Source organism: Limnothrix sp. FACHB-406 (genome assembly GCF_014698235.1).
GTDB lineage: Bacteria > Cyanobacteriota > Cyanobacteriia > CACIAM-69d > CACIAM-69d > CACIAM-69d.
This window is the reverse complement of the sequence record NZ_JACJSP010000008.1, coordinates 1-57,671: the sequence shown is the minus strand read 5'-3', so window position 1 is coordinate 57,671 and position 57,671 is coordinate 1. Positions and strand designations below refer to the sequence as shown.

The window sequence follows — 57,671 nt, the reverse complement described above, 5'->3', positions numbered from 1 at the left end:
GATCGCCCCTGACTTTCCCAAAAGCGATAGACAAATTCCTGAGAGGCTAACCAATCGTTATTCCAAGATCCTTCGGCTTTAATCGCGTCAATGTCCGCCATCGTTGGGCGAAATTGGCCATCGGTGAAGGCTTCCACCGTGTCCGCCAAGGCGCGGCGGTAGGACTGGCCCACATCCCGAATTACGCCATCAATGTCAAAAACCGCGATCGCCTGGAGAGAATTGGAAGTCATGGAAAGGGTCAATCAACAGAATAATCTGCAATCCTGTTTCAACAGCCGCAACCATATCATGGCGACATCGTGGCGATCTGGGGGCCTGTGGCGATGACCCGATCGCTGCTAATTGCGGAAAGGCGATCGTCAACCGCCCCCTTGCGGTACGATAGACTGCTGTGCTGTCGTCAGTTGCGATCGCCCTGGACGAGTTGAAGACCCGCTGGAGTCGCGTAAATTTCGTCTGAAGATCCCGACTGGCCGAACCCTTGCCAAATACCCGTAGCAGTCGATCTTGGAGGCATCAGCTTGTCGAAGTTTATTTTAAAGGTTCTCTGGCTTGAAGAAAACGTCGCTTTGGCGGTGGATCAAGTTGTGGGCAAAGGAACCAGCCCGCTGACGGCCTATTTCTTCTGGCCGCGGAACGATGCGTGGGAACAACTGAAGTCGGAGCTGGAATCCAAGCATTGGATTTCGGAGTCCGATCGGGTGGAATTGTTGAACCGCGCCACGGAAATTATCAACTACTGGCAAGAAGAAGGCCGCAAGCGTCCTCTGGCCGAAGCCCAAGACAAATTTCCCGATTTGGTGTTCACGGGCAGCAACTAGTGAGCAATGGGGGGCGATCGGGCTGCAAAGCTGTCGATCAATCCCCGTTGAATCGCTGTTTTCGATCAGCGCGGTGGCCTTGGGGCGATCGCGCTTGATTTTTGGCTGAATTGGGTTTGGATGCAGTTTGAATTCCGTCGGGCTTAACCGGCTGTTCACCTCGATCGGCTAGGGTGAACGCAGCATTGACCCCATCAGCCCGGTAGTAGCGCGGTTAGGCCAAAGTACGCCACAGATGGGCGCACGGCGGTCACTGGCTTCAACTTAACGAAATTGTCGTTCTAGCGACTCCCGGGTTGCCCTCACCCCAACCCCTCTCCCAGAGCGGGAGAGGGGCTATTCTGACTCCCCTTCTCCCGACTTGGGAGAAGGGGCTGGGGGATGAGGGAATCAGCCATTTTCGCGGTTAAAACAGCTTAAGTTGAAGCGAATGACGGCGGTGCGCCCCTACGAAATGTGCTTGATCGCCATTTCAAACCGCCATTTCCAATCGTTTGATCATCTTCAGTCCTGCAATTCTCATCACGTCCCATGTATTTCCCTCCTGAATGGCACGAACACGCGGCGGTTTGGTTGGCTTGGCCCAGCCATCCCGATTTGTGGCTCGATGCCTATCGCGATGTGCAATCGGAGGTGTTGGGTCTGGCGCGGGCGATCGCCGATTGCGACCCCGCCACTGGCCAGCCGCGTGGGGAAGCGCTGCACGTGCTCGCCTGCGGTTCGGCCCAGGTGGCGGAAGCCCAAGCCGCCCTGGAACCCTTGGGAGCCACAATTTACGACGAACCCTTTGGGGATATTTGGTTGCGGGACACGGGGCCGCTGTTTTTGCGCGACAGTTTGGGGGAACCGGTGGCGATCGGGTTTCGGTTCAATGGTTGGGGTGGCAAATATCTGCTCGATCATGACGACTCGGTGGCGGAACGGATCGCCCTCCAATCGGGCGTGGACTTTTTGCCCCATTCTTGGACGTTGGAAGGCGGGGCGATCGACCACGACGGCGAAGGCACGCTGCTAACTACCCGCCAATGCTTGCTGAACCCCAACCGCAACCCCGACCTCTCCCAAGCGGACATCGAAGCCAAGCTGAAATCCAACTTGGGCATTGAGCAAATCATTTGGCTGGGCGATGGGCTGCAAAACGACCACACCGATGGCCACGTGGACAATTTGGCGCGGTTTGTGGCTTCGGGGACGGTGGTGTGCATGGAACCCAGCGGCCCCGATGACCCCAACCGGGAGGCGCTCCTAGAGGCGATCGCCACGTTGAAGGCGGCACGGGATGCCAAGGGCCGGGCAATCAAGGTGTTGACCATCCCATCACCGGGTCGCGTGGAAGATGAGGAGGGCGAGCTGATGGCCGCCAGCTATGTCAATTTCTATATCAGCAATACGCGGGTGATTGTGCCCCAATACGGTTCGCCCTTTGATGGGGCAGCGGTGGCGGCTTTGCAGGCGATCGCCCAGGATTTGCGAGATATTTGGGGCGATCGGGAAGTAATCGGTTTGCCCGCCAAAAATATCCTGCAAGGGGGTGGCTCGTTCCACTGCATTTCCCAACAGCAACCCCGCTAGCGATCGCGATTTGGAATCGTTCTATGCTCGATCGCCCAATTACCCATCAGGTTGCTCCTAAAGCTCTCCCAATTGAAATTCCTGAACTGGCCATTCAGGATTTTTGTCAGCGTCACCACATTCAAGTGTTAGCGCTCTTTGGTTCTGTTCTGCGCGAAGATTTCCGAGATGATAGCGATGTGGATATTTTGGTGCAGTTTTTACCGGGTAAAACACCAGGGTTCCAAATTGTGACGATGCAGGATGAACTGACTCAGCTCTTTGGAAAAGTTGTTGATTTGCGAACACCGGCAGAACTCAGCCGATATTTTCGCGATCGCGTTTTATCTGAAGCCTATATTCTCTACAAACTCAGATAGCAAGTTTAGATTTAGAGTCTATTTCCATCACCAACAACCATCCCTTTCAACCCATGACAAACCATCGAACCGTCACCGTTGCCGCCCTGCAAGATGCCTTTGAAACCTGGAATTTACAGGACAATATCGATCGCGTTGTGGCCGCTGCTCGTCAAGCAGCTAGCCAAGGGGCGCAAGTAATTTTGCCGCCGGAATTATTTCAAGGGCCCTATTTTTGCAAAGAAGAACGGGCGGAGTTTTTCGCCTCGGCTTACCCCGCCACGGAACATCCGGCGGTGGTGGCCATGCAGCAGGTGGCGCGGGAAACGGGCACGGTGATTCCTACCTCGATTTTTGAGCGGGATGGCCAGCATTACTACAACAGCTTGGTAACGATCGACGCGGACGGCTCGATCCTCGGTCTCTACCGCAAGAGCCACATTCCCGACGGCCCCGGCTACGAAGAAAAGTTCTATTTCCGGGCGGGCAACACGGGCTTTAAGGTTTGGCACACCCGGTTTGGCTGTCTCGGTGTCGGCATTTGTTGGGATCAGTGGTTCCCGGAATGCGCCCGATCGATGGTGTTGATGGGGGCGGAAGTGCTGCTCTATCCCACGGCGATCGGCTCGGAACCCCAGGAGCCAAATCTGGATACGCGGCCCCTGTGGATGCGGGCGATGCTGGGCCATGCGGTTTGTAATGTCGTGCCCGTGGTGGCGGCCAACCGGATCGGCAATGAAGAGGGGCAAAAGTTCTACGGCACGAGTTTCATTTGCGATCACCGGGGCGAGCTGCTGACCCAAGGGGCGATCGATCAACCCGAAATCCTGATGGCTCAGTTGGATTTGACTCAGACGGCGCTCGATCGGGCCAGTTTTGGTTTTTTCCGCGATCGCCGGCCCGAGTTCTATGGGGCACTGACGGAATCCGCCTAAAGCAACCATCTGCACAACCGCCTGGGTCGTCGGTTCGTGGCAGTCCCAAGGCGGATCGCAATCTCAATCAAAACTGATCGATCGAAACCCGCTGGGAAGAACTGCTGAAAGCAGCCCAAACACAAAGCTGCCCAGGTTTTTCGACCCAGGCAGCTTTGATGTGATGACTTTTCCTTGGAAGATTCAGACGGACGGGAACTTGCGACAACGCAGAACCCAAGCGCCGATCGACAAGCGATTCTGAACAAATTGAATCAGCTCTTAATTGACGGATTGACAGTTATTTCAGGTACTCAGCTTCGGCTTCGAGGCTACGAACCAAATCGTTGTCACCCTTGGCGCGAGCCACTTCAATGCGGTGTTCCAGCAGCTTGCGCAGATTTTCGCGGTGAACTTGCGCAACTTGGGCGGGGTTGGGGCGATTGCGGCGGATTCCAAACATGGCTAGGAAACGATCGACGAAAGGTGGATAGGGGTTGAGAGTGCCTGGGACGATCGTTGAAGTGACCAACCAGACGACAGAAGGCGCGAATGCTGCGATGATTCAGCTTGCAGAAGCCAATCATTAGCTTCGGCTGGCGACACTAGCCACTCCTTAGAGGGCCTTCCATTGCTAAGATAGCGTAATTTTGATTCAGAAAGTATCAGCTATTACAGAAAATTTATCTTTTTTCAGAATCGATTCAACTAACTGATGTTCAAATGATGCTCAAGGCCCCCATCTTCCGGTAACCCATGGATTTTTCCTCAACAGTTCCCCTCACCGCTTGGTTAGCGCCGCCTCGGCCGATCGCCCTGTTGACGGACTTTGGCACGGCCGATGGCTATGCGGGGGTGCTGAAGGGGGTAATCGCCCAGGTCAATCCCGCCATTCCCACCATTGATCTGACTCACCAAATTCCCCCTCAGGATTTGTGGGCGGCGCGGTTTGTGTTGGCCAATTCGGCGGCGGCGTTTCCGTTGGGGACGGTGTTCTTGGCGGTGGTGGATCCGGGAGTGGGGGGCGAACGGCGGCCGATTGCGATCGCCTTCGATCGGGGCTGGTTGGTGGGCCCAGACAACGGCCTTTGGAGTGGGCTGTTGGCGCAATTCCCGGCGGAGTCGGCCGTGGTGCTGACCCAGCGCAACTTTTGGCGATTGCCGAACCCGAGCCACACATTCCACGGCCGCGATATTTTTGCGGCCGTGGCGGCCCACTTGGCCAATGGGGTTCCGTTGGCGGATTTGGGTAACCCGATCGACCCGGCCAGTTTAGTGAATTTGCCGTTGCCGGGTTTGGTGTCCCATCCGGCGGCCGGGGCCAACCCGGCCAGCTTGGAAGGAGTGGTGCAGCATGTGGATCACTTTGGCAATCTAATTTCCACCATTCCGGCCCAACGGGTGAGCGATCGCTCCTGGCGCGTGCGCATTGGCGAGCAACTGATTCCCTCGCAACTCACCTACAGCAGCCGATCGCTCCATGACTTTGTGGCGCTGGTGGGTAGCCACGATTGGGTGGAGGTGGCCTGTGCGGGGGGGAATGCGGCCCAGCGGTTGAATCTGAATCGGGGCGATCGAATCCTGGTGGAGTTTCTAAATTAACCGAAAGGGCAATTCCCAGGCCATCCATTGCCGACAGTCGAGGGTATAGCTATCGGGGCTGGGCGATCGACTGGGGGGCGCAGCATGATTCACGCTGATTTGCTGGAGATCTTCCAACAGTTGGCGGGCCAGGGCCAGCGGTTGCGCCAGGGGCCACAGGCGATCGCCCTCACCGGTTTGCCGGCTGGGCAAGCTGGCCTGCACCCGCTCCAGGGGATCTCGACTGAGCCACACCAACAGCGACCCCAAGCCCCGACTGGGGGCAGCGGGCCAACTGAGGGTTTGGCGACTGTTGGGGGCCAACAGGGTTTGGCCCGGCTCCGTATCCTGCCCCAGGTCTTGCACCAGGGTGGCTCGTCCCAGGGAATCCAGTTGCAACACTAAGGCCCACAGGGGAACGGTTCCGGCATTTTCCAGGGTGAGTTGGGGCCGGTTGCCGCTGGTGAAGGTGGCCGGGGCGATCGAACTGTTGGGGCCGATCGCACTGCCAGCGTTGGGCAAAGTGCTCCATTGCAGAAGGGGGCGATCGGGCGTTTCCAAAGCCGCCAGGGTGATGCGCACGGGCCAACCGGCTCCCTGATTCAGCGTGGCCCGCCAAAGTTTCCGCGCCAACAAACTATGTAATTGTGGCCCTAAGCGCTGCACGGCGGTCTTGAGCGCTTCGCCACCTTCACCCACCGTGTTGGGCCAGAGGGTTTGGCCCGGTCGCCAGAGGCCATAGGCGGTTTTGGCTTCGTCTCCGTTGGGGTCAGGATTGGCAGTGGGGCGGGCCGCCCGGGCAAACCAAGCATCGATCGCCCGGTTTTCGGGATTCACCACCGTCACATGGGACAAGGCATCAAAGGCGCTGGTGGCATCAATCCGCTCAATGCGCTCAAAGTTTGGATCGAGAGCCACCTGTAGCTCCAAGTTGCGGGATAAAATGCGCCACCGTTCCCGCACAAGTTGCCCCGATTGCCAGGCGAAGGCCTCAACCGGGCGATCGCGGCTGTCTTCGGTCACCGGTTGCCCGATCGCCCGCCAACCATTGCGGCTGGTGATGCGCAGTCCCCCAATCCAGGCTGTGTCATCCGCTGAATTCGTGGCTGCGGGTTCCAGAATGAGACCCTGGGTTGCGCCTGCCAACACCGCAGGGGCCAAGCCGGCCAAGCTCACCGTCACCGTGCGATTCACCGAATCCGTGGCCAAGACTGTGCCCGCGCTGGGCCCCGCTGCCGTGGCCAACCATTGCCCCAAGTTTTCCCCAATATTTCCCCCAATTTTTTCCCCAATATTCTCCCGAATCGCAGCGGCCCCCAGCCGTTGGGCGATCGGCTGTTGCCGGCCCCCTTGATCCGTAACCTGGGCGGCGGTGCGAGCCAGGTCAAACCACAGGGTGCTGGCGGGGAGGCTGTTCCAAAGTTGTTGCACCAAAGCCCAGGTGAAGGCCCCGGCCACAAATCCCGATTGGGGCAATTCCAGGGCGGGGCGATCGGGCTGGCTGGCCCGCAACCACCACCCGCTGGCGGCGGTCGATCGCCCCGATCGGGCGCGGCGTAACTGTTGCTGCCAAGCCAGTTCTTCCGGATCCAGAGCACCGGGGGTGAGCATCGGGCGCGATCGATGGCGAACCCAAGCTTGGGCCGGAGCAGGGGCAAATCCCGCATCCACAACGCCCAGCACCCGTTCCGTGGGCAGCGATCGCAGCCAGTCTTGAATCGTGACTTCACTCCAATCGCGCAGGGGGGCGATCGGCTCTGCAGGGGTCGCCTCACGGGTTCCGGTGGCCAAATGGCCATCCACCGGAACCAACAGGCCCGTTCCATCGGCCAACAGGCCCCCATAGCCGCTAAATTGCCACACCACCGCATCACCGGCCCGGAGTCCCGCCGCGCAGTCTTCCAATGCCGCTTGCCATTGGGCCCGCCCCGCCGCCCGATCGGTCAAGGTCACCACATCCGCCGTCTGAAAGCCCAACCGCGAAGTTAGCAGCTCTTGCCAGAGGGCCACATCATTCAGGCAACCTTCCAAGGCCACCGAGGCCGTGTTGGGGGCGATCGCCGTCGGTTCGTATTGATTAATGCCAATTAACAGGGCCTTGCGCCGGCCGGTTGGTTCCGCCAACACTTGCGCCACCCGTTGGGCTGCGATCGCCTCTGCCAGCCCCCATCCGGCCAGCGCCGCTCCCGATCGCCCCAAAAAGTCTCGTCGCGAAAGTGCCATAGCTTTCAACTCGCCGCCGTCCGCCTCATCCTAGCGCGGTGATTCCCCGGCTCAACCAGCAATTTTCTGTACCCTAGTATTGATTGCCCATTTCTATCGCTTTTCTGCCCGATCATGATGCTGCTCCGTCCCGACGATCGCACCAAACTCGATGACAGCAACGACAACTTTTTTTACCAAGACCCACGGTTGGTAACCCATGTGGATGAGGGGTTTATTGATCGGCTGACTCAGCTCTATGGCCAACAACTGCAACCCAACACCAAGATTCTGGATTTGATGAGCAGTTGGGTTTCCCATTTACCGGAAAATTTAACGTTTGCGGAGGTGGTGGGCCATGGGATGAATGCGGCGGAATTGGCCAAAAATCCTCGGCTCGATCGCTCCATTGTGCAGAACTTAAATGTAGATTTGAAACTTCCCTTTGAAGATGCCTATTTTGATGCGGTTTTGAATACGGTTTCCGTGCAATATTTGCAATATCCGGAAGCAATTTTCAGTGAAATTCATCGCATTCTGAAACCCGGCGGCATTGCCATTGTTAGTTTTTCCAATCGGATGTTCTATCAAAAGGCGATCGCAGCCTGGCGCGATCGCTCCGAAACCGATCGAGTGGCCCTGGTTTGTGAATATTTCAACCATGTGCCTGGCTTTGGCAAGCCGAAATACATAATCGAGCGATCGAGCGGGCCCGCCTTCCTGAAAATGTTGGGGCTAGGCGGTGGTGATCCGTTCTATGCCGTCATTGCCCAACGGGAACCGGTTGCCTAGATCGCTTGATTTGGGATTGCTTGATTTGGGATTGCTTGATTCGGGATCGCTTGATTTGAGACCAATTCCGGGGGATTAACTCACGGGAACTCAATCCTTGGGGTTAATCCACCGGGGTGGGATCAGGGCGATCGGGCGAATTAGCCGGTTCAGAAGGGACGGGATCGATCGGGCGGAAGGATTGGAAAAAGGCCCGAGATTCCGGCCAACCCATCGATGACTCCGCCGCCGTGGTACCAAAAACCAGCACAAATAATTGGCTATAGGCGGGGCGAAAAATGGCGCGGGCTTCGTATTGAATGCCGCGCTTATTTTGAAAGGAAAATTTGAGAGTTGGCCATTGGCTCGATCGCACCCATTCCGATCGTTGAACCCGTTCGGCCCCAAACTGCAACGCCACCCCCGTGGCCACATGCTGAAGGTAATGTGGCAATGAACTGGAATTGGCGGAATCAATGGCCGGCCCCGCCTGATCACCCCTGGCGTAATAGAACCGTGTGCCGCCGTCGTAATGAGCGGAAACCCAGGGATCCGTTGAGCTGTCGGGTATGGCCGGAAACCAAATTTGAAAACTGCGATTGGGCGCTTGGTACTGATACCCCGCCGTGCCCGTTGGGGTGGGGCGGGTGGTCTCCGTGGCCGTCAGCTCCGCCGTTGGCCCGGGGGCCCTGTCTGGAACTGAAACTCCCGGGATCGATCGACCACAGGCCCCCAGGCCCCCACCGAGGCCCACCGCCAGCACCACTGGCACCAGGGCAACCCGTCGCACCAATCGCCTAGGGATCATGACTCATGCCGGAGGGGAGATAAACCGGCGATCGCGCGTAAGCGTTGACAACGAAGCAATTCCAAAAATTCCATGCCCGGTCGCCGCTCCAATTGGGCCACTGCTTCGATGCCTTCAAGCAACAACCGGGCCGCTTCCGGTTCTTCGTAGCCCCGACGCACCGCCACCGCGATCGCATCGAGATCCACTTCCAATTCCCGCTCGGTTCGCTGGTTGTTGCGCCAAATTTGCCAGCCGGCCAAGCCCGCCAGCCCACCGGAAGCCACTGCCCCCAATGCATCCCCTTGGCTAATTTGCCAAGCGGCGCTGGCCAAGCCCACCAAGGTTGCCCCTTGATACCAGTTGGGTTCAACCCAGCGCACCCCCATTACCCAACAGGATTGGCGCAACATCAACAAATCTCGCTGGGGCCGGGGAATTCGCCGCCACAGTTCAAAATTCACATAGATTGGGCGATCGCGCTGCCAGGGCAACGGCAAGGCACTCGACAACACTTGAGGTTGCTCTGAACGACCCACAATCTTGATTGTCATCCGTGCCGAAGCCGGCAACAGATCCAGTAAGCGCAATATTTCTGGCTCAGGATTCGGCATCGATCGCCCCACAACCCACCTATCCCATCAAACTCAATACCGTAGTCGAAAAAGGGGCAGTCTGGATCTGTTGTGGCTAAGTCTGTTGTGGCTAAGTCTGTTGTGGCCAAGTCTGTGCCACTCTCGTCCCAATCACGGATAAAGCCAGTTTGCCGAATTCGATCATGCATCCCAAAAATGCATCCCAAATCAAATTTAAAAAATTTGACGATCCACCCTAGCGCGGTGCGGGGGCCGGAGTTGCGGGTGGGGGGCTGGGTTTCACCAAGGTTGGCGTGGCCGGCGCAAGCTTGGTGGGCGGCATGGGCGTGCCCAAAATATGGGGGCTGCCATCGTCATAAAAACCCGCCACACAGGCAATCATCAGGGAAGCTAGCGTGCCCACAAACAGGGCCCGCCAACCCAAATTCAGCAACTCCCGCCGCCGCTGGGGAATCAGGGCGCTCAGACCCCCTACAAAAATGCCCAAGGCCGGCAGGTGGGCAAAGCTGGAGAGCGCATAGCTCACAATCAACAGGGTGCGATCGCTGATTGCGTCGTTCCGGCGCAGTTCCGCCAGGGTTTGATAGGGCGGAATGGCGGTTTCCAAGAGCCGCCGACCAATGACCACCGCCGACTCCCAAGCATCATCCCAAGCTACCCCCGTCAGCAGCGTGAGCGGAAAGAAACAAATTCCCTCCAAGTTGGCCAGGGTAACCACTCGAAATAATTCCCCGATCGGCCCGGGAACCAGCCCTAACGTAACAAAGAAGCGATCGACCAGCGACACCAACCCCACAATCAATACCAGGGCCGCCACAATCCAGCCACAAATGCGCAACCCTTCCAGGGCCCCCGCCATGGCGATCGCCCAGGGACTACTATCCGGCTCGATCGCCCCGCCGGCCATGTCTCGATTGCCCAAGGTTCGATCGCCCAAGGAACTTTCAGCCGCATTAAAAGGATTCAGGGGATAGTGTTCTGGTGTGCTTGGACTGGCTGGATTCAGAGGATTTTGCGATAAATTTGCCATCATTACCCCCGACAGGCGATCGCGCGTCAGGGGCACTTGGGTTTCCGGAACCAAAATTTTGGAAAGTACAAAGCAAGCCGGAATACCAATAATGGCTGCCGAAATTAAATGACCTAAAATGTTTGAAAAAACCGGCTGCAAAAAGTCCACATAGATCGCCAACGTGGAAGAGGAAGCCGTTCCAAAACAGCAAGCCAAAATAGCGCATAGCTCGCTGCGCGTCATTCGCGACAAAAACGGCCGCACCACAATCAACGCTTCAACCCCCGTCACTACATTCACCACGCCGCTTAGCGCTTCCGCTCCGCTCAGTCGGGTGGTTCGATAAAACAATCGCGAAAAACCATTCACAACCGCTTGCATGACCCCCAAGCTGTAGAGCAGGGCCATCAGTCCCGCAAAAAAGACCACCGTGGGCAAAGCGCGAACGGCAAAGATATAGCCCAAAGGTGGGTTTTCGCCAAAATCTTTAGAAACAAACTGGGAACCAAAAATGAATTCTGCCCCTGATTCGGCAGCGGCAAAAATCCCATTGAGAGCACTATTTAAAACATCAAAAATATCGCGCGTGATGGGCAGCCTGAACACCAAAAACCCCAACACAAGCTGCAGGCTCAGCCCCCAAATTAACGTAGCCCAAGGAATGAGTTTCCGATTTTCCGAAAAGAGCCAAGCCACACCGCAAAGCCCAAAGATGCCCAAAAAGGAAACGAGATTGAGATAACTCATGAGCAGGACAAGGAAATGAATTAGCCCCACGCCGCTGCTGCTTAGCCTATTTTGGGCGGCGCTATTTTGAGCGATCGAGTTCAGGAGCGCTCCCCCAAATTAAAATGCAAGGAGGGGTTAAATAACAGCCATTGCCACTCGATCGCCCTCCGATACCCCTTGGCGGAATCCTGGTCAGCCCACCTCTGAGAAACCTATGGATGCCTTTGCACCGGAAGCACCCGACTGGACAGACTCCGCCGTTCACGCCCTGGAGTTCTGTTGCCCCACCTGTGGCGCATCGGTTTTAGAAGCGGAGCGCGTGTGGATTAATCGGCGATCGCCCGTGCTCACGGAAACCTACCGCCGCAAGTGGCAGGAGTTCTATGGGTGTCATTGCGGCTGTGTGTGGTGGGCTTGGAGCGATGAACGCCCCCCGTCTGATTTGGTGGCTACGGAGCCGCCAGCACCCCCCGAAAATCGAGGAGAGGATTGGTTTTGAAACGAGTTGCGCTCTCGGAAGTCCCGATCGAGCGGGTTTCCCACAACCCCGCGATCGCCAAGCAAGTGCTCTTGCGACAAGGCGACCTTCCCCACCTCACCAACTTTTCCCGAGCCTGCTTTGCGCCCGGCCAGGTTTCGCCCGGCCATGCCCACTCGGATATGCACGAAGTCTTCTTCATTGAAGCCGGCCAGGGGACAATGATCGTTGATGGCCAGCGCTTTGATCTCGTCCCGGGTGTTTGCCTGGCGATCGCCCCCCATGAGGTGCATGAAATTGCTAACACGGGCCCCGAAGAATTGGTAATTACCTACTTTGGCCTGCGGGCGATCGGGGATTGAGCAATCCCACAAATCTCAGCTATCTTTGAGAATGATTCTCATCCCATCGACAATAGCCAGAACCATCCCCCAGCGCCTACTGACCTAGCGTCCACCCGCTAACGGCCCATCCACGCCCTACTTCATTTCCTTTCATCAATCCCTGTCCCATGGCCACCAGTCAAGATCTAACCGCCCCCAGCCCAGTCATGGCCGCCCCTAAATTGGGCTTGCCAGTCACCATCATCACAGGCTTTTTAGGCAGCGGCAAAACCACCCTGCTTAATCATATTCTGAGCAATCAACAGGGTCTGAAGACGGCTGTTTTGGTCAATGAGTTTGGTGAAATTGGCATTGATCAAGAGCTGATCGTTGAAGTCTCAGACGATGACAGCGTGATTGAACTCGCCAACGGTTGCATTTGCTGCAACATCAATAATGACTTGGTGGATGCGGTCTATCGCGTTTTGGAACGAGAAGAACGGATTGACTATCTGGTGGTGGAAACCACGGGTTTGGCGGATCCTTTGCCCGTGGCGTTGACCTTCCTGGGCACTGAACTGCGGGATATGACGCGGCTCGATTCAATCATCACCTTGGTCGATTGCGAAAACTTCAGCCTCGATTTGTTCAACAGTGAAGCTGCCTATAGTCAAATTGCCTATGGCGACATTATTTTGCTGAACAAAACCGATCTCGTTGCGCCCGAAAAGGTGGAAGCGCTTGAAGAACGGGTTCGGGAAATTAAGCAAGGCGCTCGCATTTTGCGCACCCAAAACTCGGAAGTGCCGTTGCCTTTGGTTTTGAGTGTTGGTCTGTTTGAATCGGATCAGTACTATCACCCGGAAGAAAGTGCTGATGCCCATGATCATGACCATGAACAAGCGCATGACCATCACAACCATGACGCTTGCGATCATGCAGATGAACAAGCGCATGATCATCACAACCATGACGCTTGCGATCATGACCATGGCCATTGTGTCCACGACCACGATCATGACCATCATCACCACGGTCATGACCATGACCACCATCATCACTCCCACCACCTAGAAAATGATGGATTTGTGTCCGTTTCCTTTGAGAGCGATCGCCCCTTTGTGATCCGCAAGTTCCAGAGCTTTTTGGATGATCAAATGCCGGAAGCAGTCTTTCGGGCTAAGGGAATTTTGTGGTTCCAAGAAAGCGAAAACCGCCACATTTTTCACCTGTCCGGCAAGCGCTTCACCCTGGAAGATGATCTTTGGAAGGGGCAACCCAAAAACCAGCTCGTGCTGATTGGGCAAAACTTGGATCAGGCTACGTTGCTGTCGCAGTTGGAAGATTGCCTGGCCTAGGCTGAGGCGATCGGCTGCGGTGGGCGATCGCGCCGTTTCCCTCGCTGGTTCAGAATTTTGAGCCTGGGGGGTTGCCCAAATGCAAAACTGATGGCAGAATGACATCTGCCGAACAGAACGGCGCAAGGCGGCATGGCCAAGTGGTAAGGCAGAGGACTGCAAATCCTTTACCCCCAGTTCGAATCTGGGTGCCGCCTTTTAAAAGACTTCAATCAATCCCGGCAATCGGCCCCGGCAATCGGCTAACCCCGGTAATTGGCTCAAGACCCTGTTTTGCGCCTGCTGTTTGGGAATTGCTGAGCAGCGGGTGCAAATTGCACTGGAGGTGCACAACCGCGCTCGGTAATCATCAAATCAGGCGATCGCCTCCTGCTGATGCTGAGTGAACCTCTGAACCGATCGATCAGCTTTCAAGGATCTCGGAGTCTTCAAAATGATTGTCTTCAAAATAATTCAATAAATAACTCAACATTAATTTCTTCGTTTCCTGCACTAAGCGGGTTTGTGCCAAGTCCGTCTGCCCGAAAGTAAACCATAGCAATGTGCCAATTCCCTTGACGATCACAAAGGCGATCGCCTCATAGGTTTCTGCCGTTTGACCGGGATAGCGATCTTGAAAATAGTCAATGTAGCCCTGGATCAGGCGATCGTCATTTTCGGCATCAATTTCGGCCAGTTCTGGCAGTCCTTGCAAGGGCATGAGAATGGCTAAATAGCCCGGGTGGGTTTTCAGAAATTGATCGAAAGAATCAACAATCCGATCAACATAATCCTTGAGGGATAAATTTTTAGCCTCTGAGGCATGAAGTTGGAGAAATAACGCATACATCTGATCGTTATAGCGCTCTGCTAAGGCTCCGACGATGGCGTTTTTGTCGGGAAAAAACTGATAGAGCGACCCGATCGGGACTTCTGCTTGGGCCGCGATCGCCTGGGTGGTGGTGGCGTTGTAGCCTTCGGCGATCAAAAGTTTTTCCGCCACATCCAAAATTCGATTCACGCGGGCTTGGCTGCGGGCCTGGCGTGGTTTTTTGCGGGCTGCTGGTTTGGGGGGGGCTTTGGTTCCGGGAGTCATCATGCGTTGAACTGTGGCCAATAGGGGGCTTGACAAAAAACGAGGATCGCTCATATCTTGAATATGAGCAAATTTCATATTTATCTTTCCACTTCAAGGTTCCTATGTCTAGTTCCCCGCGCTGAAGCCATTTTTGATTGGGCTTAATTAAGCCTAATTGGGTTTTCTGGAGCTTTTTCTCGGAATTTCATCGCTGAATACGACGTTTCACCGGCTTAATCGTATGTTCAACGTGGCGTTTTTATATCGAGCATTTGAAATAAAAAGTGCGCCCTCAGTCCTCAATCCCTTGAAACCGATGCTGCGGACGATTTCAAAACTCACGCTGACTCCAGCCTCGGTTCCTGCCGAATCGAAGCCTGCTAGCAACCGGCCTCGCTGGCCCTGGGTGCGTTTCTGGCGCTGGGGTCGCTTGCGACTTGCTCCTTGGATGGCGCTGCTGACGGCCGGGTGGAGCCGCGTGACTGCCTGGGGAGATCAAGACCACCACGAGCGATCGCGCTGGTTGGTGGCCCTCAGTCGCATCAATTTTGTGGCGGTGTATGGATTGTTGAGTGAACTGCTGTGGTGAACGGTTTGAGTCGGTGATGGCAATCAGTGTGAGGTGCGTCCAATGTTGAATTTGAAACGGTTGCGATCGAGACCGGCCCGACAGTTTTTGTACCTGTGGGCGGGTCAGACTTTAATTTTCTGTGCCGCACAAATTTGGTTGGTAGCCCTGACTTGGTTGGTGTTGCAAGAAACCCAATCTGGTTGGGCGGCGGGGTCGGTGTTGATGGCGGCGGCGATTCCTCGGGGGCTGTTGATGTTGTTGGGGGGAGCCATGAGCGATCGCCTGCCCACCAATCGGGTGGCGGCGCTGGCGGGGGCGATCGCATCCCTGGCAATTATGGGGGTGGTGGCGATGCTGCTGGCCGATCGCTTCTCCCTGGAAGGGATGATCGCCATTGCGGCCCTCTTTGGTTCCCTGGAAGCCTTTCTTTATCCTGCCGTTTTGGCCCTGTTGCCGAAACTGGTTCCCGCTGATCGCCTTTCTCAGGCCAATGCTTGGATGCAAGGCAGCGAACAGATTACGAATGTGGTTGGGCCGGCGGCGGCGGGCTTGGCGATCGGGGCTGTGGGGTTGACGGCCACTTTTACCCTCAATGCCTTGTTGCTGTTGCTCGGCAGTCTTTGTATTTTTCTGGTGCAACCCAAGGCTCCCGGGCGATCGGCCCATTCCCCTCAGTCAACGCCGAAACAGGCCCTGGCCGCAGAAATTGGCGAAGGGTTGCGCTATGCCTGGCAGCGATCGGACATTCGGATCGGGTTGCTGCTGATTGCGGCCATTAACTTTGCCATCCTGGGGCCGATCGTGATTGGCGTGGCCCAACTGGTAACCGTGCGCTTACAGGGCAATGCCACCACCTTTGGATCGCTTCAGGCCGCCTATGGCGTGGGGGCCCTGCTGGGTGTGGTGATTGCGGGGCAACTCAACGCGATCGCCAACCTCAAAACGCCCCTGGCTTGGCTGGCGGGAGCCTTGGGATTAGGCTTAATTTCCCTGGGCTTTGTTCACAGCACTGCCCTCGCCGCGATCGCGATCGGGGGGATGGGGATCGGTGGCGGCGTTGTGGGTGTGTTGGCCATGACTTGGCTGCAACAGCAAACCGCCTTCCACATGCAGGGGCGAATGATGAGCCTGATTATGTTTGCGGCGGTGGCCTTGGATCCCTTTTCGCAAGCGGCCTCGGGTGCGTTGTTGGAAATCAGCCTCACTGGATTGTTTGTGGCGGCGGGGATCGTCATGTTGTTGACGGCAATGGGCGCGGCGATCGGGCCGGAAACTTCCCGATCGGCCTAAAATCCCAAACCATCAATAACCGTTGATTAACCCCAACGCATATCCCAAAACCATTCGCCCAAAATCATTCGCCCAACATCCACAACCCTGCATCCAGCAAAAGCAATCGCCCGCAGAGGCCCCAACCTCCACGGGCGATGTCTTGCTAGACTTGCCCATCGGGCAAAATCCTAGATGTCCGACTCGCTCAGTTCGCGGGTCATGTAATCAAACGGTGCATCCACCACGCTGGCATCCACACCGGCCGCCGTCACCAGCGACTTCACAATATCCTTCATGATTTGAATGCCGCGCACCGTCGGAGCCGGAGGCACACCCAAAGAGTTGTAGGTTTCGCGCAGACCATTCAGCACGCGCTCATCCAACACATCCGCATCCGCCGCCACGATCGCGTAGCTGGCATAGCGCAGGTAGTAGTCCATATCCCGCAGACAAGCCGCATAGCGCCGAGTGGTGTAAGCATTGCCACCCGGACGAATCAGCTCGGGCACTTCCTCAAATAAAGCCAAGCCCGCTTGCTTGACAATATCCGCCGCATTGGCATTAATCACCGATGCCGCCTTGATCCGAGCTTCACCCGACGCAAAGTAGGCCTTCAGGTCGTCCATTGCGTCGCGATCGAGGTAGCGACCCGTAATGTCATAGTTTCTGATTAAAGTCGTCACAGCATCGCGCATCATGAGCGATTCTCCCAACAGTCTTTATCGAAGAGAAATATTGACAGTAGCCTACATTAAGGAAGCTGCTTGTCTTAAACTCGTCCCGGGACTCGGCTGAAATCGCTACACATCAGACGGTGCAACGGATTTCTGCGGCGACGCTCGGGCCCTCTCAATCATCGCACACCGCAGCGCCTAGCCCAAAGTCTCAGCACTAAGTTTTGTATCTCCCCTCAGCAGAGAAATAGTAGTTTCTGATACAAAAACCGCCCTAGCCTCTCTTTAGGATGTGACGAATGTAGCGCTACCCCGAGTAAGCGTCATTTATAGGTTTTGCTCTAAGCGCAACCGTGACAGAGGGGCAGTGCCTCGCATCTATTCCAAAGAGCGACTAAACAAACAGGTTCAAGGAGTTCGTTCATGACGACTGCCCAAGATGTCTTGAAAATGATTCAAGACCAAAATATCGAGATGATCGACCTGAAGTTTGTCGATCTCTTCGGGATCTGGCAGCACTGCACCTTCCATCGCAGCCTTATCGACGAAGAAGCCTTCACCGAGGGCGTGGCCTTCGATGGTTCCAGCATTCGTGGCTGGAAGGGCATCCAAGCTTCCGACATGTCCATGGTGGCTGATCCCAACACCGCCTGGATGGATCCGTTCATGGAAGTGCCCACCCTGAGCATGGTCTGCTCGATCAAAGAACCTCGTACCGGCGAGTGGTACGATCGCGACCCCCGCTCGATCGCGGCTCGCGTGTTGGGCTACCTGCAAAGCACCGGCATCGGCGACACCGTATATTGCGGCCCCGAACCGGAATTCTTCATCTTCGACGATGTGCGCTACGGCCAAAACGAGCACGAATCCTACTACCACGTGGATTCGATCGAAGCCCAGTGGAACTCGGGTCGGATTGAAGCGGGCGGCAACCTGGGCAACAAAATTGGCTACAAGCGTGGCTACTTCCCCGTTGCTCCCAGCGACACCCTGCAAGACATCCGCACCGAAATGCTGTTGACCATGGGCAAGTGTGGCGTGCCCATTGAAAAGCATCACCACGAAGTGGCAACCGCCGGCCAGTGCGAGCTGGGCATGAAGTTCAGCGACCTGATCAGCGCTGCTGACAACGTACTGACCTACAAGTACGTGATCAAGAACGTGGCCAAGAAGTACGGTAAAACCGTCACCTTCATGCCCAAGCCGCTGTTTAACGACAACGGCTCCGGGATGCACACCCACATGTCGATTTGGAAGGACGGCCAGCCCCTGTTCTTCAGCCCCGATGGCTATGCCAACCTGAGCAAGATGGCATTGAACTTCATCGGTGGTTTGCTGAAGCACGCTCCCGCTGTTTTGGCCTTCACCAACCCCACCCTCAACTCCTACAAGCGCTTGGTGCCGGGCTTTGAAGCGCCGGTGAACTTGGCTTACTCGGCCGGTAACCGATCTGCTTCGATCCGGATTCCGTTGACCGGCTCGAACCCCAAGGCCAAGCGTCTGGAATTCCGTTGCCCCGACGCAACCTCCAACCCCTACCTGGCGTTCTCGGCCATGCTGTTGGCGGGTCTCGACGGGATCAAGAACGAAATCGATCCGGGCGAACCGCTGGATGTGGACATCTACGACCTCAGCCCCGAAGAACTGAGCAAGGTTCCTTCGACCCCCGGTTCGCTGGAAGGCGCTCTGGAAGCGTTGGATCAAGATCGTGGCTTCTTGACCGCTTCGGGTGTGTTCACCGATGACTTCATCGACAACTGGATCACCTACAAGCTGGATGCGGAAGTGAACCCGATGCGCCTGCGTCCGCACCCCTACGAGTACCTGCTGTACTACGATGCCTAATTCCCGAATGGGTTAGGTGGCTGGGTTGCGCTGGGGCTGAATAAATCGCCCCGGCCAACCCAACCGGTAATCTCACAATCAAAGAGGCGATCGAGTCGTTTGCTCTGTTGGCAAGCTTGGCTCGATCGCTTCTCGTTTTTTGGGCGGGTCAAGGCTGCCCCGATCGCCCCACCAAGAATCAGCGCTTTAATGGGTATGGCTGTTTAGTCCTTGGCCTATTTGCTGATCCGCGATTCCTAATGCCGTCAGTGAACCGCGATCGACTGCAGGAGTTTGTCACCTTTTGCCAAACCTATATCCTGTCGCAACCCGCAGCGACGGAACGTAGCAATAGCGGGCCGTTCCTGGAGGCATTCTTTCAGGCGTTTGGGTATGCCGGAACCAAGCAGGCGGGGGCCACGATCGAGCAAGTGGTGGATCAGGGCAGCCGCAAGGGCCAGACGGGTTACGCCGATTTGTATTGGCCCGATGGTTCGCTGTTGATTGAACTGAAGCGGCGATCGGAGCGACATCTCGATCGCCACTACAACCAAGCCTGGGGCTATGCCCAACGCCTTACGCCTCAACCGCAATACATCATCCTCTGCAACTTCGAGCAGTTTTGGATTTACGACCTCACCCAATCGGTCAGCATTCCCGTTGAACGGTTAGCCCTCGATGAATTGCCGTTTCATCCCGAAGCCTTCCGCTTCATGGAACGGGGAGCCGCAAAACCCAAGTTTCGCGACGGGCAAATTGTGGAGGTGACGGCGACGGCGGCCCAACGGATGGGGCTGCTGTATCGATCGCTTTGTGACCGGCGCGATCGCCTGAAAAATCCCCCCTACACCGAAGCCGATGCCCATGAATTACTATCGAGCGTGCCGCCGCAACCGCAACGCTACGTGATTGATTTTCATCCTCAATCCTTAGAAGTTGCAAAAACCTATCCAGCAATTTTTAAACAGATTAAGAATGAGGTCTTACCGACCCGGCAACAGGCCGCCCAAGCAGAAGCCGATCGCAATCAAGCAGTCTTAAAGAAAAACCCAAAAGCAAAAGTCAATCATCACCATCAGAATTTTTTGAATCGCTGGTGGCTCCTGTCTTACCCGCGTCCTGAAATGATTGCAAAAATCAGCCAGGGTGATCGCTATATTGTTTGCGGACAGGTAACAAAACGCCCGATCGTTGCATTTGTTTCAGGTCGTATCCGTCCCAATGCCGCCTTGATTGTTTTTCCATTAGATGATGATTATTCCTTTGGCATTTTGCAATCTTCGTTGCATTGGCAATGGTTCACCCGCCAATGTTCAACCTTAAAAGGCGATTTTCGCTACACCTCCAACACCGTTTTTGACACCTTTCCTTGGCCGCAAACGGTGACGATCGCCCAAATTACGGCCGTGGCAGAAGCCGCCCGCGCCCTACGCCAATTGCGCGAAACCCTGATGGCCGAAGCCCAATGGAGCCTGCGCGATTTGTATAAAACCTTGGATCAACCGGGCGATACGCCGCTGCACCGGGCCCATGCCGCACTCGATCGGGCGGTGGCCGCAGCCTACGGTTGGGACGATCGCACCGATCCCCTGGCCTTCCTGTTTCAACTCAACCAAACTGTGGCGGCGGCCGAGCGATCGGGAGAACCGGTTTTGGGGCCGGGTTTGCCCCCTTGGGTGGGCGATCGTCAGCCTTTAATCAGCGCCGATTGCATCACTAGCTAGCCCGTTGGCATTCCAGAGTTGGTCATCCTAGGCTAGGGCAAAACGGGAGGCCCGAAACCACGATGGCGTGTTAGTAGAGGTGGAGACGGAGGAGAACGAGGCGCAACAAATTCCGAAATTCTGAGGAAACAGCAGGGGGAGTTGATGCAGTGTGCTTAGACTAATAGGGTGATTTTTGTAGGAATTAAGTCAACTCGGTGAAGAGCTAAATTCTGCCAAAATCGCCTTGATTTTTTCTAAATCTATTCTCAGGTCGTACCAAGCTGGTTCCTCTTGAAACAGTCCATCTGCGCGCTGAATGGCTTCCCCAATCACATAGCGATAATTTAAGTCCACAAACTCGCTGATCACTTTGTAGCAGACTGGTCGATAGGCAATCGATAGCAATTCAAGAACCCAGGTTCCAGGCGAGGCAAACACTAAATTAGTTAGCCCAGCCCCATGGGGCGCAACCACCACTTCCGCAGTGGCAAACATGGCTACTTGTTTCAACAATGGCAGTGTTTCCAGTTCAACAATCTCAAATCCTTCGGCTATAAGAAACTCCATCACTTCTGTCTCATTGAGCAACCGCCGGTAACTCGCTTTACTGCGTGTGATATAGATTTTTTTGGCTGACTTGTCAGCACCCAAGGGATGAATAGACAAGCTGCTTGTTTCCCTAGCCAGATGGTTCTCTGTGGGTTGAGCGTCTGTGGCTTGTAATTCCACGCTGCCAGTGATCGCCGTCAATTCCTGCGGCTGTAAGGCGCGGCTCAAGAACGTATTTCGCAAAAAATTACAGGCATAGCGTGTGATGCCGTTCATATAGGACGGTACTAGGACAGACTCAAAACATAAGACTGCTTGGTTGCCTGTTTCTATTACTTTGCTAGTTTCGATGCCAAGCAAACTTAAGGATTCTTTGTGAAATGGGTGATTGATTTTGTCAAAAACAAAATAATCAATTTTATCAAGAGCATTCTTGTCCTGATAAAACTTTTCTTTGTATCTGCCAATCCTAGGCAAGATATCAAACATCCAGTGATAGTAATTTTCTCCGCATAAAGTAGACAGAATCAATGCTTTTCCTGGCTGAACTTCTGGCCAATCAGGTGCAAATTTTTCCCATATCAGAGTTGATAGCTTGCCACTACAAGCTTCCACTAGAAACTTTTTCTCATGATTTAAAATTGCAACAGCTTGTGATTCAATCCAAACCATGGCTGCCTTAAGCTCAAAGCAATCACCTAATTGGGGGTTAAGTGTTAATGCTCCGTCATCTTGATTAGATGAATTTTGGGGCAATGCTGTTGACCAAACAAGGCTATCGTCACAGGAAATAATTTGACTAAAGCGATGCAAGAGCGAGGGAGTTAAGTCATGCTGAGAGCAGAAATCAAACCAATCTTGGCGCTGATGGTCAACACCCAGGCGTTTGATCGCCTGATAGGCTACATCCGAGCCAGGATTGATTGCTAGCAGATGCAAATAGCCTTCAATGGCCGCCTCCCATCGTCCTTGTTGTTCCAAGCACTGCGATCGAAGTTGCCATAAATCACCTGCCCCAGGAGAAACCTTCAAACCGCGATCGCAAGTGGCAACCGCGTCCTCTAGCTGTGCCAAATATTTATGCAGCCGAGCCAGGCACAGATAGCTGTGATGCCAATTAGGATCTAGTAAAATCGCCTGCTCATAGGCCCGTAAGGCAGCAGCAAAATGACTTTGAGTTAACAGCAAGGTTGCTAGATTGACATAGAGCGTGGCTTGCTCTGGAAAAACTTGAATGGCCTGCTGATAAACAGTGATTGCTTCCGGCACAGCTTCTTGTTCGGTGAGTATTTTGGCTAAGAAGTTGTAGCCATCTAACCATTCGGGACAGGCATCTAGTTTTTGGCAATAGTGAGAAACTATGGCAAATACCTGTTCTTGATCAGTCAAAGCTTTCGCTTGGGCAATTTTCTCGCCTAAACTACTGATTTTCATAACGCCATTCTACTGATTGGGTTGGACTGTATTGCTGAAGCTCATCAACATACGATACATCTATAGCCAGCTTTTGCTCATCGATCTCACTTTGGGTTGGCTATTTTCCACGGCTCCATCACGCTACTCCTGAACAACGCACCCAGTGGCGACCCATTGGCGACGGCGTTGGGATGCACTAGGGAGCAGCCGCGACATAGCAGCGGTGCGTAGGGCGAAAAACCCACCTCGGGAACCTGCGAACCGTTGCCCTACGCACCCTACGGCAGAATTGGGGATTAAGCTAAAATCCAACTCAGCTAGCAAGCCTAACGCGATCGCCCAAGACAATTTCTATGGCCAAAGATCTATTTCATCAAGCGGTTCGGAACGCATTAGAAAAAGAGAATTGGTTTATTACGGATGATCCCCTGAGTCTCAAGCTCGGCGGCGTTGATTTGTATATCGACTTGGGGGCAGAAAAGCTGCTAGCAGCAGAACGCGCCGGCCAGAAAATCGCTGTAGAAATTAAAACCTTTGGTGGACGATCCGAAATCGCTGAGTTTCATTTAGCACTCGGTCAATTTTTAAATTATCGATTGGCCTTGCAAGTCAGCGATTCTCAGCGGGAACTCTTCCTGGCTGTTCCCCAAGTGGTTTATGAAAGCTTCTTTACGCTTGAATTTATTAAAATGTCGATTACGAATTACCAAGTCAAACTGTTAGTTTATGAACCCGCAACGGAGACCATTGCCCTATGGAAAAACTAGCGACCTATCGGCAATACGTCAAAGAAGTGCTGAACGATTTTTGCGAATTTCGTCGCAACGCTTCCATTCGTCCCGAAGCCAGGGCGATCGCCGTTAACCCCATCTTTGATGAAGTCAACGATCGCTATGCCGTCGTCATTGACGGTTGGACAACCAAGCGACGCGACTATGGCCTGATCATGCACATCGACATCAAAAGCAGCAGCCCAGAGGATGCCAAAATTTGGGTTCAATACAACGGCACGGAAATCGAAATCGTGCAACAACTGCTCGATCGCGGTGTGCCCAAGGAAGATTTGGTGCTGGGCTACCATCCCCCCAGCATCCGCCCCTTCACCGAATTTGCCCTAGGTTAGAGGTTGATGGGTTGATGCCTTCCGGTAGGAAACCATGCCAGAAGGCTTCCTCGCTGCCCGATCGCCCGATTGATCGTAAAGTTTTCGTTACAATAGACCCTCAAGACCGCCCCAATTGCCATCGGGGTTTGGTTTTCGCCGGGGACTTGCCCCTTAATAATCCAAGCGATCGACGCATTCCCGGTCTCGGGTCGATCGCCCTTCAAAATTTCCCATTGCCATGACTGCCACCACCGATCGCCGCCCACAGCAACCTTTTCCGCTGCCGAATCCTAATGACCTGCTGAAGCTGGCCTATCAGACGTTTCAGCAGGGCAAGGGAGCTTTTAGCTTGGCCCACAAGCAAATGAACACGCGGGTTTTGAATGCGATCAAACCCCTGCCCCAACGAAATCAAAGCCTGCCCCCGGAGGTGTTCCAGTTGTTGCAGCGCCGGATGCAAACGCTGCTGGAAACCGATTGGCAGGATGTGGAGCGGGGGGTTTATGGGCCTGAGTTGGTGTTTGAAAATGCTTGGGATGAGTTCCTGAAGTTCTATCCGTTGGTGATTTGGGATGGGTTCCAAACTTGGATGCGCCTGTCGGAAAAGCGCTTTCAGGAGTTTTCGCCCTCGATCGACACCAACGGTTATCCGAAGTATTACCTACAAAATTTCCACTACCAAACCGATGGCTATCTGAGCGATTGGTCTGCGAATTTGTACGATTTGCAGGTGGAATTGCTGTTTAACGGGACGGCGGATGCGATGCGGCGGCGGGTGTTGGCCCCGATCGCCCAGGGGGCAAGCGCTTTCCCAGAAGTGACGGGGCGCGATCTGCGGGTGTTGGATGTGGCCTGCGGGACGGGGCGCACCCTGAGATTCATTCGATCGATTCTGCCCAAGGCGGCGCTGTTTGGGCTGGATCTGTCGCCGGCCTATCTGCGCAAGGCGAATCAAATGTTGTCGCAACAGCCCGGTGAGCTGCCCCAACTCGCCCAGGGTCAAGGGGAAGCGCTGCCCTATGTGGATGATTATTTTCACGTCACCACCAGCACATTCCTGTTCCACGAGTTGCCGGGGCCGGTGCGTGCCCAGGTGATCCAAGAGCTGTTCCGGGTGACGAAGCCGGGGGGCACGGTGGTGCTGTGCGATTCAATTCAGGCGGCCGATGCGCCGGAGTTGGAGCCGGTGTTGGCAGGGTTCCCGGCGGCGTTCCATGAACCGTTCTATCGCCACTACATCACGGATGATTTGGTGGCCTATTTGGACAAGGCCGGGTTTGAGCAGGTGGAAACCTCAACCCATTTCTTGAGCAAATATTGGGTGGCCCGGAAGCCGAGCGATCGCCCTGAAAATCCTGAAAATTAAGATCCCGAATATCCAGCAATAGAGGTTCAGCAACAGACGCTCAGCAATAGACATTCAGTATCAGACATTCAGTATCAGTTGCATCGATCGAACGTTGCGACCACACTGGATGGGGTGGGCATGGGGCGATCGGGCGGCTGGCCTGTGGCCAGTTGCTCGGCTCCTGCGGGGCGAAATCCCCTCCAGCCCGCTAACCTGACTCAACACTTGACTTAGATCTATGACAACGGCGGCGGAAGAAGCTTTGTTGGACGTAGCAGAAGGGCCCACCAGCGCGATCGAGACGATCGAAACGGTGATCTCCAGCTTGGCCACAGAAAACAGCGCCATGGTTAATCGCAGCGGCGGATCGTCCCTTTGGCGGTTTCAATACGGCTCGGTGGAGGTCTATGTGCAACTGACGGGCGAAACCGACGATGACACTTTGACGGTGTGGTCATCGGTGTTGAATCTGCCGGTGAAGGATGAGGCCGGGTTGCTGAAAAAACTGATGGCGGCTAATTGGTTGAGCACCTTTGAGGCCCGCTACGCGATCGCGGAGAATTCCGTGGTGGTGACCACAACCCGCACGGTGGCGGAACTGTCGCCGGGGGAAATTTCCCGATCGATCACGCTGGTGGCTTCGATCGCCGATGACAATGACGAAGCACTGCAAGCGGAATTTGGTTAAAGCGGCTTTTGCTGGCGAGTTGCGGGGCCGCGATTGATATATCCACAAATTGAGGCTATTCACCAATTGAGGCCATGGGCGATCGCTGGCGACTGATCCCAACCTTGAACGAATCCGGCGCGGTGCAAATGGCGATCGATCGCTGGTTGTTTGAGCAGCATGTTCAAGCAGCGGGCCCGCCGGTTCTGCGGTTTTATACCTGGTCGGAACCCACCATTTCTCTGGGGTTCCATCAACGGCGTTACCCGGCCGCTTGGGAACAGTTGCAATGGGCCGATCGCCCGATTCCTCTGGTGCGGCGGCCCACGGGTGGCCGGGCCGTGCTCCATGGGGATGATCTCACCTATGCGGTCATTGGCTCCCAGTTCGGCAGCCGTCGGGATGCCTATTGCCGCATTTGTCGATTTTTGATTGCGGGTTGGCAGGCTCTGGGGGTGGAGTTGCGGTTTGGCGAGGGGCGATCGGTCGGTTTGCGTAACCAAGCCAACTGTTTTGCGCTGGCCACCGATGCGGATTTGGTGCTGGCTGACGGCGGCGAAAAGTTAATCGGCAGCGCTCAATATTTGCAAGGCGCGGCGGTGTTGCAACATGGTTCGATCGCCCTGCATCCCAACCGATCGCTCCATGGCCAGATCTTTGGCACGGAGCCGCTGGAACCCCGGTTGCCGCCCCTGTCCCGATCGCACCTGGTGGCGACCCTGACCCAGGCCGCTCGGGATACTTTCTCGATCGAGCTGGAGGAACAGCCCTTGAGCGATCGGGAATGGGCGGCCATTCGGGCCCTGGCCCAGGAACAGGAGTTGCCCGATCGTTCCCGGGCCGATCGCTAAGAGCTGATTTATAAAGACAATATCAATCAGCCATCCCCGCTAATCGTTTCACCATCAAATGCATTAAGCAGCCGTAGATCATCCCTTCGCTCGTCTCCGAATACAACTCATAATCCTTGCTCAATCGACGGAATCGGTTCAGCCAGCCAAACGTCCGCTCGACAATCCACCGCTTGGGCAACCTCTCAAACCCTTTACCGATTCGGCTGATCACCTCCACTCGCACACTCTCGCCACACACACGCTTCACAGCATCCGCAAACTTTTTCCCGGAATACCCCTGATCAACCCAAATCACCTCTAGCCGAGATAGCTTCTCTTTCACTTCCTCTAACACCACAATTGCTCCCAGTCGCTCAGAAGCATTCGCTTCAGTCACCAACACCCCCATTAGGAACCCTTGCGAGTCAACGATAATGTGGCGTTTACGTCCCTTAACCTTTTTGCCACCATCGAAGCCGTAGACCACCCCCTTTTTTCCGTGGTTTTCACCGACTGAGAGTCACCGATACTGACACTAGATTGCTCTGAACGACCTAATTTGTTCCGCAGTTGCTCTCGAATCTGGTCATGCATTTGCTGCCAAATTCCTTTTCGTTGCCATTTCTGGAAGTAATGGTAGACCGTGCTGTAAGGGGGTAAATCGTGGGGCAGCATTTCCCACTGGCAGCCAGTGCGCTGGACGTAAAAGATGCCATTGAGGATTTCTCGGAAATCAACTTCTATCGGATGTCCAAAGCCTTTAGGAGCGGGCAGCAGCGGCTGAAGGAGCACCCACTCATCATCGCTCAAATCACTGGGATAGGCTTTGCGGGTAGGATTGGCAATGACCGGGAGACGACTCATGAGCTGGGTGATGCTTCGGTTAGGTCTAGCCTAAAACCGGATTTAGAGCTACCAAGTCTGCTTTAGCTTCTCTTTATAAATTAGCTCTAATGCCGTGATCAATTGCCGTAATCAATCGGTACGCTCAGACAATACGCTCAATACGCTCAAACAGCATTAACAATTTCCCCCAACCCAGCGCCCTCATCTCCGTCCAGCGTTATCGTGGACTTAGCAGAGAGATTGCAACGCCTGTCGTTGTCCTCGCGATGGTTTCCTCCACCCGCCTTCCGGATCTCAAGCCTGAATACGATCGCCTCTGGGAAACTTGCCAAATCCGCTCCAACTGGCAAGCCAGGGCCAAGCAAGCAGCCGATCGCGCTTTGAAGTTTCGATCGCGCTATGGGGCCATTGAGACTGCGATCCAAGTGCCCTGGTGGTTTGTGGCGGCGATTCACAACCTAGAGTCCACCTGTGACTTTCGCTGCCATTTACACAACGGGCAACCCCTCAGCCAGCGCACCACGATCGAGCCGATCGGGCGGGGCCCCTTCAAAACTTGGGAAGACAGCGCGATCGATGCCCTCACCCTCAAGGAGTTTGACGGCCCGCGCGTGAAGGATCGTTCCTTGGGGGCTTGGCTGTGGCGAGCCGAACGGTTCAACGGCTTTGGCTATCGGCTCTATCGCCCCACGGTGCTCACGCCCTATCTGTGGAGCGGGAGCAATCACTATCAAGCGGGAAAATACGTGGCCGATGGCAAGTTCGATCCCCAAGCGGTATCGGAACAAGTGGGGGTGGCGGTGTTGTGGAAAGCCCTTGAGGCTATGGGGGCGATCGACCTGCCTTGAGAGGCGGTTAAGTCGGGTTTGTTAACGATCGTGGCAATCAGGAATTTCGCCGTAGAGTCCCGTTGTTGGTTATGGTTCCACCAGGAATCGCGAGAAGTTGCCTAGAGTTGCTGCCATGACTGTTTCGGCCCCGTTCCCCTTGCCTGACCTCGATCGCCTGACCCTGCGCCAACAGATTGCCCAAATGGTTGTTGTGCGGGCTTCGGGCTTTCTGTTTGATGCCCAAATTCGCTATCCCGCTTGGGAGCCGATCGCCTCGGTGCTGGAATCTTGGATCCAGGGGTTGGGCGTGGGGGGCGTGATTCTGCTGGGTGGGGGCGCGGCCGAGGTGGCGCTGCGCACCCATGAGTTTCAACGGTGGGCCCCCGTGCCTCTGCTGATTGCGGCGGATATTGAAGAGGGCGTGGGGCAGCGGTTTGGGGGAGCCACCCAAGGGCCGCCCCTGATGGCCCTCGGCGCGTTGGCACAGCAGGACTTACCCCAAGCGCTGACCTTGGCCCACAACTTGGGAGCCATGACGGCAGCGGAAGCCCAAGCGATCGGGCTGAATTGGTTGCTGGGGCCGGTGGTGGATGTGAATAACAACCCCGCTAATCCGGTGATTAATGTGCGATCGTTTGGGGACGATCCGCAATTGGTCGGGCAACTGGCCGCGGCCTTCATCGCCGGGGCCCACCAATTCCCGATTTTGACGGCGGCCAAGCATTTTCCCGGCCATGGCGACACGGCGATCGATTCCCATTTGTCTCTGCCGGTGATTCCCCACGATCGCCCACGATTGAACGCGATCGAGCTGCCTCCCTTTAGGGCGGCGATCAAGGCCGGTGTGGATGCGGTGATGAGTGCCCATTTGCAAATTCCCGCCCTTGATGCCCAACTGCCCGCCACCCTGTCGCGATCGATTTTGACCCAGTTGCTGCGGCAAGACTTGGGCTTTGGGGGGCTAATTGTGACCGATGCGCTGGTGATGGGGGCGATCGCTCGGCACTATGGGGCCAACGAAGCGCCCGTGATGGCCGTGGAAGCGGGGGCCGATATTTTGTTGATGCCGGTGGATCCCCCGGGGGCGATCGAGGCCGTGGCCCAGGCTGTGGAGGCGGGACGCATTTCCCCGGAGCGGATTCGGGAATCGGTGGCGCGGATTTGGCAAGCCAAGGGCAAGGTTTTTCAGGCGGCCGATCGACAGGCGGCCGATGCTCCCCCCAGCGCGATCGACCTGCGGGGACAACTGGGCCAGCCTCAGCACCAAGCCACCGTGACGGCCATTTTGGAGGGCAGTTTGGGCGGCGGTAATGGGGTGTTGGCCCTGCCCCGATCGCCCGAGACACCCGAAACGTCCGATCGCACCTTGGCCCAGGAAGCCTTGGAAAATTTGGGCACTTTGGCGGAGCTGACCCCCGAAGCGGCGATCGACTCCCCGGCCGATACGCCAACCCAGCGCCCGATCGCCCGCAATTTGATTGTGGTGGATGACGCGATCGCCAGTGACTTCCTGGGGCAATTTGTCCCAGCGATCGCCTGGCCGCGCCAGTGGGGCATCGGGCAACTGCAAATTGTGGACAGCTACAGCCCGGTGGACTTCGGGGCGATCGGTTCCCTGGCGGCCCAGCAACCCACCCTTTTGCAAATTTTTGCCCGGGGCAATCCCTTCCGAGGCAGCGCCAACCTCACCCAAGGGGCGATCGCTTGGCTGAAAGCCCTTCAAGAATCCCACCAATTAGCGGGCGTGATTTTATACGGCAGTCCTTACCTGCTAGAAACCATGCGGCCGCTGTTGGGGTCAAAAATTCCCTACCGATTCAGCTATGGCCAAATGCCCCGGGCCCAAGCGATCGCCCTGGGCAGCCTGTTCAATCAAGTGATGTCCTAATTGCCTTGCCAATCGCCATCGCCCCGGCAAAACACTATGATGAGAATGAGACGCGCGAATGATGAACTAGAGCCTTATGCCGATCGCGAATAGCAAGCTCGTTTTAGGTGCGGCGGCCACAACGGTGGCTGCTGTGACTCTGACAGGCGCGGGCATTCACCTTTCGCAAGGTCATGCTTTCTTCCAAGAAAACCCGAAGGAAGTGATCGACGAGGTTTGGCAAATTGTCGATCGGCTCTATGTGGATGGCACCTTCAACCAGGTGGACTGGCAAGCGGTGCGCCAAGATTATTTGAACCGCGACTATACCCAACCCGAAGCGGCCTACAAAGCGATTCGGGAAATGCTGGAAAAACTCGGCGATCCTTACACTCGCTTCATGGATCCCGATGAATTCCGCAACATGCAAATCGACACCTCCGGTGAACTGACGGGGGTGGGATTGCAGTTGGGTGAAGACAAGAAAACCAAGGAATTGGTCGTTGTTTCCCCGATCGATGGCTCCCCGGCGGCCAAGGCGGGCATTTTGTCGAAGGATAAAATCCTGAGCATTGACGGCAAATCCACCAAGGGGATGGATATTAACCAAGCCGTGAAGCTGATTCGCGGCCCGGTGGGAACCACGGTGGTGTTGACCCTGCAACGGGGCGATCGCACCATGACTTACACGATCGAGCGGGCCCGTATTGAGCTGCATCCGGTGAGTTTCAGCGAGCGGCCCAAGGACGGCACAGCCCCGATCGGCTACATTCGCCTGACCCAATTCAGCGCCAACGCCGCCACGGAAATGCGCGAAGCCATCCAAAAGCTAGAATCCCAAAACGTTTCTGGCTATGTGTTGGATTTACGCTCCAATCCCGGCGGCTTGCTGTATGCCAGCATTGACATCGCGCGGATGTGGATGAATGAGGGGGCGATCGTGTCTACGGTCGATCGCAACGGCGAGACCGATCGCCAACAGGCCAACCGCACCGCCCTCACGAACAAACCCCTCGTGGTTTTGGTGGATGGGGGGTCTGCCAGTGCCAGTGAAATTCTGTCTGGAGCTTTGCAGGACAATCAACGCGCCGTTTTGATTGGTACAAAAACCTTTGGGAAAGGGTTGGTGCAGTCAGTTCGGAACCTGGGCGATGGTTCCGGAATGGCGGTGACGGTGGCTAAATATTTGACTCCCAGCGGTCGCGACATCAACAAACACGGGATCGATCCCGATATCAAGGTGGAATTGACCGATCAACAACGGGAGTTTCTGAGTGAAAACCGCGACAAAATTGGCACGCTAGAAGATGCCCAATACGCGAAGGCTTTGGAAGTATTGCAAGGGGAAATTGCCAAGCTGAAGGACGGTGAAAATGCTGGAGCCAGTGCTGCGACTGCTCCCCGATAGCTGATTAGATCTTTGAGGAAGCAAGCTGCTGTTCATCAACGGGCGATCGGCTCGGTGATTGCTCAATTGGGTAATTAATTAATTAATTGGCTGGTTGATTAATTAATTGGGTGATTGATTAATTAATTGGTTGATCGGCAACTTCGGTAATTAGGGTTAATCAACAGATTGAAGGCGTTGATGGAAGTCCCGGGATTCTATATTGTGCGCTGTGCAGACGATCGCTGCGAAATTGTCCCGAGCGATCGCCTGGCCGATTTGCCCAATCCCCATCCAACGGGCGATCGGTGGGGCCCCTATGGTGAGCTGGCGGAGGCGATCGCCAAGCGCGTGGGGCTGATTCGTGCGGGTAAATGCAAACCCCAATAGGCACAGTTGGGCGATGTCGGTAGCCCATGACCCCAAACATTGCTCCCCGAAATACTGCTCAGGCATCCTTTAAGATCAATATCTCGAACGTTCCGGTAGTTCTCATTCATGACCGACTTTGCGACTCCCCAGCCGATCGGGAAGGTTTATTTGGTGGGGGCGGGGCCTGGCGATCCGGGCTTGCTGACCCTGAAGGGAAAGACATTGCTCGAATTGGCCGATGTGGTGGTTTACGATGCGTTGGTGAGTGCCCCGATTCTGGCCATGATTAATCCCCAGGCGGAACGAATTGACGCGGGAAAACGCCGGGGCCGCCACTCAAAGTTGCAAGCAGAAACCACCCAATTACTGATTGAAAAAGCCCAGACAGCGGCGATCGTGGTTCGGCTGAAAGGGGGCGATCCCTTTGTGTTTGGCCGAGGGGGCGAGGAAATGCAAGATCTGTTGCGATCGGGTGTGCCGGTGGAGGTGGTGCCGGGCGTGACGGCTGGCATCGCTGCGCCGGCCTATGCGGGCATTCCCTTAACCCATCGCGACTACAGCTCATCGGTGGTGTTTGTGACGGGGCACGAGTCGGCGGGGAAATATCGCCCCCAGGTGAATTGGTCGGCGATCGCCCAAAGTGCTGAAACGATCGTGATCTATATGGGCGTGCATAACCTGAACCAGATTGTGCCCGCCTTGATTTCAGCGGGGCGATCGCCCACCGATCCCGTGGCGCTGATTCGGTGGGGAACCCGTCCTGAACAGGCGGAATTGGTGGCCACCTTAGAAACGGTGTGCGATCGAGTGACCGAAACGGGATTTTCTGCCCCGGCGATCGCCATCATTGGCCCCGTGGTGCAGTTCCGGGCAGATTTGGCCGCGATCGCAGCCCCGCAGCAGTTTCAAATTCCGCTGACTGGGTGGCAAATCTCAGAATCAGGGGTCGATTTTGCGCCGACAGGGGTAAAATAACAGGGCTTACCGGGAGAGGTGGCAGAGTGGTCGAATGCGCTCGACTTGAAATCGAGTGAGCCGCAAGGTTCCGTGGGTTCGAATCCCACCCTCTCCGTTGATCTTTATTCCCACCACCCTAATACAACCGTTGATCGATCGAGCGGGGGACAAGATGCTCAAGCCCCCTGTTACGACGGTTGTGCATGGAAAATCAACTGATCCTAGGAGATGACGATCGGCCCTAGCCCCATAGCCCTTCCAAGTAGCAGCTAGGGCCTGGGCATCACAGCGCGTCCGGGTGCAGCACTTCCACTTCTTCGCTCAGGTCATCGCCCCGATCGACCGCTGCCAGAATTTCAATTTCTTCGAGGGTTTGCCAGCCCGCTGCCCACAGGTCACGGTTTTTGAGATTGCGCGCATCAATCCAAAACCGCGCATTGGGATCGCAGGAGGCCACCAGTTCCGCATAGACTCGATCGCCCTCGTTTTTGCGATTGTTCACCTGGAAATGTCGCCAGCCGAAGGTGCGCTGGCGGGCCGTCCACTTGGAACCCAAGAGATGCGGAAATTTTTGCTTTTTAGCCATGGTTGCTCATGGGTGCTGAATCATGAATTGGGCAACCAACTTAAACATTGGGCAATCAACTTAAATTGGGCAGCCAACTTAATCGGGCAGCCAACCGCAGAGAATTTCCACGATCCGATCGCCCCGTAGGCGCAAGGTCAAAAAAGCCCCGTCATCGGTCAGGTAGCCCCAGCGATCGGAATCGCGCCAATTGGGTTCTCCATAAATGGCCAGGATGCGGCTGGAGCGATCGCCCACCCGTACCCCTTCAGCCGTGCCCCAGTTAGGTCGCGTCGTCGTGATCATGGCCAACGCTCCATCACCAAAGCCCAAAATCAGGTTGGGGTAATACCAAGCCTCGTAGCGGTCATAGTTGCCAGGGGGCTGGTTTTGGGTGCGTTGGGGCCGGCCCAGTCTGGCCCGCACCCGCTGGGGATTGTCGCCCAAGCGCAGGCCATTGAACCCCAGCCGATCGCTCCGAATTTCTGCCGGTTGGTTCGGGGTGGCTTGGGCGAGTGGGCTAGGAGGCAAACCCGCGATCGCCGCCGGGGCGATCGCCCATTCCAGGCAAAGGGCCAAGACCAGGGCGATCGGGATCATAGGGGCTATGCGTCCGATTCAGGAGCGCGGCTAGGTTTCGGTTTCAAATCCACCAGCCGGATCGGAGCCTTGGGCGCAGGGGCCGGTTCTGGCTTGGCGGCGGGTTCCGCTGCTGCCGGGTTGTCTGGTGTTTCCGGGGCGATCGCCTCGGGGCTGGCCTGGGCTGCGGTTGATTCGCTTGATTCGCTTGATTCGCTTGACTCGGTTGAGTCAGTCGGTGCGATCGATTCTGCGGCTTCCGGGGCGGTGGGCTGCTCGGTTGGCTCCGGGCTGGACTCCGCGATCGGCTCCGGCTCTGCGTCCCAGTGGGGATAAAGCTGGGCATGACGGGCGATCGCCTCGGTCATCACCGTGGCCTTGTTTTCCAACATTTCGCCCCGATGATTTTCCAGCACCGCTGTTGAAAGGGCGATCCGTCCCTTCCACTCATCAATTTCCATAATCACGGCCCGGATCCTTTCGCCCTGGCTGAACAGATCCTCGATCGAGGCCACATGGGCTTGGCTCATTTGCTTGACATGCAGCAGCCCTGTGTTGCCCTCAAAGCTCACAAACACGCCAAAGGGGCGAATCCCGGTGATTTTACCTTCAATGAGTTGGTTCACCTTCAGGCGTGCCATCAGGCCGACCTTGGCCGCTTCCCGGTTCGAGAGCACCAGTTTTTTGGCATTGCGGTTCACCTCGATCGGCACGACGGTCAAGGTTTGGCCCACCAACGAGTCCAAATCCTCCCGTTCCACCAGGTGCGATCGGGGAATGAACCCCCGCAAGCCCATCACGGCCGCCGTTACGCCGCCTTTGTTGACCCCATTCACACGCGCGGCGATCGCCTGTTTTTCCTCTTGGGCCTTGGCCAACTCTTTCCAGGCCTGATCCAACACCATTTGTCGAATCGAAATGGTCACCTGACCATCTGCGTTGGCTTCCTTGAGCACAATGAACTCGCGCTCCACATTGGGCGGCAACAGGTTTTGCAGTTCCTCAGCGCCCGAGGGTTCGCGCATGGCGGCTTCGCGCACCGGCAAAAACGCAGCGGATTTGCCGCCAATGTCTACATAAACCCCGTCGTTGGCGTACTCAAAGGGTTTGCCCTTGACCCGTTGCCCCGCCTCAAAAGAGACGGTTTTTTCGTCGAGGGCAGCCATGAAGTCCTCCATGGAAAAGGAGGGAGCAGCGGGTTTTGCGGCCATGATGGGTTTAATCAGCAAATAACAAGTCAAAAATCCGAGCCGGACGGGCGATCGCGCCGTGATTGGCTCCATCCCCTCACTATAGCTGAGGGGCGATCTTCCGGGGTCAGCGGGCATCTCTGATCAAGACATGGATTCAGACATGTAGGTTGATCCATGATGCTCCTGATCCGGCTCTGGTCACCTGCTGCCGATCGCGTTTGGAATGGTTGGGCGATCGCAATCTGCGGCCGGTCGTTAGATGGCCGAAGCTGGCTGATCGCGCTGCCAATCGACCGGATCGGTTAGCCGATCGAACGCCTAAGGGCCCATCGCGGTAAGCTGGAAAGCCGAAGCGCCGATCGCGATCGCAGCCGTTTGAACTTGACCTCCCCGAATGCAAAACTTCCGCAACTACTACGCAATTCTCGGTGTTGCCAAAGAGGCCAGCGGCGACGAAATTAAACGGGCCTTCCGGCGACTGGCTCGGCAATATCACCCCGACCTGAACCCCGGAAACAAGGAAGCCGAAGAGCGATTCAAGGACATTGGCGAAGCCTACGAGGTACTTTCGGACACAACCAAGCGGGCCCAATACGACGAATACAGCAAGTTTTGGAAACAGAAGGGATTCCAAAATGCCCGGCGGGCAGCGGCAGGACGCACCTGGGGGGATCGCTCCGAATCTCGGGTGGCCGACAACCTGGACTACAGCGAGTTTATTGACTTCAATAGCTTTGTCGATCGGCTGTTGAATCGACGCGGCGAACCGACGGCCCCACCTCAACCGGGCAATCGAGATTACTACCGGCCCGGCACAACCCGCACGGCCTATACCGTAAAGCCACCGGTTGCCCGGGATGCGGAAGCACGGTTAACCATTCCCCTGGAAAAGGCCTTCAGTGGCGGCCGGGAACGAATTCGACTAGAAGACGGCCGATCGCTGGAGGTGAACATGCCGCCAGGGTTGGTGACTGGCCAGCGGATCCGCCTCAAAAATCAGGGAATTAATGGCGGTGATTTGTTCTTGAAAATCACCGTCGCCCCCCACGACTTTTTCCGGCTGGAGGGGGTCGATCTCTATTGCGAAGTACCAGTCACCCCCAGCGAGGCGGTGCTGGGCAGCGCGATCGAAGTACCGACCTTGGATGGGATGGTGAAGATGAACCTGCCGCGCGGGGTGCGCCACGGCCAGCGGCTGCGTCTGTCGAATAAGGGCTATCCGATCAACCGCGATCGCCGGGGCGATCAAATTGTGGAAATCCAAATCGCTACGCCAATCCAATTGAGCACTGATGAGTTGGCGTTGTATGAACAATTACGGGCGATCGAGTCGTTTGATCCCAGAGCCAACCTGCCCATTTAAGAGCAAGGTTTGAGCGGCCGGTGGGATGGGCAATGCCCACCTGTTAATCGCTTTATGGCATCTGTTTCATGACTTGCCGATCGTTTTAGATCAAGGCTGGAGGTGAAGGTGATCAGGCCATATCGATCGATTGGGCCTAGATATCACCAAATTCCTGACCGCTGCCCGTCCAGTTGAAATCCGTGATCCGCAGTTGCAGGGAGCCGGATTGGCGCTCTGGATCAACGCGCAACAGCAGACCGTAGGTGCGGCGGCTATATTCCAGGGTGTAGTTACTGTCGATCCGTTCGCCCGTATCAACGTTGTAGACCTGCTGGAAGCCAACCCGGAAGGGGCCATAAATTTGCTGAGTGAGGCCAACGACCACCACCCGCGCATCCCCGACGCGATCGAACAGGAACGGTGAGGAACCATGCCGCCAGTTTTCGATGTAGCCCAAGGTGAAGGCTGTGTAGTCTAGCCAAGGACGGGAAAAATGGCCCAACTGTCCCTGGAGGACGATCGAGCCGGTGAGCACATTTTGATAGTCGCCGCTGCTGTAGTTTTGCCAAACCATTTGCAAGCGAGGAACCAGCACAATGCTCGGCCGCAGGGCCACGGGACTGTAGCGCAGGCCGGCTTCGGGTGTGGCCGGCAAGGCTTCGCCACGCCACAGGACGATCGGGCGGGCCACTGCAATGGCCATTTGGGTGCGATCGAGGGTGATTCGATCGTCCGTGTTGCGGCTGGGTTCATCAATCAGATCAGCAAAGTCCGATTGGGCATTGATGTTTTGGTAGCCCAATTGGTAGTTGGCAATGAAGCCGGTGTTGCCGATCCGGATTTGGGGCGAGGCAAAAACGGCCCCGATGCTGCGTTGCACGGTGCGGAACCCAAAGGAACCGTTAAACAACCGATCGCGATAGCTATATTCCAGGGTGAGGGAGTGGGGGCCCCAACCGGTGGGGATGATTTGATTAAGCCGAACGCTGCCTCGGAAGTCATCTTCAAAGCGATCAGGATCGAGCGTCACGGCCCGCACCACACCCAGCAGAGAAGTGGTGGGGGACAGTTGCGCCGTCAGTCGAGCCTGCAAACCCAACACATCCAGCCCGATCGGCCCGTTGGCTTGTTCGTCAAATAGGGCCCGCTGGATCAGGTATTGAGGTGTGACCCGCAGACGAACTCGGGGCGTGCGAATTACATCGAATTGCCGTTGAATGTATAGCCCGCCTCGATCTTCACCGTCGTAGCGAATTTCAAAGGGCTGGGGCGGCCGTTCCCGGCGATCGATCACCGTTCGGCGCACCAACAGGGGCAGGGTGAAGCGATTGTCAAACACCACCCGGGGGCGATCGGCAATTAGCTCATCCCGCAAGGGTGACAAGCGCCGCAGCCGGGCCCGATCGGCCCGAATTTCCGTTTCCGGGGGCGAGAAGGGATCATTGGTGATCCGCACGTTTTGGGCCACCCAGCCATTGGGGTCAAAATCGACCCGATCGGCCTGGAAGCGGAAGTTTTGCACCTCGCCCACCTGGCCCGGCGGCGGATCCAATAGCCCAAAATTGCCCGTGCCCACTTGCAGCCCAAATTGACCCGTTTGTCGCACATCCCGCAGCGGCTCATTGGCCGAAATGCGATCGCTCAAGGGGCGATCGAGGGCGGGATTATAGGGCCCGGCGGTGATCACCTCTGCCGGGGCAAAGTCTTCGCCAGTGGTGGGCTGGAAAATTTCGCCGTAGCTCTCAAACAGGGAACCATCCCCCTGCACCAGGTTGTATTCCATCCTTGCACCCCGAATCACCTGCTGGCCACGGGTGAGGGCTACGTTGCCTTCTGCGAGGGCAATTCGATTGTCAAGGCTGACCTGGAGTCGATCGGCATTGATCACGGCTCCTTGGTAACGCATGGTGACGTTGCCGATCGCGATGAAAATTTGCCGAACCGAGTCAAATTCCTGCCGATCGGCCGTTACCTCAATCGCCCCGATCGCGCCGGGGGGCAAATTGGGCAACTCTGGCCGCGGGGGCCGGCCGCCACCGGGGCGATCGGTTCGGTTCGGTGAATTGTTGGGGTCGCCCGCATTCACCGGTTGGGGCGGTCGATCGGGGTCGATCGGTCGCTCCGTCGGCTGCGGATCCGTGGGGGATGGGGGTTGATCGCTCGATCGCGGCGGGAACGGTGGATCGCCCGTGGCTGGCTCGGGAGGCGGTATCTCCGGCCCCTCGGTTCCATTGGGTGGTTCGGTCACCGGCCCTGGCCCTTCCCGAGGAAACAGGGGCGGCACATTCCGCAGGGGATCCTCATCGGGATTGTCTGCCCGGAGCTGTTGCCCAGCGCCTTGAGCATTGGGTTGGTTCGTTGGATCCTGAGCGGCGTAGACCGTTGCTCCCTCAGTTGTAGATCCCTCAGTTGTGGATCCAACTGTTGTGGATCCGACCGCTGTGGATCCCCCGAGTCGGCCAGGATTGGCGGCTGACGGTCGATCGGTGGACTGGGTTAATTGGGGGGGCGTTGTTTGATCGCGAGTGGGTCTTGCCCAGCGACGCAGTGGCGGCAATCCAGCCGGCGGGTTCTTTCCGTTACTGGTGGCAGTTGTTCGCTCTTCGGCCTGTGGGCGGGGCGGGTTTTGTCGGTTGGGCGGATCCACTTGTCGATCGATATGAATCAAGGCCCGATTCGGCCCCAATTGGTCGGCGGCCCGTCGGTCTTGGCGGTGCTGTTGCCGAAAATCTCGCAAGGATCCGGGCCGCAAGCTGCGAGCCGGCCGAGGCGGCAGAGATCCTAACCGGCGCAGGGGAACCGACGCGGGGGCGGTTGAATTTGGCTCAGGGGGGCGATCGCCCTCGGCGGCCGTCGGCTCAGTTTCCCGCGTTACAGCCACGTCCTGGACTAGCGGCGGCATCTCGGGCGGTAGCACCGGGTAGGGCATAAATCAGTCGTCCAATGGGCAAAAAATCACGACAATCAACCACACCATCGAGCCGGATCTCGATCGCAAGTAAACCATCCAGCCGGCCACTACTCAGCCCCAAACAATCCCTTGGGTGAGCGTGCTTGCGTGGTCATTGTACTGGGGATATGGCAAGAGATGCCGCCATTGGGATCCTTGCTGCCACACACAAAAACTCAGCGTAGCAAACTGGTCGCTATCGCTGAGTTTCATCATCAACACAAGGAGCAGGATTGAAGCTCGGAATTGCGATCGCGCCGATGGACAACCCATCGATGGCTAGCGATGGCATTCCAAAATCCAGCCCAGGTTTATTCAAAATCGCGACGGTTGGGGTTCCGGGCCGGGTCGTTGGACAGAAAACCAAACACAAACAGGCCAATGAAGAACGAGACAACAACGTATACAGTGATTTTAAGCGCCAGCATTTGTATTGCTCCGAACGAGGAAAGAGGCTTGGGCAGCCAAGTTGTGGGGAAAGCCGGGGCAAAGGCCAACGCGATAGCGAAGTTGCCAACGGTGACTCAGTGCCGACGGGGGCCCACAGGGGCACTGTCGAATCGCGATCGAACGCTTGGCTAAGGCAGCCCCGATCGAACACGACGCGATAGCCCCCCTATGATACCAATCGGTTGATACTAAATCTGTTCACGGTTAATTAGCCCTCCTAATTTGAATCTGTTTTGAATCTGTCCCGATCGCACCCCACTGCACCTTCCACGGAGCGAGCCGCCTGGTTGGCCTGGTCGCGGGTTTCGGATGTGGGCCCCGTGCTCTTGCAGCGTCTCCAGCGGGACTTTGGTTCCTTAGCCGCCGCTTGGCAGGCAGCGCCCGGGGACTTAACCCCCATCGAAGGCATCGGCCCCCAACGGCTGGCGAAAATCCTGGCCGGGCGATTGGCGATCGACCCTGAGCAGCTCTTGGCCGATTGGACTCAAAAAAATCCCCAGTTTTGGACTCCCGCCGATCCAGACTATCCCCAACTGCTGCGGGAGTTGCCAGATTTCCCAGCTCTGTTGTATTACCGAGGCCAACCCCACCCGGCGGAACTTCAGGGAACGCAACCTCTGGTGGCGATCGTGGGCACGCGCCAACCGTCGGACTATGGCCAGCGATGGACCAATCGGCTCACCACCTGTCTCACCCAAGCGGGGTTTGGCATTGTTTCTGGGTTGGCGGAGGGCGTAGATGCGGAAAGCCATCGTGCTTGTTTGGCGGCGGGTGGGCGCACCATTGCCGTTTTGGGAACCGGGGTCGATCGGGTCTATCCCACGGGCAACCGCGATCTCTATGGTCGAATTGTGGGTACGTTTGACTATCCCGGCTCCGGGTTTGCCCTCAGTGAATATCCCAGCGGCACGGGGCCCGATCGCGCCCACTTTCCACGCCGCAACCGAATTGTGGCGGGGCTGGCTCGGGCAACCATCGTGATTGAAGGCGGCGAGCGATCGGGAGCATTGATCACTGCGAATCAAGCGGCCGACTATGGCCGAGATGTTTATGTGTTGCCCGGGTCATTGGACATGCCCCTTTCGGCCGGTTGCCTGAAGCTGATTAACAGCGGGGCGCAGGTCATTTTGAGCGAAAACCATCTGTTGGATTGTTTGGGGGCCCTGCCCCAGCTCGATCGGGCGGAGTCCGCCACCGTTATTGAAACCGCCCGATCGCCCGTTCCGGGGCCCGCTGCTCCTGGGCCAACCCCAACGGCCAAGCCGGCCGTCGCCCCAACGCCGCCACCACCAAACTTGGCTCCGGCTCCGGCTGCTGTTTTGCGGGCGATCGACCCAACCCCCACGGCCCTGGATGCGATCGTGGCGGCCAGCGGCCTCAGCCCTGGAAACGTGATGGCGGCCCTTACGGAATTGGAGCTATTGGGCCTGGTGGAAAACTTGCCGGGAATGCGCTACCGCCGAGCTTAAGCCCGAGTGGCGGTTCAATAGACCTCTTGCATCAATCAAAACCCTCACCCTAAATCCCTCTCCCAAGTCGGGAGAGGGACTTGATCACCAGCCCAAAGATTGCTGTAACACAATGGTTCTGGCTCCCCTTCGCCCTCCTTGGGAGAAGGGGTTGGGGGATGAGGGCTTCTAGCCAATTCGCGCAAGAGGTCTAGTAGCCGATCGGTTTAGGTTCGGTGGGTTGTTGTCCCTCACCCGTGGCCGGTGGCAACGCTGCGGGCATGTTGGGCGATCGGCCGGTGGCTTCCGTCGTGTTAGCGGGCTTCAGGAAAATCAGTTGTTTCGGTGGGGGGGGTTGCAAGGTGGAGTCGGTCGCCGTCGCTTGGCGGGCCACCTTGTCTTTCAACACCTCCAGGGCCACGCGCAAATCTCGTTCTTGGCGCTGAAGACTTTGGAGTTTGCGATAGTCCATTGTCCAAGCCTGTTGCAACTGCACCGTTTGGGCATAAACCAACACGGCCAGGGCGATCGAAACCATTGCCGCAATGGCTGACCAACGCTGAATTCGCTTCAGGCGCTGAATGGGCCTCGGTAGTGGCGGCTTGGGCGGCAGGGGAGACACCTTGCGACTGCGGGCCGCCCGCCGCGATTGCCACAACGACAGCAGCGTCACCCGCGATCGAGAGGATCGAGGCGATCGGGCAGGGCGATCGGGGCGGGCCCGGTGAGCAGTCGGCATAGGGGTGGAGATAAGGTTGATCGGGTTCGATCGGGGTTTAGTGGGTTCGATCGAGCTGTTTCAGGCAGAATCATGCTCGATCGAACCATGCTCTGAAGCCCTAGTCGATCGAGATAGTCGTGGGCCCGGCATTGCTGCTGGAGCTGGCACTGGCCGCACCGGTCAAGGGCGTGCGAAAGTCACGATAGAACTGATCGCGCCAGTCAAAGAAGCGAGCATAGGCCGGGTTGTCAGCAATGCCCGGAATGCCGCGCCCACGCAGCCCGATCGGCACATCAAAGTAGGGCGTGCTGGGAATTTTCACCAACACACTCACCGCCGCCACCGCCACATCGGCCAGGGTGGGTTGACTGCCGGTCAGGTAGGGATTTGCTTCCAAAAGACTACATAGACTTTCGATCGCGCGGCTGAGGTTGTCCTTAGCCTTTTTCAGCACCTCCGGCGTGAGACCCACACCGGCTCCCATCACCCCAAAAACCTCACCGGGAATGAAGCCCACCAGGGTCTTCAACGGATCCGGCGTTTCATCCGGCAACAGGGCCGTGCGGTAGCCCGGATCTTGCCCCAGGGTGGCCAGAAAAACCTTGCGGGCATCGGCATAGAACGAATCATCGGCCCAAGCTTCCAGCACCGTCGCCAAGGCCCGCTCGGCAGGATTGGGGGGCAACAGGGGGCGATCGGGATAGGCGCGATCGAGATAGTTCAAAATCGCGGTTGAGTCGGCAATCACCTCGTTGCCATCCTTCAGCAGGGGCACTTGGCGCTGGCCCGACAACCGAAAAACATCAATTTGCCCGACTCCGGGAGTCACTTCAACTTTGCGGTAGTCCAGGCTCTTGTAGTCCAGCGCAAGGCGCACCTTCTCGCAGTAAGCCGACAACTCAAATTGGTACAGTTCCAGCATGGTAGTTTGCGGCGTGGGTTCAAAGAGCCGATCGAATCGTTGCTCCCGTTAGCTCTTGGGCGATCGGGGAGCGTTTGATCGCAGTATAAGGCAAGGGTTTCGCCCTTTGGGGATTTGTCCTTGGTTTGCTGGGGGCGACATGACCCGTTGGGGTTGGTGTTGTGGTCTTAATGAACCCGGCGCAATTTTGGCGCAATTTTAAGGATCATCAGCTTGGGCCAGATCCTGCACTTGCTCGATCGACAAGCCCGTCACCCGGCTGACTGTTTCCGGATCCAGCGTTTTCAGCAGCTCGCGGGCAATTTCCAGTTCTCGCTGCTTTGCACCTAAGGTGATCCCCTCAGCACGCCCTGCCGCTAGCCCTTCGGCCCGTCCTTCAGCTAGTCCTTCCGCAAGACCCTCGTCCCGAGCGCTGAAAATTTGCCCTTGCATGACGCGCAGTCGATCGAGTTCCGCCTCAAAAAAGCGCAACTCCGCCGGAGACAGTTGACTTTCGTTGGCAATGTCTAGGGCTGACTGTAAATCATGATCGCTGGTCAATTCTGGAGGAGCCTGTTGTAACTCCCCGGCCCGTTGCAGGAAAAATAACCAGCGATCGACCAGTCCTTCTAAGTCCACCAAATCCTTACCAAATTTCGGTAATTCCACAAAAATCCAGCGCAATTGCGAGGTGCAAAGGGCGTGGGTTTCTTCATTCAGAATGCTGAACCGGGAAATGGGCAAGGACTGATCCACCTCTGGATCGTCGAATAAGATAAAGTCCGTGATGGTGACGGCAATCACGGGCCTCAAATCCCAATAATACTTACCCCGTCCCAGTTGGCTGGCATAGGCTTTGGTGGTGTTATACAAAATTCGCTGTATAAAGGCTTCCACCTTGGCCACCTGCATTTCAATAATCACGGTGGAGCCATCATCAAGCTGAGCTTTCACATCCAAAATGCTCAACTTAAAATCGGGAATTTCCGGTTGCTGGTAGGGATCTAAAATTTCCAGATCCTGAATCCTCAGTTGCCCATCATAAATGAGGGCATTGAGCAGGCTTTTCAAGATGGGTCTGCTGTTAGGAGAAGCGAAGATTCGCTTAAAGCCAAAATCCGTTTTTGGGTCAATGAAGCCCATGGTTCACAGGGTGTTTTGCGATCGCTCATTACCAGCCTAAACCAGATGTCTGGGATCTGAATGACTGCTGGGGCAGTGGTGCTGGGGGGAAACGCAGGATCCCGAGGGGCCGATCGCCTGGCAAGATGGGCTAATCAACAGAACCACCCGCACAGAACCGTTGATTAACCCTCTGTTTCGTTGCACTGAAGTTGGCGCTAGGGTTGCTCTCGGTTGTTGTTCATGGGTTCATCGATGAACCCATGACTGATGGCGATCGACATTCGGTTCAACACCCTGGCCCCTTTTTCCAAACCTCCATGATGTCTGCGATCGCCCGGCTTCGACAGCTTTTGATTGACCCCGAGCCAGCCCGTTGGGTCGATCGGCTCTGGTGGATTGCCAGTATTCTGTTCGGCTTGGGCTATGGCTTGGCTATCTTGCCGGAAGCCTTTGCGGATCCCTATGTGGTGGCCGATGACGGTCGGCAACATTTGTTCTGGATGCTGCGGCTAAGTCACCCGGATGCGTTTCCGGGCGATTGGATTGCGGATTATTTTGAGTCCGTTGCCCCCTGGGGGTTTCGAGCCATCTACTGGTTCCCGGAAGTGATGGATTGGGGAGCGGTGACGGCGGCCAAGGGGTGGCCGTTAATTCTCAGTGGCGCGATCGGGGGATTGGCTTGGGCCGTCACGCGAGCCATTTTGCCGGTTCCCTTTGCCGGTTTTGTGGCGGCGTTGCTGTTTCTCCAAAACCTTTGGCTGAAGGACGATTTGGCTTCGGGCACGGCGCGGGCTTTTTTGAATCCCCTGTTTTTGATGGTGCTGTGGGCTTGGGTGAAGCGATCGCCCTGGGGGCTGTGTTTGGCGATCGGGCTGTTGGGGGGTTTTTATCCCCACTATGTTTTGGTGACGGCGGCCATGTTGACCCTGCGTTTAGCGATCGGGGTCTGGCGGCGGGAGGCCCATTGGCGCATTTGGGCGATCGGGCTGGGGGTTTGTGTGGCGGTGTTGCTGCCTTTTGCGGCCAATGCTTCTACCTTTGGCCCCACCATCACCGTGGATCAAGCACGTCAGTTGCCAGAATTTTTACCCAATGGGCGATCGCGCTTTTTCTATGAAGATTTTGGGCGTTTTTGGCTGTCGGCGGGTCGCAGTGGCATTCAACCGCCCCTGGAGCCGCCTTTGCTGGTTTTGGGGTTGGGCTTGCCCCTGATTTGGCGCTGGCGCGATCGGTTTCCCCTCTGGTCTCAAGTGCGATCGGGCATTGAAGTTCTACCGTTGTTGACCCTGGCCAGTTTCGGTTGCTTTGGGCTAGCCCATCTGCTGCTGTTTCGGTTGCACTTGCCCAGTCGCTACACCCAACATGGCCTGCGAGCGGTTTTGGCGATCGCCACAGGAATCGCGTTGGTGTTGCTGCTCGATCGGCTTTGGACTTGGGCCAAAGGACAGCGGCGACTTTTGGCTTGGGGTCTCACGCTCGGGGCGATCGGGCTGTTAGTTGCCTATCCGTTGGCCGTGCGCGGATTCCCGAAAGCGAACTACGTGATCGGCCAGGCACCGGATCTCTATGAAATTTTGGCTGACTATCCAAACAACACGCGCATTGCCACCCTTTCCGGCGAAGCCAGCAACATCCCCACCTTTGCCGGTAAATCCGTTTTGGTGGGGGCCGAATTTGCAATTCCCTACCACTGGGGCTATTACCGCGAGTTTCGATCGCGCGTGGAAACCTTGCTGCGGGCCCAATACAGCCCTGATCTCAGCCTATTGCGAGCCGCGATCGCCCAATATCAACCCACTCACTGGTTACTGGATCCGGGCGCGTTCGATCGCGACTATTTGGAAAATAATGACTGGTTACGGCAATACCAACCCGCCTACGGAGAGGCCCGGCGCTGGTTAGCCCGTGGCCAGCGATCGGCGCTGGCTCAACGGGTCGATCGATGCTTGGCAGCTCAATCCCAAGAGGGACTCTTGCTCTTAGATGCCAACTGCTTGGCCCAAACGCTCCCCCCAACGGCCCCAGAATTACCCCCGATCGGGCAATGACGCAGATCTCAGCTCATTGGGCACAGCAGCCGATAGACCAAGACGCTAGTAAATTCGCCCCAGAAACCTGTTGCAGAAAGCTTCTAGACAAGTTGCAGACAAGGGGCTTAAGCCCCCTGTCCCTCACGATTTCGCAACGGGTAAACAGGGATTTAACCCCCGGCTCCTCACGACTTCGCACCAGCAGGATTTAGACGATCGAGGATCTGTCATCAGATCCTCAGTGCCCTGCCTTAAAACCTAGAACGACGGCTGATGCCGAATCAGGTTCAGAAACTCTTCGCGGGTTTTTTGGTCTTCTTGGAACACACCCACCATGGCACTGGTCACCGTCCAGGAACCCGGCTTTTGTACCCCACGCATCGACATGCACATGTGGGTTCCCTCCATCACCACAGCCACCCCCCGAGGCTCCAGGACTTCTTGGATTGCTTCCGCCACTTGACGGGTTAGGCGTTCTTGCACCTGCAAACGACGGGCATACATTTCCACAATCCGAGCCAACTTGCTCAAGCCCACCACCTTTTGGTTGGGAATGTAAGCCACATGGGCCCGGCCCATGAAGGGCAGCATATGGTGTTCGCAAAGACTGAAGAAGTTGATGTCGCGAACGAGAACCATTTCATTGTGGCCCTCATCAAAAATGGCCCCATTGACCAATGTTTCCAACGACATGTCATAGCCGCTGGTGAGGAAACGCATGGCCTCCGCCACCCGGTGCGGGGTTTTCAGCAGCCCTTCGCGCTCGGGATCTTCACCAACCCCTAACAGAATCGTCCGTACCGCGTCCATCATGTCATCCTTGCTGACTGCTGGAGGCTGGTGCACTTGCGCAGGTTGTCCGTCATGGGTGTTGCGATCGGGACGGGTTAAAAGCCCTTTGCCCTCGTCTTCCGTGGCTGAACTACTGGGATTAACCATCCCATTTGAGATCGCATTAGAGGCGGCGATAGTCATGATTGAAATAATGAGGGAAATCCTTCCAAGAAGAACGCGCAGTGCTCCAAACACTGAGTCTCTGTTAAAAAATGGTAATACTTTTTGGCGGCTGGCGGCGAAACCCGGCCAATTCACGATCCCCGGCGTTTGGATAGCTCAAGGCGATCGATCTGCACGAGTGGGGCGATCGAGTTGATGGATTTCTGAACCAATGGGGCCTGATGAAATCTATAAAAAAAATCTATCAATCCTGTCGATGGATCCAGTGCGGGGAATGGGGAGCCACCGGCTAGGGATTGCGCAAAATCATGGCCAGTAATGTATCAATGACGCGCTGGGGATCCATGGGAACCAAGTGCTTACCGCCCAGCATCTCTTGCGTAATGTTGAAGTGGGCCAAAGCACCAATAAAAACGCGGGCGGTTGCTTCTGGATCGTCAATCTTTAGCTCCGGATGGGCTGCTAAGTAGCTGGTGAGGGCTTCGCAACCGCGCTGGCAAAAATTCCGAATAAACAGTTCGGATAGCTCCGGGAACCGCTCCGACTCGGCCATGATCAGGCGAATGAAGGCCATATGTCCTTCGTCCTGGCCCACCTTGAAAATGAAGAGATTGGCCAAATGCCGCAAAAAGTGGTGTGGGTCAGCCCCCAAGAGGGTTTCGTCAAACATTTCCGGAAACTTACTGCGGGCCAGCTCTTCCACCAGCGCCCCAAAGAGACTTTCCTTGCTTTGGAAGTGGCTGTAAACCGTTGCTTTGGAAACGCCTGCGGTGGCCGCCACGCGATCCATGCTCGTGCCTGCATAACCTTTGGCCAGGAAGGTTTTCATGGCTCCGTCCAGGATCTGGCGTTTTTTGCTGAGGGGGGCGATCGGGTGCGCAGCCGGAACGAACATGGTCATCACCTACAAAGTAGCAACGGAATTGAACAAGGGGGGCTGGGCTGCCCTGGTCTCTGCCCAGGATCTTCCTGCCCAGAATTGACAGGATTAATGATTGACGGAACTGATTGACAGAATGGATGCGGTGTAACCGTTAATTCACGTGTGATTCACGGGTGATTCACGGCTGATGTGCGTTGATTTTTGACGGGTTCCAACCCATGGCACTTGCGCAAGGTTTTAACCTTAACTCTCTCCTGGGCAGTCATTAAAGGTTAGTGGGCGATCGCCTTGGATTGCATCAGGTGGTCTTGAGCAGCAAAAGACCGCTGTGGTTAAGGGTTTGGAGGGTTTGAGTCAGCAAATCACGACTGGGGATGAATTTCTCATTAATTCCTATTGTACTAAACGGTTTAGTCTAGCTATACTCAAAATTGAACTAGACAGTTCAGTTTGATTACCTGCTATACCTCTCTCACTCCACAGCTCGCTGCACAAGATTCGGAGGGCGACATCGTGACCAGTCCGGTTCCTTGGAAATTGCTCAATCCCCGTCAATGGACTCAAGCGACGATTCCGATCGCCCTGGGAGCGGTGGTCTTGGTGGGTGGGGGAGCGGTGTTGTTGCGCAGCCGGGCAGCGGAAACTCCGGCCCCGGTGGTTACGCCCTTGCCGTCGCCAACGGTGGTGACGGCCCTGGGGCAACTGGAGCCAGCGGGGGAGGTGATTACGCTGGCGGCTCCGCCCTCGAGCACTGATTCGCGAATTGCCCGCCTGTTGGTGGAAGAGGGCGATCGGGTGCGGGCGGGCCAGGTGGTGGCGGTTTTGGATGAGGCGGAGCGGTTGGCGGCGGCGGTGGAACGGGCCGATCGCCAGGTGGATTCGGCGGAAGCGGCCCTCGATCGGGTGCGAGCCGGGGCCAAACGGGGCGAACTGAATGCCCAGTCGGCAGAGATCGATCGTGTGCGGGCCCAGCGGGATGGCGATTGGCGCTCCCAACGGGCCACGCTCGATCGACTGCTGGCGGAACGGGATACTCAACTGGCCGCCCAACGGGCCACGATCGCCCGTTTGGAAGCGGAGTTAGCCAACGCTCAGGTGGAAGCCGATCGCTATGCCAGCCTCTATGGCACGGGGGCGATTTCTGCCTCCCAACGGGACAGCAAAACCACCACCTTGGATACGGCCCGTGCTCGGTTGGTGGAAGCGCGGGCTAATTTGGCCCAAATCGACGCTTCCTATCGAGAAAAAGTGGTGGAAGCCCAGGCCAGCCTCGATCGAATCCGGACAACGGGCGTGGCTCAGCTCACCGCCGCTCGGGCCACTCTCGATCGAATTGCGGAGGTGCGCCCCACGGATTTGCGGGTGGCCGAAGCAGACCTGGCCGCTGCGATCGCCGCCGCCAAGCAGGCCCGGGCGGATCTCAACCGTGCCGTCATTCGCGCTCCCCGAGATAGCCAGGTGCTGAAAATCTATGCTCGGCCCGGTGAATTGGTGGGTAGCCAAGGCATTGCCGATTTGGGTCAAACCCAATTCATGGAAGTGGTGGCGGAAGTGTATGACACCGATGCACCGAAGGTTCGCGTGGGGCAAACGGCCACCATCACGAGTGATGCATTTTCCGGTGAACTGCGAGGATCGGTGGTGCGATCGGGGTTGCAGGTGCGCAAACAAACCACCCGCGATATCGATCCCTCTGCCAATTTGGATGAGCGCGTGGTGGAAGTGCGAATTCGGCTGGAGCCAACCGACGGTCAGCGGGTGGCCAATCTGACCAATTTGCAAGTAAAAGCCACCATCGACCTGAAATCCCTGCCCCAGCCTTAGTAGCGTGGCGGTCTTAATTCGCTGGGTTAAATTACATGGCTGTTATCGCTACAAAATCGTTAGGCAGCAAGGGGCTTAAGCCCCTTGTTACCACGACTGGCTCCGCAACTTTGACCCACTGTATTAAGCCTGTCGCGATACTAGCTCCAGTTTTGGCCTCAGTCTTGATCGATCGGGCTGCCTAGTGCGCCCTGATCTGCAATTTTTGCTCACCGTTGGCAGCCGGGTTGCCCCAATCGCTGCCCGCGCTGCCTGAGAACCCTTCGGGATGGATGCCCATCATGCTCGATCGCCTCACTCGCTCTGCCGACTCAGCCCCTGAATCTCTGGCTCCCGGCACGGCTGACTTGGGAGCTGCCCCCCAACCTCGCCCCAATCCCGAAACCAAGACGACCCCCGCTTGGGTTGCGGCCCTGCAACGTCGCATTCCCCTCGGTTGGCTACAGCTTCGGCACGATCGGGGACGGCTACTGACGGCCTTGGCGGGCATTGCCTTTGCGGACTTGGCGATTTTTATGCAACTGGGGTTCCAAAATGCCCTTTATGACAGCAATACCCGGCTGAACCGGGCCATCACCGCCGATGTGGTGTTGATCAGCGCCCAGGCCCGCAACCTGATTGGCCTATCCAGCTTTGCCCGTCGTCGTCTGTTTCAAGCGGAAGCGATCCCCGGCGTGGCCAATGCGGATCCCCTCTATGCCACGATTAGCAACTGGAAAAATCCCGAAACCCGCAAGGAAAAACAAATCCTGATTTTGGGAACCAATCCCGATCGCCCGGCCTTTGATTTCCCGGAAATTCAACAGCATCAAAATGATCTGAAGCTGCAAGATCGCTATCTGTTCGATCGGGCAGCCCGGGGGGAATATCAAAAAACCATTGCCCAGCTCGATCGGGGCCAACCCGTGCAGACCGACCTCGATCGCAAACGAATTGAGGTCATTGGTACTTACAAAGTGGGCGCGTCCTTCGCCGCCGACGGCAGCATTCTCACCAGCGATCGCAACTTTTTGCGGGCCTTTCCCCGGCGGGATCCTGGCAGCGTCAGCATCGGCCTGATTTACCTGGAACCGGGAGCCGATCCCATCACCGTGCGCACCCAATTGCAAGCCGCCTTGCCGAACGATGTGAACGTGCTGACCAAAGCGGAATTTGTGCAATTTGAAAAGGACTACTGGGCCAAAAACACCGCCATTGGGTTCATCTTCAGCTTTGGTGTGGCCCTGGGGTTTGGCATTGGCGTAATCATCGTTTACCAAGTGCTTTCCACCGATGTCAACGACCACATTCGGGAATATGCCACCCTCAAGGCCATGGGCTATCGCCACCGCTATTTCATTGGCGTGATTTTGGAAGAAGCGCTGATCTTGGCCATTGTTGGGTTTGTGCCCAGCTTGGCCGTGTCCGCTGGGTTATATGCCCTAACCCGTAATGCCACCAACTTGCCCATGTTCATGACCTTGGGGCGGGCGCTGTTGGTGTTGATGGTCACCTTCGTCATGTGCTGTTTGTCGGGGGTGATCGCCTCGCGGCGTTTGCAATCGGCGGATCCGGCAGACATGTTCTAGGTGCGGCAACCCGCGCGGCAACTGGCACGGCAACCCGTGCGGCAATTTCAGACAGGCAAATCAACCACCATGACTCACCCCATCCTCAACCAAGCCGCCACGGGACAGCCAAACGGAGCGATCGACAGGCTGAACACAGCGATCGACAGCGTGCCCGAAGCCGACTGGGCCATTGAAATTGCCAATCTCAATCACTGGTTTGGTCACGGAGACCTGAAAAAACAAGTCCTCTTTGAGATTAATTTGCAAATTCGGCGCGGGGAAATTGTGTTGGTGACGGGCCCTTCCGGTTCCGGCAAAACCACGCTGCTGACGCTGATTGGCGGTTTGCGTTCCGTCCAGGAAGGACACCTGAGCGTGTTGGGGCGAGAACTCCACGGGGCCAGCTCCGAAGAATTGGTCTTGGCGCGACGATACAATGGCTATATCTTCCAAGCACACAACTTGCACCGCAGTCTAACCGCTGCCCAAAACGTGCAAATGAGTTTGGCCCTGCATGTGGGTTGGAGTGTTCAGGAGATGCGATCGCGCGCGATCGAGATGCTAGGACTTGTGGGTTTGGGTCATCGCACGGATTACTATCCCGATGATTTATCCGGTGGGCAAAAGCAACGGGTGGCGATCGCCCGCGCCCTTGCCAGCCATCCCAAAATTGTGTTGGCCGACGAGCCAACCGCCGCCCTCGACAGTCAATCTGGCCGGGAAGTGGTTAACCTCATGCAAGGTCTCGCCAAGCAGCAGGGTTGCACAATTTTGATGGTGACCCATGACAATCGCATTCTTGATATTGCCGATCGCCTTGTTTCCGTTGAAGATGGACGGCTTGTTTCCACGCCCCGATCTGCCTAGCTCGATCCGAACTAGCCTGCTCTGACCTAGTTCGATCCGAACTAGCCCGATTTCCATGAGCCTGATTGGCATGAGCCTGATTGGCATGAGTCTGATTGATTCGCCCAGCCGTTATCCACCCTCACCGGCCATTCAGCCATTCGCCCCGATCGCCAGTTGCTCCGATCAGTGGAATCGATGATCTCGATCGTTGCACCCAAGTTGGGTTGATGCAACTATCACCCCACCATCGTCTGAACCATCTTCTATGGTCAAAGTCGGCCAAACTTCGTGATCCATCTGCTGTGCCGCGAGTCAACCGGGTTTCCAACCCCTCCAAGGCTCGCCCACTCGGCATTATTGAGGTTGTCTCCGCCTAGTCGCAAAATTGGTGGCTTAAAGTCCGGCTTTTGCGGATTTCGAACGAAAAAGCAATTATTCGACCCGTGACCCCCCGGATCGGGTCGGCCGAATAAGCCTACGATCACGGATACCCATTCACCAGTAACCGATTTACCAGTAACCGACCACCGATCGCTAACAACTGGTCACAGGCCCACCGAGCACGCGCCAGTGATCGTTGACAATCGCTAACAGACAATCGCTAACAACTGATCACAGACAACCGATCGCCCGCAGTGATCGATTTATGCTTGGGGTAAGTCAAAGATCGAGGGCGATCGTCACCCACCTGAATCAGCCATTGCCAATTATTGAGGGTACGAGGATACGCAGAGTTGATGTTGAGGCAAACATCAGGGATTTCTAGACTGAGGGCGTTGCTGACAACGATCAATGCCAAGCAGCTCTCGGGTGTTCTGTCGCTTACCGACACCAAGCACACCTGGTTGCTCCCGTTTTACCGTGGTAAACTCGGTTATCCCACCTGCGAAATTCACCGCGTTCGTCGCTGGAGCCGCGCCATCAAACGCAGTTGCCCGCAATTTCGCCCCAGCCGAATTCGGATTGAATTTGCCAGCCCCTCAGAATTGCGTTTTTGGGAACAGCTCACCCTGGCCCGTGGCCTGAAAGCCGAAGAAATTAACCCAGAGCAAGCTCGCGATATTGTTTGCACGGCGGCCAAGGAAATGCTCTTTACGGCGGCCAGCATGATGGAGCCGCAGTTTAATTGGCAGCCCTTTCCCCTGTTGGATCATGACACTGGATCCCAGGTGACTTTGGAACAATGCGAAGTCCAGTCTTTGATGCAGGTGGCAGAGCAACTTTGGCAGCGCTGGCAACTGCTGGGTTTGGATTTGGACTATAGCAATCGTGCGCCGATGTTGAAAGATTCGTCGGCTTTGAATACCAAAATTCAAGAACAAACGGAAAGCACATCTTTTTATAGTTTGCAGCCGCTGTTTAATGGTCAGCGAACCTTTTGGGATATTGACGTTAAGCTGCAACAATCTTCGATGGTGGCCATTCGCATTTTGCGCTATTTCTTGCAACAAAATGCGGTGGAATTTCGGAGCTTGCCAGATTTACCCAATCCCCTTTCGGGCTTGCTAGAACCAACGGCGGGAGCGCTGGTGGCCTGCATTGATGACAGTATGGTGATTTGTCGGTCTTTAGAAAATATTGTGACCCATGCGGGTTATCGGTTTGTGTCAACGCAGGATCCGGTGCAGGCGATTCCGTTGTTGCGCAAACACCGACCGGATTTCATCTTTTTGGATTTGAATATGCCGGTGGTGAATGGGTATGAGATTTGTACTCAGATTCGCCGTTTGGAAGGGTTTCGCGATACGCCGGTCACAATTTTGACGGGCCAAGATGGGCTGGTCGATCGCGTGCGGGCCAAGTTGGTTGGTTCTACGGACTTTTTGCCCAAACCGCCTCGCAAGGAAAAGATTGTGGCTCTGTTGGAAAAATATTTGGGCGATCGCGGTGGCGCGGGAACTGCGAAGTCCCCGTCTCCATTGAGAAACTAGACCTCTTGCCTCAATCAAAACCCTCACCCTAAATCCCTCTCCCAAGTCGGGAGAGGGACTTGACGACTGATAACGAAATCGCCGTTATTCCTTAAAAACCAGATCACCAAACCAACCAGGCCACCAGAGGAGGCTATTGGGCGGGAATTCCCAAGCATTCGCGGACAGTGACCACGGGCATGTCCAGCAGGTATTCAGCGGGCCAGTTGTCAGGATCGAAGGTGTCGGCGGCCGCTTGGCCGCGACGATAGGCCGCACGGACTCGATCGCGCCATGGGCCGGTAAGTTGTCCCGATCGCCCCAATCGCCGTAACAGACCCGCCACGATCGGCAGATGGAGATGGCGGAATTTGCAGCCCAACAGAAACGCTTGCACTTCCAATTCTCCCCAATCGTCGGTGTCATAGCCGGTCAGCACATGGATCGCATCATGCAATTGCTTGCGACGGGGGCCGCTGGTGAGCAAGGGATAGCCATTGCGGGTGACTAACTCAATCCATTCCCGGCCGAGGCTCTGGGGCGGGCAGGCTTGCAACTGTTCGCGGGTGACCACGGGCGGCTGGCTCAGCCCCAGGCGATCGGACAGGCGATCGATCCACTGAAACAGGGCTTCCGCCGAAAACAGTTGACCCGAAAATTGGAGAGAAGGGAGTTTCTGCATGGTGTTGGAGCGCTGATGGTGTTGAGGCGCTAAGGGGTGTTGAGGCGCTGAACTCCTTCAGGATGGCAACTCCGTTTGACGATGCTGTGGCGATCGGCTGGCGTTGGCTTGGCGAATGGGCTACGAACGCACTACGAATGGGCTGCGAATAATCTGCGAATGCACGGTGAGTAATTTGCGAATGCACGGCGAATGATCTGCGAACCGCCCAAAAAGACCACAGCTTTTCTACACTGAAGGGGTTGGGGGCTGTGGATGGCCCGGCTCGATCGCGCCCTTGGGCTGATCGATTATTTGCTTTCAAGTTCTATTTCTCGCCAGCCTATGACCGCTCACAGCACTAGCCCACGGATTGTGATTTTGGGAGGGGGCTTTGGGGGTTTGTATGCGGCCCTCCGCCTTGATCGCTTGGATTGGGGGGATCATCGCCCGGAAATTCTGTTGGCCGATCGGGGCGATCGATTCGTGTTTTTGCCCTTGCTGTATGAGCTGATGACCGGCGAGCTGCAATCTTGGGAGGTGGCCCCGCCCTTTGCAGAGTTGCTGGCCGGAACCCAAGTGCGGTTTGTGCAAGGAACCGTGGAGGCGATCGACCTTCAACAGCGGCAGGTGAGCCTCAGCCCTGTCTTCGGCCAACCACAAACCTTGACCTACGATCGGTTGGTGTTGGCCCTGGGCTGCGAAACGCCGATGGACTGGATCCCCGGCGCGGCGGAACATGCCCTGCCCTTCCGGTCGATCGCCGATGCCTATCGGTTGGAAGATCGGCTGCGGGCCCTGGAAGCAACCGATCGCGACAAAATTCGAGTGGCGGTCGTTGGTGGCGGCTACAGCGGTGTGGAACTGGCTTGCAAACTTGCCGATCGGCTTCAGGATCGAGGACGGTTGCGGCTGATTGAACAAAGCGATCAAATTCTGCGCAATTCGCCCAACTTTAACCGCCAAGCGGCTGACAAGGCCTTAGAACAGCGCGGTATTTGGATTGATTGGGAAACCAGCGTGCGCGACATCGGCCCCGATCGCATCATGCTCGACTATCGCGGCCGCCTAGAAGATATTCCCGTGGAGCTGACCATTTGGACGGTGGGGAATCGAGTGCCTGAGCTGGTTCGAGGGTTGCCCCTGCCCAAAAATGGTCGCGATCAACTGTTGGTGGAACCCACCCTCCAGGCGATCGACCATCCCGAAATTTTCGCCCTCGGGGACATTGCCGAAATGCGCGATGCCAACGATCCCCAAGGCAGTCCCGTGCCCAGCACCGGCCAAGCGGCCCTGCAAGCGGGGGACTATGTGGGTTGGAATCTTTGGGCTTCCTTGTGCGATCGGCCCCTGCTGCCGTTCCGATATCAGCATTTGGGCGAAATGTTGGCCCTCGGCAACACCAGCGCCACCCTCACTGGCCTGGGGGTGCAATTGGATGGGCCCCTGGCCTATGCCCTGCGGCGACTGGTGTATTTGTACCGAATGCCCACCCTAGAACATCAAATTAAGGTGGGCTTGAACTGGATGACCAAGCCCCTGCTCGATCGCCTGGCCGAACTCAATCCCGATCAGCGCTGAGGAACCAGTGACCAAAAGAAACCAGGAAATTGCAAGGATAGTGGTAGCCCGAACTAGCCGCTCTCCAAACTAGCTACCCAAGAAAGTGGTGCTGACCAACACATCGCTAGCATCCAGATCAACCCCTGCCACGATCGCCATCAGGTCAGCCCCACCCGTCAGAAACGGAGACCGGGCATAAACATAAACACCATCCGGAGCGCTGACAAATTCAGTGCCTGACACATTAAAGCCAGGATCTCCCTGCTTAGTTCCTAAAATTAAGCGATCCTTGCCCGGTTCAAAATTCTGAATGCGCACAAAATCTGAATTGCCAGCAGCGGTGTAAAAGGGGCTGTAGTTGATGCCAAATCGGGTGGTGAGTTGGCGGCCCACTTCAAAGGCATCCACACCGGGCCCGCCCGTCAATGTATCCAGTTCATTGGCTCCTAAGGAGAGATATTCTCGGCATTGTCCACCGGTTAACGTGCCACCCGCAAAGCATCGTCCCGCATCCATTTCTACCCCCGTGAGCGTATCGAGGGCCCCATTGCCCACCACCAAATCATTACCTTTGGTTCCCGAAAATGTGGCCACTCGCCCTTCAATGCGGCCCGATTGATTGAAGTGATCCCAGCCGGATAAAAACGCTGCGCCGTTGTCCCTGGCTGCTTTCACATCGGGATAGGCTTGAAAATAGTCAAAGTCAAAAAAGGTTGAGGGGGCACGCTGTTCGCCCCGCCCAAACCGCACGTAATGTTCTAATCCGGAAGTAAAGGTTTTTTGGGCGACAGCGTTGTTCACATCCGAGAACCGTTTGCGATACCACTGCTCATCAAATGCGCGGGGAAACAGGCTGCGGCCTTCCGATTCTCCTGACTGGAAATAGTGCTGCAAACTGGAGGCCAAACCACCCGATCGAATGGCTGCATCCACGTCGGGATAGGCTTGACGATAGGCCAACTCCCGATCGGGTTGGCTATAGAACCGGCTGATGGCTGTGCGCCCTTCCCGCATCCCTGAATTCAGGAAATGTTGCAAACCGCTGACCTGTTGACGATTGCGAACGGCCGCTGCCACGTCGGGATAGGCTGCCAGATAAAAAGATTCATCAAACAAGCTATTCAAGGCTGTCATTGGGTTGAGTCCTGACTAGGGTTAATGGGCAAGCGAAACTGGCTCCCGACCAATGGGGGGAGCAGTTTCAAATTTCAAAGAATAGACGAATCGATCGCGCAAGCTAATCGCGCAATCTTTTGACTATTCAAGATCAAGTTCACAAGTTTGTGTTCACAAGCTTTTGCAGAAGTGTTGAATGACAGATTCAGGTTATAAAAAAGGGGTAAGAAGATGTAATTCTTACCCCAAACAATCAAAAAGTAGTACACCAATGTTACGCTCATT

General features: G+C 56.2%; 53 protein-coding genes and 2 tRNA genes (1 of these 55 running past the window's edge). 33 read left to right on the top strand and 22 right to left on the bottom strand.

The annotated features are described in order from the left end of the window. Positions 1-233 carry the beginning of a TIGR01548 family HAD-type hydrolase gene (locus H6G53_RS09980; protein WP_190532513.1) on the bottom strand. The gene continues 562 nt to the left of window position 1, outside the view, so only the first 233 of its 795 coding nucleotides appear in the window; its start codon is at positions 231-233; its stop codon lies off the left edge, out of view. A 291-nt stretch (positions 234-524) separates the two neighbouring features. Here H6G53_RS09980 and H6G53_RS09975 point away from each other — a divergent pair, with 291 nt between their 5' ends. The 4 genes from H6G53_RS09975 (at position 525) to aguB (ending at position 3,669) form a co-directional block, all read left to right on the top strand. Next, positions 525-824, top strand: coding sequence for a 30S ribosomal protein PSRP-3 (locus H6G53_RS09975; protein WP_099531728.1), 300 nt, complete (start codon positions 525-527; stop codon positions 822-824). A gap of 531 nt (positions 825-1,355) precedes the next feature. After that, positions 1,356-2,396 (top strand): agmatine deiminase family protein, encoded by a 1,041-nt coding sequence (locus tag H6G53_RS09970; protein ID WP_190532510.1) that lies wholly within the window; start codon positions 1,356-1,358, stop codon positions 2,394-2,396. Positions 2,397-2,419: 23 nt separating this feature from the next. Continuing rightward, complete coding sequence (locus H6G53_RS09965) at positions 2,420-2,755, top strand: nucleotidyltransferase family protein (RefSeq protein WP_190532508.1); 336 nt, start codon at positions 2,420-2,422, stop codon at positions 2,753-2,755. 53 nt (positions 2,756-2,808) lie between these two features. Next, positions 2,809-3,669 (top strand): N-carbamoylputrescine amidase, encoded by an 861-nt coding sequence (gene aguB, locus H6G53_RS09960; RefSeq protein WP_099531733.1) that lies wholly within the window; start codon positions 2,809-2,811, stop codon positions 3,667-3,669. A gap of 280 nt (positions 3,670-3,949) precedes the next feature. On the opposite strand, the gene H6G53_RS09955 is transcribed toward aguB, so the two are convergent. Next, entirely contained in the window at positions 3,950-4,111 is a 162-nt protein-coding gene (locus H6G53_RS09955) for a hypothetical protein (RefSeq protein ID WP_190354042.1), read from the bottom strand. A 293-nt stretch (positions 4,112-4,404) separates the two neighbouring features. Here H6G53_RS09955 and H6G53_RS09950 point away from each other — a divergent pair, with 293 nt between their 5' ends. After that, on the top strand, positions 4,405-5,250 hold the full coding sequence (locus tag H6G53_RS09950) for an S-adenosyl-l-methionine hydroxide adenosyltransferase family protein (protein ID WP_099531734.1): 846 nt from the start codon (positions 4,405-4,407) through the stop codon (positions 5,248-5,250). On the opposite strand, the gene H6G53_RS09945 is transcribed toward H6G53_RS09950, so the two are convergent. Next, positions 5,242-7,452, bottom strand: coding sequence for a caspase family protein (locus H6G53_RS09945; protein ID WP_190532505.1), 2,211 nt, complete (start codon positions 7,450-7,452; stop codon positions 5,242-5,244). The genes H6G53_RS09950 and H6G53_RS09945 overlap by 9 nt on opposite strands. A 117-nt stretch (positions 7,453-7,569) precedes the next feature. Between H6G53_RS09945 and H6G53_RS09940 the strand changes: the two genes are divergently transcribed. Further along, positions 7,570-8,223, top strand: coding sequence for a class I SAM-dependent methyltransferase (locus tag H6G53_RS09940; RefSeq protein ID WP_190532673.1), 654 nt, complete (start codon positions 7,570-7,572; stop codon positions 8,221-8,223). Between the two features lie 103 nt (positions 8,224-8,326). On the opposite strand, the gene H6G53_RS09935 is transcribed toward H6G53_RS09940, so the two are convergent. From H6G53_RS09935 to H6G53_RS09925, 3 genes are all read right to left on the bottom strand, one after another. Then, positions 8,327-9,010, bottom strand: coding sequence for a hypothetical protein (locus H6G53_RS09935; RefSeq protein ID WP_190532502.1), 684 nt, complete (start codon positions 9,008-9,010; stop codon positions 8,327-8,329). Continuing rightward, a complete protein-coding gene (locus H6G53_RS09930) occupies positions 9,007-9,603 on the bottom strand; it encodes a DUF3318 domain-containing protein (RefSeq protein ID WP_190532499.1) in 597 nt (198 codons plus the stop codon). The genes H6G53_RS09935 and H6G53_RS09930 overlap by 4 nt, the downstream gene beginning before the upstream one ends. 217 nt (positions 9,604-9,820) lie before the next feature. Beyond that, entirely contained in the window at positions 9,821-11,344 is a 1,524-nt protein-coding gene (locus H6G53_RS09925; protein ID WP_190532496.1) for a NupC/NupG family nucleoside CNT transporter, read from the bottom strand. A 196-nt stretch (positions 11,345-11,540) separates the two neighbouring features. Here H6G53_RS09925 and H6G53_RS09920 point away from each other — a divergent pair, with 196 nt between their 5' ends. From H6G53_RS09920 to H6G53_RS09905, 4 genes are all read left to right on the top strand, one after another. Further along, positions 11,541-11,825 carry a hypothetical protein gene (locus H6G53_RS09920; RefSeq protein WP_099531740.1) on the top strand — a complete coding sequence of 95 codons (285 nt, stop codon included), beginning with the start codon at positions 11,541-11,543 and terminating at the stop codon, positions 11,823-11,825. Beyond that, a complete protein-coding gene (locus tag H6G53_RS09915) occupies positions 11,822-12,166 on the top strand; it encodes a cupin domain-containing protein (protein WP_099531741.1) in 345 nt (114 codons plus the stop codon). Before H6G53_RS09920 ends, H6G53_RS09915 begins: the two co-directional genes overlap by 4 nt. A gap of 149 nt (positions 12,167-12,315) precedes the next feature. Next, a complete protein-coding gene (locus H6G53_RS09910) occupies positions 12,316-13,485 on the top strand; it encodes a GTP-binding protein (protein WP_199309202.1) in 1,170 nt (389 codons plus the stop codon). Positions 13,486-13,611: 126 nt separating this feature from the next. After that, a tRNA-Cys gene (locus tag H6G53_RS09905) sits at positions 13,612-13,682 on the top strand. Positions 13,683-13,888: 206 nt separating this feature from the next. On the opposite strand, the gene H6G53_RS09900 is transcribed toward H6G53_RS09905, so the two are convergent. Then, positions 13,889-14,638, bottom strand: coding sequence for a TetR/AcrR family transcriptional regulator (locus H6G53_RS09900; RefSeq protein WP_242030876.1), 750 nt, complete (start codon positions 14,636-14,638; stop codon positions 13,889-13,891). Positions 14,639-14,858: 220 nt separating this feature from the next. Here H6G53_RS09900 and H6G53_RS09895 point away from each other — a divergent pair, with 220 nt between their 5' ends. Further along, complete coding sequence (locus tag H6G53_RS09895; protein ID WP_190532493.1) at positions 14,859-15,131, top strand: hypothetical protein; 273 nt, start codon at positions 14,859-14,861, stop codon at positions 15,129-15,131. Between the two features lie 42 nt (positions 15,132-15,173). After that, a complete protein-coding gene (locus H6G53_RS09890) occupies positions 15,174-16,403 on the top strand; it encodes an MFS transporter (protein ID WP_190532489.1) in 1,230 nt (409 codons plus the stop codon). 170 nt (positions 16,404-16,573) lie between these two features. Here the strand turns inward: H6G53_RS09890 and apcB are convergent, their stop codons facing one another. After that, complete coding sequence (apcB, locus tag H6G53_RS09885) at positions 16,574-17,080, bottom strand: allophycocyanin subunit beta (RefSeq protein ID WP_099531842.1); 507 nt, start codon at positions 17,078-17,080, stop codon at positions 16,574-16,576. Between the two features lie 402 nt (positions 17,081-17,482). On the opposite strand from apcB, the gene glnA reads away from it, so the two are divergent. Together glnA and H6G53_RS09875 are read left to right on the top strand one after the other, a co-directional pair. After that, positions 17,483-18,904: a type I glutamate--ammonia ligase gene (glnA, locus tag H6G53_RS09880; RefSeq protein WP_099531744.1), complete on the top strand. Its 1,422-nt coding sequence runs from the start codon at positions 17,483-17,485 to the stop codon at positions 18,902-18,904. 116 nt (positions 18,905-19,020) lie between these two features. Continuing rightward, positions 19,021-20,607, top strand: coding sequence for a type IIL restriction-modification enzyme MmeI (locus H6G53_RS09875; RefSeq protein WP_190532486.1), 1,587 nt, complete (start codon positions 19,021-19,023; stop codon positions 20,605-20,607). Positions 20,608-20,796: 189 nt separating this feature from the next. Here H6G53_RS09875 and H6G53_RS09870 read toward each other — a convergent pair whose 3' ends face one another. Continuing rightward, positions 20,797-22,572, bottom strand: coding sequence for a glycosyltransferase family 61 protein (locus H6G53_RS09870; RefSeq protein ID WP_190532483.1), 1,776 nt, complete (start codon positions 22,570-22,572; stop codon positions 20,797-20,799). 335 nt (positions 22,573-22,907) lie between these two features. On the opposite strand from H6G53_RS09870, the gene H6G53_RS09865 reads away from it, so the two are divergent. From H6G53_RS09865 to H6G53_RS09845, 5 genes are all read left to right on the top strand, one after another. Continuing rightward, entirely contained in the window at positions 22,908-23,321 is a 414-nt protein-coding gene (locus H6G53_RS09865) for a XisH family protein (RefSeq protein WP_190532480.1), read from the top strand. Next, the gene (locus H6G53_RS09860; protein ID WP_190532478.1) at positions 23,309-23,677 is read left to right on the top strand and encodes a XisI protein; all 369 of its coding nucleotides are present in this window, start codon (positions 23,309-23,311) and stop codon (positions 23,675-23,677) included. Before H6G53_RS09865 ends, H6G53_RS09860 begins: the two co-directional genes overlap by 13 nt. A gap of 220 nt (positions 23,678-23,897) precedes the next feature. Further along, entirely contained in the window at positions 23,898-25,025 is a 1,128-nt protein-coding gene (locus H6G53_RS09855) for a class I SAM-dependent methyltransferase (RefSeq protein ID WP_190532475.1), read from the top strand. Positions 25,026-25,245: 220 nt separating this feature from the next. Then, positions 25,246-25,695 (top strand): YbjN domain-containing protein, encoded by a 450-nt coding sequence (locus tag H6G53_RS09850; protein WP_190354091.1) that lies wholly within the window; start codon positions 25,246-25,248, stop codon positions 25,693-25,695. 74 nt (positions 25,696-25,769) lie between these two features. Then, entirely contained in the window at positions 25,770-26,525 is a 756-nt protein-coding gene (locus H6G53_RS09845; RefSeq protein ID WP_190532472.1) for a biotin/lipoate A/B protein ligase family protein, read from the top strand. A gap of 22 nt (positions 26,526-26,547) precedes the next feature. Here H6G53_RS09845 and H6G53_RS09840 read toward each other — a convergent pair. Further along, positions 26,548-27,371 (bottom strand): IS5 family transposase gene (locus H6G53_RS09840; protein WP_190532469.1). Its coding sequence is split into 2 segments (ribosomal slippage): positions 26,548-26,993 and positions 26,993-27,371, totalling 825 coding nucleotides; the frame shifts between segments, so codons are not numbered across the junction. A 248-nt stretch (positions 27,372-27,619) separates the two neighbouring features. Between H6G53_RS09840 and H6G53_RS09835 the strand changes: the two genes are divergently transcribed. The 6 genes from H6G53_RS09835 (at position 27,620) to H6G53_RS09810 (ending at position 32,881) form a co-directional block, all read left to right on the top strand. Next, complete coding sequence (locus H6G53_RS09835) at positions 27,620-28,201, top strand: hypothetical protein (protein ID WP_190532467.1); 582 nt, start codon at positions 27,620-27,622, stop codon at positions 28,199-28,201. Between the two features lie 115 nt (positions 28,202-28,316). Beyond that, positions 28,317-30,071, top strand: a complete 1,755-nt coding sequence (locus tag H6G53_RS09830; protein ID WP_190532464.1) for a glycoside hydrolase family 3 N-terminal domain-containing protein — start codon at positions 28,317-28,319, stop codon at positions 30,069-30,071. Between the two features lie 76 nt (positions 30,072-30,147). Next, on the top strand, positions 30,148-31,458 hold the full coding sequence (gene ctpC / locus H6G53_RS09825) for a carboxyl-terminal processing protease CtpC (RefSeq protein ID WP_190354094.1): 1,311 nt from the start codon (positions 30,148-30,150) through the stop codon (positions 31,456-31,458). Between the two features lie 180 nt (positions 31,459-31,638). After that, complete coding sequence (locus H6G53_RS09820) at positions 31,639-31,827, top strand: DDE transposase family protein (protein ID WP_099531843.1); 189 nt, start codon at positions 31,639-31,641, stop codon at positions 31,825-31,827. A gap of 108 nt (positions 31,828-31,935) precedes the next feature. After that, entirely contained in the window at positions 31,936-32,784 is an 849-nt protein-coding gene (gene cobA / locus H6G53_RS09815) for a uroporphyrinogen-III C-methyltransferase (protein WP_190532461.1), read from the top strand. Between the two features lie 12 nt (positions 32,785-32,796). Beyond that, positions 32,797-32,881 (top strand) — tRNA-Ser (locus H6G53_RS09810). Positions 32,882-33,049: 168 nt separating this feature from the next. Here H6G53_RS09810 and H6G53_RS09805 read toward each other — a convergent pair. From H6G53_RS09805 to H6G53_RS09795, 3 genes are all read right to left on the bottom strand, one after another. Next, positions 33,050-33,352, bottom strand: coding sequence for a TIGR02450 family Trp-rich protein (locus H6G53_RS09805; protein ID WP_190525665.1), 303 nt, complete (start codon positions 33,350-33,352; stop codon positions 33,050-33,052). 78 nt (positions 33,353-33,430) lie between these two features. Then, entirely contained in the window at positions 33,431-33,931 is a 501-nt protein-coding gene (locus H6G53_RS09800; RefSeq protein ID WP_190532458.1) for a hypothetical protein, read from the bottom strand. A 5-nt stretch (positions 33,932-33,936) separates the two neighbouring features. Continuing rightward, entirely contained in the window at positions 33,937-35,238 is a 1,302-nt protein-coding gene (locus H6G53_RS09795; protein WP_242030874.1) for a S1 RNA-binding domain-containing protein, read from the bottom strand. Between the two features lie 259 nt (positions 35,239-35,497). On the opposite strand from H6G53_RS09795, the gene H6G53_RS09790 reads away from it, so the two are divergent. Next, positions 35,498-36,466, top strand: a complete 969-nt coding sequence (locus H6G53_RS09790; RefSeq protein WP_190532455.1) for a DnaJ C-terminal domain-containing protein — start codon at positions 35,498-35,500, stop codon at positions 36,464-36,466. 136 nt (positions 36,467-36,602) lie between these two features. Here H6G53_RS09790 and H6G53_RS09785 read toward each other — a convergent pair whose 3' ends face one another. Together H6G53_RS09785 and H6G53_RS09780 are read right to left on the bottom strand one after the other, a co-directional pair. Then, on the bottom strand, positions 36,603-39,377 hold the full coding sequence (locus tag H6G53_RS09785) for a DUF3769 domain-containing protein (protein ID WP_190532452.1): 2,775 nt from the start codon (positions 39,375-39,377) through the stop codon (positions 36,603-36,605). A gap of 332 nt (positions 39,378-39,709) precedes the next feature. Next, complete coding sequence (locus H6G53_RS09780; protein WP_099531763.1) at positions 39,710-39,826, bottom strand: photosystem II reaction center protein I; 117 nt, start codon at positions 39,824-39,826, stop codon at positions 39,710-39,712. 255 nt (positions 39,827-40,081) lie between these two features. Here H6G53_RS09780 and dprA point away from each other — a divergent pair, with 255 nt between their 5' ends. After that, complete coding sequence (gene dprA, locus H6G53_RS09775) at positions 40,082-41,317, top strand: DNA-processing protein DprA (protein ID WP_242030873.1); 1,236 nt, start codon at positions 40,082-40,084, stop codon at positions 41,315-41,317. Positions 41,318-41,507: 190 nt separating this feature from the next. Here dprA and H6G53_RS09770 read toward each other — a convergent pair whose 3' ends face one another. The 3 genes from H6G53_RS09770 to H6G53_RS09760 form a co-directional block, all read right to left on the bottom strand. After that, positions 41,508-42,035 carry a hypothetical protein gene (locus tag H6G53_RS09770; RefSeq protein WP_190532449.1) on the bottom strand — a complete coding sequence of 176 codons (528 nt, stop codon included), beginning with the start codon at positions 42,033-42,035 and terminating at the stop codon, positions 41,508-41,510. A 100-nt stretch (positions 42,036-42,135) separates the two neighbouring features. Further along, on the bottom strand, positions 42,136-42,939 hold the full coding sequence (locus tag H6G53_RS09765) for a glutathione S-transferase family protein (RefSeq protein WP_190354099.1): 804 nt from the start codon (positions 42,937-42,939) through the stop codon (positions 42,136-42,138). Between the two features lie 198 nt (positions 42,940-43,137). Then, a complete protein-coding gene (locus H6G53_RS09760) occupies positions 43,138-44,061 on the bottom strand; it encodes an Rpn family recombination-promoting nuclease/putative transposase (RefSeq protein ID WP_190532447.1) in 924 nt (307 codons plus the stop codon). 242 nt (positions 44,062-44,303) lie between these two features. Here H6G53_RS09760 and H6G53_RS09755 point away from each other — a divergent pair, with 242 nt between their 5' ends. After that, complete coding sequence (locus tag H6G53_RS09755) at positions 44,304-46,091, top strand: hypothetical protein (RefSeq protein WP_190532443.1); 1,788 nt, start codon at positions 44,304-44,306, stop codon at positions 46,089-46,091. Between the two features lie 240 nt (positions 46,092-46,331). Here H6G53_RS09755 and folE read toward each other — a convergent pair whose 3' ends face one another. Next, the gene (gene folE / locus H6G53_RS09750) at positions 46,332-47,048 is read right to left on the bottom strand and encodes a GTP cyclohydrolase I FolE (RefSeq protein WP_190532440.1); all 717 of its coding nucleotides are present in this window, start codon (positions 47,046-47,048) and stop codon (positions 46,332-46,334) included. Between the two features lie 271 nt (positions 47,049-47,319). Further along, positions 47,320-47,925, bottom strand: coding sequence for a TetR/AcrR family transcriptional regulator (locus H6G53_RS09745; protein ID WP_199309201.1), 606 nt, complete (start codon positions 47,923-47,925; stop codon positions 47,320-47,322). A 501-nt stretch (positions 47,926-48,426) separates the two neighbouring features. Between H6G53_RS09745 and H6G53_RS09740 the strand changes: the two genes are divergently transcribed. The 4 genes from H6G53_RS09740 to H6G53_RS09725 all read left to right on the top strand — a co-directional run bounded on the left by H6G53_RS09740 (position 48,427) and on the right by H6G53_RS09725 (position 54,067). Next, a complete protein-coding gene (locus H6G53_RS09740; RefSeq protein ID WP_347343133.1) occupies positions 48,427-49,737 on the top strand; it encodes an HlyD family efflux transporter periplasmic adaptor subunit in 1,311 nt (436 codons plus the stop codon). A 272-nt stretch (positions 49,738-50,009) separates the two neighbouring features. Then, the gene (gene devC / locus H6G53_RS09735; RefSeq protein ID WP_242030869.1) at positions 50,010-51,305 is read left to right on the top strand and encodes an ABC transporter permease DevC; all 1,296 of its coding nucleotides are present in this window, start codon (positions 50,010-50,012) and stop codon (positions 51,303-51,305) included. Between the two features lie 69 nt (positions 51,306-51,374). Continuing rightward, positions 51,375-52,154, top strand: coding sequence for a DevA family ABC transporter ATP-binding protein (locus H6G53_RS09730; RefSeq protein ID WP_190532434.1), 780 nt, complete (start codon positions 51,375-51,377; stop codon positions 52,152-52,154). A 758-nt stretch (positions 52,155-52,912) separates the two neighbouring features. Continuing rightward, positions 52,913-54,067, top strand: coding sequence for a response regulator (locus H6G53_RS09725; RefSeq protein WP_158234318.1), 1,155 nt, complete (start codon positions 52,913-52,915; stop codon positions 54,065-54,067). 133 nt (positions 54,068-54,200) lie between these two features. Here H6G53_RS09725 and H6G53_RS09720 read toward each other — a convergent pair whose 3' ends face one another. After that, positions 54,201-54,728: a hypothetical protein gene (locus H6G53_RS09720; RefSeq protein WP_190532431.1), complete on the bottom strand. Its 528-nt coding sequence runs from the start codon at positions 54,726-54,728 to the stop codon at positions 54,201-54,203. Positions 54,729-55,052: 324 nt separating this feature from the next. Here H6G53_RS09720 and H6G53_RS09715 point away from each other — a divergent pair, with 324 nt between their 5' ends. After that, a complete protein-coding gene (locus H6G53_RS09715; RefSeq protein WP_190532428.1) occupies positions 55,053-56,288 on the top strand; it encodes an NAD(P)/FAD-dependent oxidoreductase in 1,236 nt (411 codons plus the stop codon). Between the two features lie 69 nt (positions 56,289-56,357). Here H6G53_RS09715 and H6G53_RS09710 read toward each other — a convergent pair whose 3' ends face one another. Then, positions 56,358-57,404, bottom strand: a complete 1,047-nt coding sequence (locus H6G53_RS09710) for a hypothetical protein (RefSeq protein WP_190532425.1) — start codon at positions 57,402-57,404, stop codon at positions 56,358-56,360. Positions 57,405-57,671: the final 267 nt, after the last annotated feature.

Coding starts and splice junctions, on each gene's coding strand:
- cobA (WP_190532461.1), top strand. CDS start 31,936: ATGACCGACTTTGCGACTCCCCAGCCGATCGGGAAGGTTTATTTGGTG.
- H6G53_RS09860 (WP_190532478.1), top strand. CDS start 23,309: ATGGAAAAACTAGCGACCTATCGGCAATACGTCAAAGAAGTGCTGAAC.
- glnA (WP_099531744.1), top strand. CDS start 17,483: ATGACGACTGCCCAAGATGTCTTGAAAATGATTCAAGACCAAAATATC.
- H6G53_RS09835 (WP_190532467.1), top strand. CDS start 27,620: ATGGTTTCCTCCACCCGCCTTCCGGATCTCAAGCCTGAATACGATCGC.
- H6G53_RS09730 (WP_190532434.1), top strand. CDS start 51,375: ATGACTCACCCCATCCTCAACCAAGCCGCCACGGGACAGCCAAACGGA.
- H6G53_RS09955 (WP_190354042.1), bottom strand. CDS start 4,111: ATGTTTGGAATCCGCCGCAATCGCCCCAACCCCGCCCAAGTTGCGCAA.
- H6G53_RS09870 (WP_190532483.1), bottom strand. CDS start 22,572: ATGAAAATCAGTAGTTTAGGCGAGAAAATTGCCCAAGCGAAAGCTTTG.
- H6G53_RS09935 (WP_190532502.1), bottom strand. CDS start 9,010: ATGATCCCTAGGCGATTGGTGCGACGGGTTGCCCTGGTGCCAGTGGTG.
- H6G53_RS09710 (WP_190532425.1), bottom strand. CDS start 57,404: ATGACAGCCTTGAATAGCTTGTTTGATGAATCTTTTTATCTGGCAGCC.
- H6G53_RS09925 (WP_190532496.1), bottom strand. CDS start 11,344: ATGAGTTATCTCAATCTCGTTTCCTTTTTGGGCATCTTTGGGCTTTGC.
- H6G53_RS09765 (WP_190354099.1), bottom strand. CDS start 42,939: ATGCTGGAACTGTACCAATTTGAGTTGTCGGCTTACTGCGAGAAGGTG.
- H6G53_RS09950 (WP_099531734.1), top strand. CDS start 4,405: ATGGATTTTTCCTCAACAGTTCCCCTCACCGCTTGGTTAGCGCCGCCT.
- H6G53_RS09780 (WP_099531763.1), bottom strand. CDS start 39,826: ATGCTGGCGCTTAAAATCACTGTATACGTTGTTGTCTCGTTCTTCATT.
- H6G53_RS09800 (WP_190532458.1), bottom strand. CDS start 33,931: ATGATCCCGATCGCCCTGGTCTTGGCCCTTTGCCTGGAATGGGCGATC.
- H6G53_RS09820 (WP_099531843.1), top strand. CDS start 31,639: ATGGAAGTCCCGGGATTCTATATTGTGCGCTGTGCAGACGATCGCTGC.
- H6G53_RS09890 (WP_190532489.1), top strand. CDS start 15,174: ATGTTGAATTTGAAACGGTTGCGATCGAGACCGGCCCGACAGTTTTTG.
- H6G53_RS09745 (WP_199309201.1), bottom strand. CDS start 47,925: ATGTTCGTTCCGGCTGCGCACCCGATCGCCCCCCTCAGCAAAAAACGC.
- folE (WP_190532440.1), bottom strand. CDS start 47,048: ATGACTATCGCCGCCTCTAATGCGATCTCAAATGGGATGGTTAATCCC.
- H6G53_RS09965 (WP_190532508.1), top strand. CDS start 2,420: ATGCTCGATCGCCCAATTACCCATCAGGTTGCTCCTAAAGCTCTCCCA.
- H6G53_RS09910 (WP_199309202.1), top strand. CDS start 12,316: ATGGCCACCAGTCAAGATCTAACCGCCCCCAGCCCAGTCATGGCCGCC.
- H6G53_RS09920 (WP_099531740.1), top strand. CDS start 11,541: ATGGATGCCTTTGCACCGGAAGCACCCGACTGGACAGACTCCGCCGTT.
- H6G53_RS09970 (WP_190532510.1), top strand. CDS start 1,356: ATGTATTTCCCTCCTGAATGGCACGAACACGCGGCGGTTTGGTTGGCT.
- H6G53_RS09760 (WP_190532447.1), bottom strand. CDS start 44,061: ATGGGCTTCATTGACCCAAAAACGGATTTTGGCTTTAAGCGAATCTTC.
- H6G53_RS09900 (WP_242030876.1), bottom strand. CDS start 14,638: ATGAAATTTGCTCATATTCAAGATATGAGCGATCCTCGTTTTTTGTCA.
- H6G53_RS09770 (WP_190532449.1), bottom strand. CDS start 42,035: ATGCCGACTGCTCACCGGGCCCGCCCCGATCGCCCTGCCCGATCGCCT.
- H6G53_RS09945 (WP_190532505.1), bottom strand. CDS start 7,452: ATGGCACTTTCGCGACGAGACTTTTTGGGGCGATCGGGAGCGGCGCTG.
- H6G53_RS09785 (WP_190532452.1), bottom strand. CDS start 39,377: ATGCCCTACCCGGTGCTACCGCCCGAGATGCCGCCGCTAGTCCAGGAC.
- H6G53_RS09790 (WP_190532455.1), top strand. CDS start 35,498: ATGCAAAACTTCCGCAACTACTACGCAATTCTCGGTGTTGCCAAAGAG.
- apcB (WP_099531842.1), bottom strand. CDS start 17,080: ATGCGCGATGCTGTGACGACTTTAATCAGAAACTATGACATTACGGGT.
- H6G53_RS09720 (WP_190532431.1), bottom strand. CDS start 54,728: ATGCAGAAACTCCCTTCTCTCCAATTTTCGGGTCAACTGTTTTCGGCG.
- H6G53_RS09795 (WP_242030874.1), bottom strand. CDS start 35,238: ATGCCCGCTGACCCCGGAAGATCGCCCCTCAGCTATAGTGAGGGGATG.
- H6G53_RS09930 (WP_190532499.1), bottom strand. CDS start 9,603: ATGCCGAATCCTGAGCCAGAAATATTGCGCTTACTGGATCTGTTGCCG.
- ctpC (WP_190354094.1), top strand. CDS start 30,148: ATGCCGATCGCGAATAGCAAGCTCGTTTTAGGTGCGGCGGCCACAACG.
- H6G53_RS09850 (WP_190354091.1), top strand. CDS start 25,246: ATGACAACGGCGGCGGAAGAAGCTTTGTTGGACGTAGCAGAAGGGCCC.
- H6G53_RS09855 (WP_190532475.1), top strand. CDS start 23,898: ATGACTGCCACCACCGATCGCCGCCCACAGCAACCTTTTCCGCTGCCG.
- H6G53_RS09805 (WP_190525665.1), bottom strand. CDS start 33,352: ATGGCTAAAAAGCAAAAATTTCCGCATCTCTTGGGTTCCAAGTGGACG.
- H6G53_RS09895 (WP_190532493.1), top strand. CDS start 14,859: ATGCTGCGGACGATTTCAAAACTCACGCTGACTCCAGCCTCGGTTCCT.
- H6G53_RS09940 (WP_190532673.1), top strand. CDS start 7,570: ATGCTGCTCCGTCCCGACGATCGCACCAAACTCGATGACAGCAACGAC.
- H6G53_RS09845 (WP_190532472.1), top strand. CDS start 25,770: ATGGGCGATCGCTGGCGACTGATCCCAACCTTGAACGAATCCGGCGCG.
- H6G53_RS09715 (WP_190532428.1), top strand. CDS start 55,053: ATGACCGCTCACAGCACTAGCCCACGGATTGTGATTTTGGGAGGGGGC.
- aguB (WP_099531733.1), top strand. CDS start 2,809: ATGACAAACCATCGAACCGTCACCGTTGCCGCCCTGCAAGATGCCTTT.
- H6G53_RS09865 (WP_190532480.1), top strand. CDS start 22,908: ATGGCCAAAGATCTATTTCATCAAGCGGTTCGGAACGCATTAGAAAAA.
- devC (WP_242030869.1), top strand. CDS start 50,010: ATGCCCATCATGCTCGATCGCCTCACTCGCTCTGCCGACTCAGCCCCT.
- H6G53_RS09755 (WP_190532443.1), top strand. CDS start 44,304: ATGACTGATGGCGATCGACATTCGGTTCAACACCCTGGCCCCTTTTTC.
- H6G53_RS09830 (WP_190532464.1), top strand. CDS start 28,317: ATGACTGTTTCGGCCCCGTTCCCCTTGCCTGACCTCGATCGCCTGACC.